The organism is Brevibacillus sp. MS2.2, from assembly GCF_013284345.1.
GTDB lineage: Bacteria > Bacillota > Bacilli > Brevibacillales > Brevibacillaceae > Brevibacillus > Brevibacillus brevis_C.
Window position 1 is genome coordinate 1 of sequence record NZ_JABSUZ010000023.1, and the last position, 57,671, is coordinate 57,671.

54 protein-coding genes and 2 riboswitches (1 of these 56 running past the window's edge) are annotated in these 57,671 nt (G+C 47.1%); of the genes, 44 read left to right on the forward strand and 10 right to left on the reverse strand.

All coding sequences use genetic code 11. From position 1 onward, the window contains the following. The 12 genes from HP568_RS19465 to HP568_RS19520 form a co-directional block, all read left to right on the forward strand. Nucleotides 1–512: sensor histidine kinase (locus HP568_RS19465; RefSeq protein WP_254551358.1), on the forward strand; the 512-nt coding region annotated here is incomplete at its 5' end. Continuing rightward, nucleotides 509–1,153, forward strand: coding sequence for a response regulator (locus tag HP568_RS19470; RefSeq protein WP_048032975.1), 645 nt, complete (start codon nucleotides 509–511; stop codon nucleotides 1,151–1,153). The genes HP568_RS19465 and HP568_RS19470, both read left to right, overlap by 4 nt. A 131-nt stretch (nucleotides 1,154–1,284) precedes the next feature. Beyond that, a complete protein-coding gene (locus HP568_RS19475; protein ID WP_173629974.1) occupies nucleotides 1,285–2,484 on the forward strand; it encodes an FAD/NAD(P)-binding oxidoreductase in 1,200 nt (399 codons plus the stop codon). Nucleotides 2,485–2,518: 34 nt separating this feature from the next. Further along, the gene (locus HP568_RS19480) at nucleotides 2,519–3,097 is read left to right on the forward strand and encodes a helical membrane plugin domain-containing protein (protein WP_173629975.1); all 579 of its coding nucleotides are present in this window, start codon (nucleotides 2,519–2,521) and stop codon (nucleotides 3,095–3,097) included. 24 nt (nucleotides 3,098–3,121) lie between these two features. Beyond that, nucleotides 3,122–4,540: an MBL fold metallo-hydrolase gene (locus HP568_RS19485; RefSeq protein ID WP_173629976.1), complete on the forward strand. Its 1,419-nt coding sequence runs from the start codon at nucleotides 3,122–3,124 to the stop codon at nucleotides 4,538–4,540. Nucleotides 4,541–4,571: 31 nt separating this feature from the next. Next, a complete protein-coding gene (locus tag HP568_RS19490; RefSeq protein ID WP_048032979.1) occupies nucleotides 4,572–5,363 on the forward strand; it encodes a sulfite exporter TauE/SafE family protein in 792 nt (263 codons plus the stop codon). Nucleotides 5,364–5,485: 122 nt separating this feature from the next. Next, a riboswitch (SAM riboswitch) is annotated at nucleotides 5,486–5,590 on the forward strand. Nucleotides 5,591–5,699: 109 nt separating this feature from the next. Then, nucleotides 5,700–6,632 (forward strand): ABC transporter permease, encoded by a 933-nt coding sequence (locus HP568_RS19495; RefSeq protein ID WP_173629977.1) that lies wholly within the window; start codon nucleotides 5,700–5,702, stop codon nucleotides 6,630–6,632. A 4-nt stretch (nucleotides 6,633–6,636) separates the two neighbouring features. Further along, nucleotides 6,637–7,584: an ABC transporter permease gene (locus HP568_RS19500; protein ID WP_173629978.1), complete on the forward strand. Its 948-nt coding sequence runs from the start codon at nucleotides 6,637–6,639 to the stop codon at nucleotides 7,582–7,584. Nucleotides 7,585–7,597: 13 nt separating this feature from the next. Continuing rightward, nucleotides 7,598–8,614, forward strand: a complete 1,017-nt coding sequence (locus HP568_RS19505; protein WP_173629979.1) for an ABC transporter ATP-binding protein — start codon at nucleotides 7,598–7,600, stop codon at nucleotides 8,612–8,614. Then, the gene (locus HP568_RS19510) at nucleotides 8,607–9,563 is read left to right on the forward strand and encodes an ABC transporter ATP-binding protein (RefSeq protein ID WP_173629980.1); all 957 of its coding nucleotides are present in this window, start codon (nucleotides 8,607–8,609) and stop codon (nucleotides 9,561–9,563) included. The genes HP568_RS19505 and HP568_RS19510 overlap by 8 nt, the downstream gene beginning before the upstream one ends. A gap of 27 nt (nucleotides 9,564–9,590) precedes the next feature. Then, nucleotides 9,591–11,222 (forward strand): peptide ABC transporter substrate-binding protein, encoded by a 1,632-nt coding sequence (locus tag HP568_RS19515; protein WP_173629981.1) that lies wholly within the window; start codon nucleotides 9,591–9,593, stop codon nucleotides 11,220–11,222. Between the two features lie 283 nt (nucleotides 11,223–11,505). Further along, nucleotides 11,506–12,768, forward strand: coding sequence for an aminopeptidase P family protein (locus HP568_RS19520; RefSeq protein ID WP_173629982.1), 1,263 nt, complete (start codon nucleotides 11,506–11,508; stop codon nucleotides 12,766–12,768). 162 nt (nucleotides 12,769–12,930) lie between these two features. Here HP568_RS19520 and HP568_RS19525 read toward each other — a convergent pair whose 3' ends face one another. Continuing rightward, the gene (locus HP568_RS19525) at nucleotides 12,931–13,362 is read right to left on the reverse strand and encodes a VOC family protein (RefSeq protein ID WP_173629983.1); all 432 of its coding nucleotides are present in this window, start codon (nucleotides 13,360–13,362) and stop codon (nucleotides 12,931–12,933) included. Nucleotides 13,363–13,476: 114 nt separating this feature from the next. On the opposite strand from HP568_RS19525, the gene HP568_RS19530 reads away from it, so the two are divergent. Continuing rightward, nucleotides 13,477–14,424 (forward strand): helix-turn-helix transcriptional regulator, encoded by a 948-nt coding sequence (locus HP568_RS19530; protein WP_173629984.1) that lies wholly within the window; start codon nucleotides 13,477–13,479, stop codon nucleotides 14,422–14,424. 199 nt (nucleotides 14,425–14,623) lie between these two features. Here the strand turns inward: HP568_RS19530 and HP568_RS19535 are convergent, their stop codons facing one another. Continuing rightward, a complete protein-coding gene (locus HP568_RS19535; RefSeq protein ID WP_048032987.1) occupies nucleotides 14,624–15,643 on the reverse strand; it encodes an alpha/beta fold hydrolase in 1,020 nt (339 codons plus the stop codon). A 142-nt stretch (nucleotides 15,644–15,785) separates the two neighbouring features. Between HP568_RS19535 and HP568_RS19540 the strand changes: the two genes are divergently transcribed. Next, nucleotides 15,786–16,694, forward strand: a complete 909-nt coding sequence (locus HP568_RS19540; protein ID WP_173629985.1) for a LysR family transcriptional regulator — start codon at nucleotides 15,786–15,788, stop codon at nucleotides 16,692–16,694. A 265-nt stretch (nucleotides 16,695–16,959) separates the two neighbouring features. Then, on the forward strand, nucleotides 16,960–17,523 hold the full coding sequence (locus HP568_RS19545; RefSeq protein WP_048032989.1) for an NAD(P)H-dependent oxidoreductase: 564 nt from the start codon (nucleotides 16,960–16,962) through the stop codon (nucleotides 17,521–17,523). A 66-nt stretch (nucleotides 17,524–17,589) separates the two neighbouring features. Here HP568_RS19545 and HP568_RS19550 read toward each other — a convergent pair whose 3' ends face one another. Both HP568_RS19550 and HP568_RS19555 read right to left on the reverse strand, forming a co-directional pair. After that, nucleotides 17,590–17,955, reverse strand: coding sequence for a winged helix-turn-helix transcriptional regulator (locus HP568_RS19550; protein ID WP_173629986.1), 366 nt, complete (start codon nucleotides 17,953–17,955; stop codon nucleotides 17,590–17,592). 105 nt (nucleotides 17,956–18,060) lie between these two features. Further along, nucleotides 18,061–19,572, reverse strand: a complete 1,512-nt coding sequence (locus HP568_RS19555) for an MFS transporter (protein ID WP_173629987.1) — start codon at nucleotides 19,570–19,572, stop codon at nucleotides 18,061–18,063. A 217-nt stretch (nucleotides 19,573–19,789) separates the two neighbouring features. On the opposite strand from HP568_RS19555, the gene HP568_RS19560 reads away from it, so the two are divergent. Beyond that, nucleotides 19,790–20,614: a MerR family transcriptional regulator gene (locus HP568_RS19560; protein ID WP_173629988.1), complete on the forward strand. Its 825-nt coding sequence runs from the start codon at nucleotides 19,790–19,792 to the stop codon at nucleotides 20,612–20,614. A 27-nt stretch (nucleotides 20,615–20,641) separates the two neighbouring features. Further along, nucleotides 20,642–21,661 carry a serine hydrolase domain-containing protein gene (locus HP568_RS19565; protein WP_173629989.1) on the forward strand — a complete coding sequence of 340 codons (1,020 nt, stop codon included), beginning with the start codon at nucleotides 20,642–20,644 and terminating at the stop codon, nucleotides 21,659–21,661. 82 nt (nucleotides 21,662–21,743) lie between these two features. Here HP568_RS19565 and HP568_RS19570 read toward each other — a convergent pair whose 3' ends face one another. Beyond that, nucleotides 21,744–22,481, reverse strand: coding sequence for a MerR family transcriptional regulator (locus HP568_RS19570; protein ID WP_173629990.1), 738 nt, complete (start codon nucleotides 22,479–22,481; stop codon nucleotides 21,744–21,746). Between the two features lie 132 nt (nucleotides 22,482–22,613). Here HP568_RS19570 and HP568_RS19575 point away from each other — a divergent pair, with 132 nt between their 5' ends. After that, on the forward strand, nucleotides 22,614–23,633 hold the full coding sequence (locus tag HP568_RS19575) for a phosphotransferase enzyme family protein (RefSeq protein WP_173629991.1): 1,020 nt from the start codon (nucleotides 22,614–22,616) through the stop codon (nucleotides 23,631–23,633). Between the two features lie 39 nt (nucleotides 23,634–23,672). Here the strand turns inward: HP568_RS19575 and HP568_RS19580 are convergent, their stop codons facing one another. Then, entirely contained in the window at nucleotides 23,673–24,830 is a 1,158-nt protein-coding gene (locus HP568_RS19580) for a GNAT family N-acetyltransferase (protein ID WP_173629992.1), read from the reverse strand. Between the two features lie 286 nt (nucleotides 24,831–25,116). Continuing rightward, nucleotides 25,117–27,252, reverse strand: coding sequence for a helix-turn-helix domain-containing protein (locus tag HP568_RS19585; RefSeq protein WP_173629993.1), 2,136 nt, complete (start codon nucleotides 27,250–27,252; stop codon nucleotides 25,117–25,119). A gap of 123 nt (nucleotides 27,253–27,375) precedes the next feature. Here HP568_RS19585 and HP568_RS19590 point away from each other — a divergent pair, with 123 nt between their 5' ends. From HP568_RS19590 to HP568_RS19660, 16 genes are all read left to right on the forward strand, one after another. Next, nucleotides 27,376–28,827, forward strand: a complete 1,452-nt coding sequence (locus HP568_RS19590; protein ID WP_217366679.1) for an aldehyde dehydrogenase family protein — start codon at nucleotides 27,376–27,378, stop codon at nucleotides 28,825–28,827. 26 nt (nucleotides 28,828–28,853) lie between these two features. Then, nucleotides 28,854–29,744, forward strand: coding sequence for an NAD(P)-dependent oxidoreductase (locus HP568_RS19595; RefSeq protein WP_048032999.1), 891 nt, complete (start codon nucleotides 28,854–28,856; stop codon nucleotides 29,742–29,744). A gap of 336 nt (nucleotides 29,745–30,080) precedes the next feature. Further along, nucleotides 30,081–30,185 carry a class III lanthipeptide gene (locus HP568_RS30295; protein WP_201265926.1) on the forward strand — a complete coding sequence of 35 codons (105 nt, stop codon included), beginning with the start codon at nucleotides 30,081–30,083 and terminating at the stop codon, nucleotides 30,183–30,185. A 141-nt stretch (nucleotides 30,186–30,326) separates the two neighbouring features. Beyond that, the gene (lanKC, locus tag HP568_RS19600) at nucleotides 30,327–32,948 is read left to right on the forward strand and encodes a class III lanthionine synthetase LanKC (protein WP_173629994.1); all 2,622 of its coding nucleotides are present in this window, start codon (nucleotides 30,327–30,329) and stop codon (nucleotides 32,946–32,948) included. A 159-nt stretch (nucleotides 32,949–33,107) separates the two neighbouring features. Then, entirely contained in the window at nucleotides 33,108–33,416 is a 309-nt protein-coding gene (locus tag HP568_RS19605) for a thioredoxin family protein (protein ID WP_173629995.1), read from the forward strand. 64 nt (nucleotides 33,417–33,480) lie between these two features. Next, nucleotides 33,481–34,764 (forward strand): glycoside hydrolase family 18 protein, encoded by a 1,284-nt coding sequence (locus HP568_RS19610; protein WP_173629996.1) that lies wholly within the window; start codon nucleotides 33,481–33,483, stop codon nucleotides 34,762–34,764. Between the two features lie 96 nt (nucleotides 34,765–34,860). Next, nucleotides 34,861–35,088: a hypothetical protein gene (locus HP568_RS19615; protein WP_041749457.1), complete on the forward strand. Its 228-nt coding sequence runs from the start codon at nucleotides 34,861–34,863 to the stop codon at nucleotides 35,086–35,088. An 81-nt stretch (nucleotides 35,089–35,169) separates the two neighbouring features. After that, a complete protein-coding gene (locus HP568_RS19620; RefSeq protein WP_173629997.1) occupies nucleotides 35,170–36,381 on the forward strand; it encodes an alanyl-tRNA editing protein in 1,212 nt (403 codons plus the stop codon). A gap of 31 nt (nucleotides 36,382–36,412) precedes the next feature. Further along, entirely contained in the window at nucleotides 36,413–36,796 is a 384-nt protein-coding gene (gene kapB / locus HP568_RS19625) for a kinase-associated lipoprotein KapB (RefSeq protein ID WP_048033004.1), read from the forward strand. 41 nt (nucleotides 36,797–36,837) lie between these two features. Further along, nucleotides 36,838–36,948, forward strand: a riboswitch (TPP riboswitch). A 199-nt stretch (nucleotides 36,949–37,147) separates the two neighbouring features. After that, nucleotides 37,148–37,351, forward strand: coding sequence for a sulfur carrier protein ThiS (gene thiS / locus HP568_RS19630; protein ID WP_007729348.1), 204 nt, complete (start codon nucleotides 37,148–37,150; stop codon nucleotides 37,349–37,351). 5 nt (nucleotides 37,352–37,356) lie between these two features. Then, complete coding sequence (locus HP568_RS19635; protein ID WP_173629998.1) at nucleotides 37,357–38,130, forward strand: thiazole synthase; 774 nt, start codon at nucleotides 37,357–37,359, stop codon at nucleotides 38,128–38,130. Next, complete coding sequence (locus HP568_RS19640; RefSeq protein WP_173629999.1) at nucleotides 38,123–39,418, forward strand: acetylornithine deacetylase; 1,296 nt, start codon at nucleotides 38,123–38,125, stop codon at nucleotides 39,416–39,418. Before HP568_RS19635 ends, HP568_RS19640 begins: the two co-directional genes overlap by 8 nt. A 7-nt stretch (nucleotides 39,419–39,425) precedes the next feature. Beyond that, nucleotides 39,426–40,106, forward strand: coding sequence for a thiaminase II (gene tenA, locus HP568_RS19645; RefSeq protein ID WP_173630000.1), 681 nt, complete (start codon nucleotides 39,426–39,428; stop codon nucleotides 40,104–40,106). Beyond that, the gene (locus HP568_RS19650) at nucleotides 40,091–40,873 is read left to right on the forward strand and encodes an ABC transporter ATP-binding protein (protein ID WP_173630001.1); all 783 of its coding nucleotides are present in this window, start codon (nucleotides 40,091–40,093) and stop codon (nucleotides 40,871–40,873) included. The genes tenA and HP568_RS19650 overlap by 16 nt, the downstream gene beginning before the upstream one ends. Next, nucleotides 40,873–41,631: an ABC transporter permease gene (locus tag HP568_RS19655; RefSeq protein ID WP_173630002.1), complete on the forward strand. Its 759-nt coding sequence runs from the start codon at nucleotides 40,873–40,875 to the stop codon at nucleotides 41,629–41,631. The genes HP568_RS19650 and HP568_RS19655 overlap by 1 nt, the downstream gene beginning before the upstream one ends. After that, nucleotides 41,628–42,659 (forward strand): ABC transporter substrate-binding protein, encoded by a 1,032-nt coding sequence (locus HP568_RS19660; protein ID WP_007729333.1) that lies wholly within the window; start codon nucleotides 41,628–41,630, stop codon nucleotides 42,657–42,659. Before HP568_RS19655 ends, HP568_RS19660 begins: the two co-directional genes overlap by 4 nt. Nucleotides 42,660–42,748: 89 nt before the next feature. On the opposite strand, the gene HP568_RS19665 is transcribed toward HP568_RS19660, so the two are convergent. Both HP568_RS19665 and HP568_RS19670 read right to left on the reverse strand, forming a co-directional pair. Further along, entirely contained in the window at nucleotides 42,749–44,131 is a 1,383-nt protein-coding gene (locus HP568_RS19665; RefSeq protein ID WP_173630003.1) for a sensor histidine kinase, read from the reverse strand. Next, nucleotides 44,132–44,845 (reverse strand): response regulator transcription factor, encoded by a 714-nt coding sequence (locus tag HP568_RS19670; protein WP_048033011.1) that lies wholly within the window; start codon nucleotides 44,843–44,845, stop codon nucleotides 44,132–44,134. 151 nt (nucleotides 44,846–44,996) lie between these two features. Here HP568_RS19670 and HP568_RS19675 point away from each other — a divergent pair, with 151 nt between their 5' ends. The 3 genes from HP568_RS19675 to HP568_RS19685 are packed head-to-tail and all read left to right on the forward strand — an operon-like array spanning nucleotide 44,997 to nucleotide 47,401. After that, nucleotides 44,997–45,908, forward strand: a complete 912-nt coding sequence (locus HP568_RS19675; protein ID WP_048033012.1) for an ABC transporter ATP-binding protein — start codon at nucleotides 44,997–44,999, stop codon at nucleotides 45,906–45,908. Further along, entirely contained in the window at nucleotides 45,908–46,657 is a 750-nt protein-coding gene (locus HP568_RS19680; protein WP_173630004.1) for an ABC transporter permease, read from the forward strand. Before HP568_RS19675 ends, HP568_RS19680 begins: the two co-directional genes overlap by 1 nt. Nucleotides 46,658–46,669: 12 nt before the next feature. Further along, nucleotides 46,670–47,401: an ABC transporter permease gene (locus HP568_RS19685; protein WP_173630005.1), complete on the forward strand. Its 732-nt coding sequence runs from the start codon at nucleotides 46,670–46,672 to the stop codon at nucleotides 47,399–47,401. Nucleotides 47,402–47,663: 262 nt separating this feature from the next. On the opposite strand, the gene HP568_RS19690 is transcribed toward HP568_RS19685, so the two are convergent. Continuing rightward, nucleotides 47,664–48,206, reverse strand: a complete 543-nt coding sequence (locus HP568_RS19690; protein WP_173630006.1) for a hypothetical protein — start codon at nucleotides 48,204–48,206, stop codon at nucleotides 47,664–47,666. Between the two features lie 179 nt (nucleotides 48,207–48,385). Between HP568_RS19690 and dacB the strand changes: the two genes are divergently transcribed. From dacB to HP568_RS19725, 7 genes are all read left to right on the forward strand, one after another. After that, nucleotides 48,386–51,280, forward strand: coding sequence for a D-alanyl-D-alanine carboxypeptidase/D-alanyl-D-alanine endopeptidase (dacB, locus tag HP568_RS19695; RefSeq protein ID WP_173630007.1), 2,895 nt, complete (start codon nucleotides 48,386–48,388; stop codon nucleotides 51,278–51,280). A gap of 169 nt (nucleotides 51,281–51,449) precedes the next feature. Beyond that, the gene (locus HP568_RS19700; protein ID WP_173630008.1) at nucleotides 51,450–52,514 is read left to right on the forward strand and encodes an Ldh family oxidoreductase; all 1,065 of its coding nucleotides are present in this window, start codon (nucleotides 51,450–51,452) and stop codon (nucleotides 52,512–52,514) included. Nucleotides 52,515–52,598: 84 nt separating this feature from the next. Then, nucleotides 52,599–52,991, forward strand: a complete 393-nt coding sequence (panD, locus tag HP568_RS19705) for an aspartate 1-decarboxylase (protein WP_048033018.1) — start codon at nucleotides 52,599–52,601, stop codon at nucleotides 52,989–52,991. 38 nt (nucleotides 52,992–53,029) lie between these two features. Next, nucleotides 53,030–53,722: a YheC/YheD family protein gene (locus HP568_RS19710; protein ID WP_048033019.1), complete on the forward strand. Its 693-nt coding sequence runs from the start codon at nucleotides 53,030–53,032 to the stop codon at nucleotides 53,720–53,722. A gap of 187 nt (nucleotides 53,723–53,909) precedes the next feature. Then, complete coding sequence (gene brnQ, locus HP568_RS19715) at nucleotides 53,910–55,253, forward strand: branched-chain amino acid transport system II carrier protein (protein ID WP_048033020.1); 1,344 nt, start codon at nucleotides 53,910–53,912, stop codon at nucleotides 55,251–55,253. Nucleotides 55,254–55,385: 132 nt separating this feature from the next. Then, complete coding sequence (locus HP568_RS30180; protein WP_048033021.1) at nucleotides 55,386–56,591, forward strand: DUF418 domain-containing protein; 1,206 nt, start codon at nucleotides 55,386–55,388, stop codon at nucleotides 56,589–56,591. Between the two features lie 220 nt (nucleotides 56,592–56,811). After that, nucleotides 56,812–57,671 carry the 5' portion of an FMN-binding glutamate synthase family protein gene (locus tag HP568_RS19725; RefSeq protein ID WP_173630009.1) on the forward strand. 553 nt of this gene lie beyond the right edge of the window, so only the first 860 of its 1,413 coding nucleotides appear in the window; it begins with the start codon at nucleotides 56,812–56,814; its stop codon lies off the right edge, out of view.

Here is a 57,671-nt window from a genome sequence, read left to right on the forward strand (position 1 = left end):
AGGAAGGACAATTCCGGGAATTCATGCAAGAGATTGTCAATGAGCTGGAAAAAGCGATACAAGACGTCAAGCTCTATTCTCTACAACTGCGTCCGCATAGTCTTGATCAACTGGGGCTGATTCCTACAGTCCGGCATCTTGTTTCTAGCTTGAACAAAGCACATCAGGATGTTTCCATTACCTTTTCCTACAGCAATGTCAGCGATCATTTTCAGCCAATCTTGGAAATCAATCTGTACCGTGTCATCCAGGAAGCCTTACATAATGCCCTAAAATACGCGAAAGCGACACTCATTGAAGTCATTTTGTACAAGGAAGACGACCAACTGACTTTGCTGATTCAAGACAACGGAATCGGCTTTGTTCGCGATCAGGTTCAGGTTGGTCTGGGACTCAAACATATGGAAGAACGGGTGGCTCAAATGGAGGGGAGTCTTCAGATTCAATCCGTGCTCCACGAAGGTACATCGATCAAGGTAACGGTAGTGGAACAAGGAGGGAGAGCAGAGTGATACGAGTGCTTTTGGTTGATGATCACACGATGATTCGGAAGGGATTGCGTGTGCTTCTCGAAAGTTACTCTCAAATAAAAATTGTTGGAGAGAGTCATACAGGCAATGATGCCATCCTGAAAGCCAATCAGCTCACTCCCGATGTGGTGCTGATGGATTTGTCATTGCCGAATGGGCTGGATGGGTTTACCGCGAGCAATGAGATTCGCAAGTCGAATCCTTTCGTGAAAATCGTCATTTTGACTATGCATGACGAGGAGATTTTCGTCCAGAAGGCCATCGCCGTCGGAGCCCATGGGTACATTTTAAAAAACAGCCATGGCGAGCTGCTGTTTCAAGCCATTGTGGAGGTTTACAAAGGAAAGCGCTTTTACAAGACTTCCGTATCGCAAGAGATCATCAATCTATGGCTGAAATCGGATGCCAAAACGATGCCTTCTGTTTTAACGCTCCGTGAAAAGGAGCTTGTCAGACTCATCGTGCTTGGCTATACCAATAAGGAAATGGCAGATAAGTTGTTGATCAGTGTCAAAACCGTGGAGAACCACAAAACGAATATCATGCAGAAGCTAGGACTGGATTCCAAGCATCAATTGATCCAATACGCCATTAAAAATAGATATCTCGATCTGGCATTTTAAACGCATAGAGCAAAAAGTAGGGGACTTCCCCTATATGGAAAAAATGACAGAGGAATAAACTGAATAGAGAGACTACACCTTATGAACCATCATCTACGATTGGAAACCATATCGTCGTCGGAGGAGGAACTATGGCAAAACAAGTTCATTATACGGTTGTCATCGTGGGTGCAGGCTCAGCAGGAATCTCTGTTGCTGCCCGTATCGTCCGGGCTTCCAAAAGGCTCATGGGACAAGTCGCCATCATCGATCCCGCATCCAAGCATTATTATCAGCCTTTGTGGACATTAGTCGGAGGAGGTGCCGCGAAAAAGGAGGAATCCGAGCGAGACCTTTCCTCTCTGATTCCCGCTGGCGTCGACTGGATTTGCGATGCGGTCACCTCGTTTCAAGCGGAACAGCACACGCTTCGTACTGAGCAGGGAACCGTCCTCTCCTATGACTATCTCGTTGTTGCTGCCGGTCTGCAAATAGATTGGGAGGGGGTAAAGGGCCTGAAGGATGCCGTCGGCAAGAACGGCGTTTGCAGCAACTACGCTTACCAAACGGTAGACAGTACCTGGGAAGCTATCCGGAGCTTTAAAGGTGGCACTGCCATTTTTACCCACCCGAATTCACCCGTAAAATGCGGCGGAGCCCCTCAGAAAATCATGTATCTGGCCGATGATTACTTTCGCAAGTTACATGTTCGCAACCAGTCAGAGATTATTTTTGCATCGGCGAAGGGAAGTATTTTTGACGTTCCCACGTATGCCAATACCCTCACGAACGTCATTCGTCGTAAGAACATCGAAACCAGATACAAGCATAACCTGATGGAAGTGCGGGCTGATACCAAAGAAGCCGTATTCGAGAATCTGGACACCAAAGAACAGGTGGTATGGAAGTATGACATGCTTCATGTAACCCCTCCTATGAAAGCGCCTGATTTTATTGCAAACAGCGCATTGGCAGACACAGCAGGCTGGGTGGATGTCGATCCATTTACGCTTGCGCACAAAAGATTTCCCACTATTTTCGGCATAGGCGATTGCGCGAATCTTCCGACGTCCAAAACCGGAGCTGCTATTCGCAAACAGGCGCCAGTTGTCGAGAAAAACCTGCTCGCACTAATCAATGGTACTCCATTGGTTGCCAAGTACGACGGTTATACATCCTGCCCACTCGTAACGGGGTACAACAAACTGGTACTGGCCGAATTTGATTACAACCTGACACCGTGTGAAACCTTTCCTTTTGACCAATCTGAAGAGAGATTTAGTATGTACCTGATGAAAAGAGAGCTGCTTCCCATCCTTTATTGGAATGGGATGTTAAAAGGATTGATGTAAGGCAGTTTTTGAAAGAGAGGGGGAGAGCAACATTTTGAACGACAGGAAGGAACAGAGAAGCTCTGACATGTTTTTAGAGGATTTATCTGATCCAGAAGTTCAGGAAGCAATCACCATATTGATCCGAAAGCTCCCGAAGATAAAAGATACCGTCCTGGCAGCCGAAGCGGGACTTGAAGTAGCTACATCGATCTTGCGCGATCAGGAATCACTACGGTATTTGTTTGAGCGCGTAGATGGTCAACTGTCCCGTTTCTTGGTGGAAAAAGAATCGATAGACGCCCTTTTCACGTTACTTGATAAGATGCCAAAGCTCGTTACGTATATCAATGTTTTCGAACAAGCTGCTGATTTTTTGGAAAGCCTCGGAAAGGATAAGCAATCGCAGCAATATCTGCTCAACGGTATGAAAGCGTACATCGCTCCTGTGTCCGTGCAAGTGGAGCAAGGAGTAGCTATCTTCCAAGAAGCCAAAGCACGAGCCGAACGTAAAAGCGAGCCCGTTTCCGTTTTCACGCTTTACAAGCTCATGAAAGATCCCACTGTCCAAAAGACACTTCGTTTTACCCAATCGTTGCTCGAAGTACTCGCAGAAAAATCAAACAAAAAATAGACATGTAAAAGGGAGGAATGCGCCATGTTGTTACGTTACTTTTATGATGAAAAACTGGCCCATGCATCTTATCTGGTCGGTTGCCAAAAAACCGGGGAGGCGATTGTGATCGATCCCGCCCGCAATCTGGCTCCTTATTTTCAAGCTGCCAAAGCAGAAGGGGTTACCATTGTAGCCGCCACGGAAACTCACATTCACGCTGATTTTGTCTCTGGTGCCAGAGAACTGGGCGCAGCTCATCAGGCGCAGCTGTTTTTATCCAATGAGGGCGATGAAGATTGGAAATATCAATACTTGGAAGGGTTGAACCATCAGCTTGTCCACGATGGGGATCGCTTTTTTATCGGGAACTTGCTATTTGAAGTCATGCATACCCCTGGCCATACACCAGAGAGCATCTCCTTCCTTTTGACAGACCTTGGAGGGAATGCAGATCGGCCCATCGGGATCTTCACGGGGGATTTCGTCTTTGTCGGCGATATCGGCAGACCGGACTTGCTCGAAAAAGCGGCGGGAATAAAGGGTACGTCCGAATCAGGTGCAAGAGCCATGTTCCAGTCCCTCCAAAAATTCAAGCAACTGCCGGATTACATGCAGGTATGGCCAGCGCATGGCGCAGGAAGTGCTTGCGGGAAAGCACTGGGGGCCGTGCCGTCTTCTACCGTTGGTTATGAAAAGCTCTTTAACTGGGCGATGTTACACTCTAATGAAGAGGAATTCGTTCAGGCACTCCTGGATGGACAACCAGAACCACCAACGTATTTTGCAGTAATGAAACGCGTGAATAAGGAAGGCCCTGCCTTGCTCAACGAACTCCCTGTTGTTCAAGAGTTCAACTCGCTTGAAGCGGTAAAGGAAACGCTGGAAAACGGACAGATTGTCGATACACGTCCTTTCCAGAATTTTGCGAACGGGCATTTGGCGGGAACACTTCACATTCCTTATAACAAGTCATTTGCCAACTGGGCGGGCTGGATCGTCGATTACGATCGCCCGGTTCATATCCTGGCCATCCCAGATGAGCTGGATGAGATTTTGCAAGCCTTGCATTCCGTAGGGATTGATCATGTCACAGGTTTTATCGACAGCGGCAAGCTACTGGAAAGTGAAGTGTCTTCACTCGAGACAATCAAAGAGGTAACACCGTTGGAGATTGCCGAACAAGTGAAAAAGGGAGAGGTTCACGTAGTAGATGTACGTAATCTGGCTGAGTGGAAGGAAGGGCACATTCCAGATGCACAGCACATCATGCTCGGTACGCTCGCTATGCGGCTGGAGGAAATTCCTCACGATAAGCCGCTTCTCGTACAGTGCCGTTCCGGTGCCAGATCCGCTATTGGAGCAAGCATTCTTCAGGCAAATGGTTTCAAGGATGTCATGAATTTGAGCGGCGGAATCTTGAAATGGCAAATAGACGGCTTGGCAGTTGTAGAACGAGGATAAAACGAAGTGAGGTGTTGCAAAGGGTGAGCGTATGACTATCGACCTTGTGATCACACTGTTTGTTATCGGTTTCGCGGGATCATTTATCTCTGGTCTCGTCGGAATCGGGGGCTCCATCATCAAGTATCCGATGCTTCTGTACATTCCGCCCGCGCTTGGATTCGTTGCTTACACAGCTCACGAGGTATCCGGAATAAGTGCAGTCCAAGTATTTTTTGCCACCCTAGCTGCTGTTTGGACTCTGCGCAAAGATAAGCTTATTCATTACCAACTCGTACTGTACATGGGAAGTTCAATTATTGTCGGGAGCTTGCTTGGGGGATATGGAGGAAAATATCTTTCGGCAGAAGCCATCAATATCGTTTACGCCATCCTGGCCACCCTTGCTGTAATCTTGATGTTCCTGCCAAAAAAGCGAATGGACGAGCGAGAACAGACAGAGGTTATCTTTCATAAACCAACAGCTGTATTATCCGCTTTGATTGTCGGAGGCGCCTCAGGAATTGTCGGGGCAGCTGGCGCTTTTATTTTGGTTCCCATCATGTTGATCATCCTTAAGATTCCGACAAGGGTTACAATAGCTTCATCTCTTGCCATTACCTTTCTTTCTTCCATCGGTTCGACGGTAGGGAAAGGGATGGCGGGGGACATATTGCTGTGGCCATCCGTAATCATGGTAATCGCCAGTATCATGGCAGCGCCGCTCGGTACGATGGTCAGCAAACGTTTGGACACACGGATTCTCCAAACGATTCTTGCCTTGTTAATCCTAGCCACCACGATTAAGATTTGGGCTGACATCCTCCTATTCAAACGTGTGTGAAGATTTACTTTTTTCATAAATAAAATAAAGAAAAATCAATTGTCATTGAACAGCATTGACATATCCGAGTAAAATGATAAGATAAAAAAGAATTTTACGATGAAACAAAATTTCATAGAACATTCTTATCGAGAGTGGTGGAGGGACTGGCCCGATGAAACCCGGCAACCTTGGTCTGATTGACCTTACGGTGCTAATTCCTGCGGAGTTATTCTGCGAGATGAGAAGGTGGGAACCGTGCAATTACCCCTCTTCTTTTCGGAGAGGGGTTTTCTGTATTTATAATTCGTAGTATTCCAATCTATTTACTTTATATTATGCAAAGGAGGAAACAATGTGCTTCATTATGCGGTCAAGCGTGGCTTTCTCATGATTGCTACGCTGTGGATTATTGTCACGGTGACGTTTGTGACCATGCACCTGATTCCGGGTGACCCGTTCGCGTCTGACGCCAAAATGCTTCCAGAAGAAGTGGTAAAGAACATGCGGGCGGAGTACAACCTGGATCAGCCAATCACGGTACAGTACCTGCTCTATCTGAAAGGTTTGCTACAGTTTGACTTGGGGCCATCTATCCAGTCCAAGACGAGGGATGTGAACACTTTGATAGCAGAGGGATTTCCCGCCTCGGCTGTTCTGGGACTCCAGTCGTTTATTGTCGCGCTGGCAGGTGGAATCACACTGGGAATCGTAGCGGCACTCTATCACAATCGAACGCTGGATTTCTTGTCTATGTTTGCAGCCATCATCGGGATCTCCGTCCCCAGCTTTATTCTGGCGCCACTGTTGATTAAGTACTTGGCGGTCAAATGGGAGCTTCTTCCTGTTGCTGCGTGGGGGAGCTGGGAACACTCGATTCTTCCAACACTTGCGCTCGCTATCGGTCCGCTTGCCATTATCGCCCGTTTCGTACGAGCCAGCATGCTTGAGGTTTGGCAACAGGAATACATAAGCACGGCGGAGGCGAAAGGGCTTGGCACCTTTTCCATTGTCATTAGACACGGGATGCGCAATGCCATGCTGCCGGTTCTTACCTTTATCGGTCCACTGTTTGCCAACCTGATGACCGGAACCTTTGTGGTAGAAAAGATTTTCGCCATTCCCGGGCTCGGCAAATACTTCGTGGAAAGCATTTTTAACCGCGATTACCCCGTTATTTTGGGAACAACCGTGTTTTACAGCTTTGTGCTCATTTTTACTTTGTACATCATCGACCTGCTGTATCGGGTGATTGACCCGCGCATCAGATTGACGAGTGGAGGGAAGTAACGACATGGCCAATCAGGCAACACAACTAGACTCCCTGTTTCGACCAGTAGACCGAAACCGACTATCCGAAGGAATTCGTGAACGTCCCAGTCTTGGGTACTGGCAGGAGGTATTGCAGCGAGTATTCCACAACAAGCTGGCCATGCTCGGGTTTTTCCTGCTCGCAACAGTGGTGACTCTCTCGATCATCGGACCGATGCTCGTACCCCATAGCCCGCATGAACAGTCATTGACGAAGGGTAATCTTCCGCTGTCGGGCGAGCACTGGTTTGGAACGGATGACTTGGGTCGGGACATGTGGGCACGTACCTGGGTAGGTGGTCAAATCTCTTTGTTTATTGGTGTGGCGGCAGCTGCCATTGACCTAGTGATCGGCGTAATCATCGGCGGGATATCCGGTTACATGGCAGGGAGGAACAAGCTGGGAGACCGTGTGGACAACATCCTGATGCGGTTAGCTGAAATTCTATACAGCATTCCGTATCTGCTAGTGGTAATCCTGCTGATGGTGGTTCTGGAGCCTGGTCTCACAACGATCATTATTGCCCTTTCACTAACCGGCTGGGTCGGCATGGCGCGCCTGGTCAGAGGGCAAATCATGCAGATCAAGCGTCAGGAGTTTGTACTGGCCGCAGAAAAGCTGGGTACCTCGCATGCCAAAATCATCATCAAGCATCTGCTGCCAAATACGATCGGCGTCATCATCGTCAACCTGACTTTTACGATCCCGCACGCGATTTTCGCCGAATCGTTTCTCAGCTTTCTTGGGCTGGGTGTGCAGGCGCCAACCGCTAGCTGGGGAACCATGGCCAACGACGCGCTGGCTGTTATGCTGAGCGGACAGTGGTGGCGGCTGTTTTTTCCGGGATTCATGATTTCGCTTACCATGTTCGCGTGCAATGCACTCGGGGACGGTTTGCAGGACGCACTGGACCCGCGGATCAGGAAATGAGGAGGAGTACATCGTGAAACCATTGTTGGAAGTAGATCAGCTGCGCGTCTCCTTTCGCACGTACGGAGGAGAGGTGCAGGCAGTAAGAGGGGTTTCCTTTTCTGTGAAGGAGGGAGAGACGCTGGCGATTGTCGGGGAAAGCGGATGCGGTAAAAGTGTGACTGCTCGGGCATTGATGGGGATGATTCCTCCGCGATCCGGTCAGGTAAAAGGTGGCAGCATTCGGTTTCGCGGGCGTGAACTGACTGGGCTGACGAAGCTGGAATGGCAGCAGGTTCGCGGCTCGCAGATCGGCATGATCTTCCAAGACCCGATGACTTCGCTGAACCCCACGATGAAAATCGGTTTACAGATTGCGGAAGGGCTGATCAAACATCAAAAGCAGACGAAGACGCAAGCAAAGGAAGAGACACTGAAACTGCTAGAGAGGGTGGGCATTCCGGAAGCGGCGAGGCGTTTTGAACAATATCCGCACGAGCTAAGCGGAGGCATGCGGCAGCGCGTTGGAATCGCTATGGCGCTTGCTTGCCAACCGCAGTTGGTTGTCGCCGACGAACCGACGACAGCGCTCGACGTGACCATTCAGGCACAGATTCTTCGTCTGATGAGGGAGTTGCAGGAGCAGTTAAACACGTCGATCATTTTGATCACCCACGATCTGGGTGTTGTCGCAGAGGTGGCCGATCATGTAGCGGTCATGTACGCAGGCGTAGTGGTGGAGAGCGGCCCTGTGGGAGAGATCTTTGACAATCCGCGCCACCCATACACACAAGGGCTGTTGCAGTCTGTGCCACGCCTTGATACAGGCAAAAAAGAGCGGCTGCTCCCCATCGAAGGGACACCGCCGGATCTTTTTCGTCCGCCTGCTGGTTGCCCGTTCGCTGCTCGGTGCCGGTTTGCCATGGAAATTTGCCTGGAGCATATGCCGCAATCGAATTCGTTTATCAATAAGCATGAGGCGAGCTGCTGGCTGAACGACCCGCGTGCCCGGGGAGCAGAAGCGTGGATGGGGAGGGAGAAACATGGTTGACAACATAATAGGGGTGGAGAATCTCGCTAAATCGTTTGAGATTGGCGGAGGCCAACGGGTTAGAGCTGTTGACCGCGTTTCTTTTGAAATCAGGCGAGGGGAGACGCTCGGAATCGTTGGGGAAAGCGGCTGCGGCAAGTCTACGCTGGGCAGGACGATCGTGGGCCTTTACCCGGCTAGTGCGGGGCGCATCCTGTTTCAAGGTAAAGACATCGCCAGGATGGACAGACGTGAGCGACGGGACGCAAATCGCCACATGCAGCTGATCTTCCAAGATCCGCAGGCCTCACTCAATCAGCGTTTACGAGTGGGCGACATCATTGCCGAGGGAATCGATTCTTATGGATTGGCAAAAGGAAAAGAGCGAGAAGAACGCATCTATCGGCTGCTGGAGTTAGTAGGATTGCACCCAAGCCACGCAAAACGCTTTCCGCATGAATTTAGCGGCGGACAACGACAACGTATCGGAATCGCCCGCGCGCTTGCGGTGGAGCCCAGCTTTATCGTGGCAGACGAGTCCATCTCCGCACTGGATGTGTCTATCCAGGCGCAAATCGTCAACCTTTTAGCCGATCTTCAGGCAGAACGGTTCATCACGTATCTGTTTATCGCCCATGACCTGTCAATGGTGAAGCACATCAGCGACCGGATTGGCGTGATGTACCTGGGGCAAATGATGGAGCTGGCACCGAGCGAGGAGTTGTTTGCCACGCCGCTACATCCGTATACGCAGGCCTTGATTTCGGCTATGCCCGTCTCCCATCCAGCCCAGCGCGAAGAGCGGGAGCAGATTGTACTGACTGGAGAACCGCCCAGCCCGATTCATCCGCCAAGCGGTTGTCCGTTTCGCACCAGATGTCCGGTTGTCCAAGGCATTTGCGCCGAAACAGCGCCGGATTGGAAGGAGGTGAGGCACGGACACTGGATCGCTTGCCATCTTGTAAAGTAGATAGAGGAGAACAAGGAGGAAATCATCATGAAAAAGGAATTGCTCGCTTTTGTCGCATTGCTGGCGCTCGCTGTACCTGCGCTTTCTGCATGCGGCAGCGATAAACCGGCTGCGTCTTCCGATCAACAGACGGGGGCAGCCGTCAAACAAGTCATGACCGCTAACCTGCGGGGGGAACCGTACACATTAGACCCGGCTTTCGCTTCCGATACCACCTCGTACTGGGTGATTGACCATCTGTATGAAGGATTGTATCGATACAGTCAGAATGGAGACATCAGCGAAGGCGCAGCAGAAAAGGTGGAAGTCTCCCCGGACGGCAAAACCTACACGTTTACTCTGCATCCCGAAATGAAATGGTCGAACGGCGATCCGTTGACGGCGCATGATTACGAATACTCCTGGAAGCGCGTGCTGAATCCGCAGACTGCCGCCTATGAACCATCCGCACTCTACTACATACAAGGCGCGGAGGCATATAACACGGGAAAAGGCAGCGTGGATGACGTTCAGATCAAAGCAAAGGATGACCGAACACTCATCGTCGGACTGAAAGACCCGATCACCTATTTCCCGAAAATCATGATGAGTCGCGCCTATCTGCCGGTGAACAAGAAAGTCGTGGATGCAGACAAAAACTGGGCGTCCGAAGCGAAAGGCATCGTGACCAATGGCCCGTACACCGTGGAGAGCTGGGACCACAACAGTCAACTGACAATCGCCAAAAGCCAGAGCTATTGGGAGAAAGAAAAGGTAACGATGGAAACCGTCCACTTCAAGATGGTGAACGAAGCGACCACCTACTACCAGATGTTCAAAACAGGAGCGCTCGACCTGATTGACTCCCTGCCGATCGACGTAATTGAGCAGGAAAAAGAAAAAGAAGAATACAAATCATTCCCGGACTACAGCATTTATACGTACACGTTCAACGTAGAGGAAAAGCCGTTTACTAATGCGAAAATTCGTCAGGCCTTTTCCTACGCGATAGACCGGGATATCCTGACGAAAAACGTGACCAAGGGAGGCCAGCTCTCGGCGTACGGTTATACGCCATTCGGGGTGAAAACTCCTTCGGGCAAGGATTTCCGAGAAGAAGTGGCTCCTTACTATCAGTTTGATCCGGCCAAGGCGAAGCAACTTCTAGCTGAAGGCTTGAAGGAAGAAGGCTGGACAGAGCTTCCGCCAATTACACTGAAATACAGCACCGCGGAAAACCATAAGAAGATCGCTGAAGCGCTGCAAGAAATGTTCAAGCAAAATATAGGCGTGCAAGTGAAGCTGGAAAATCAGGAGTGGAAAACGTACATCGATACGTTCAAGCAGAAAAACTTCCAGATTGCCCGTATGGGTTGGGGCGGCGATTATCTCGATCCGCTCGCGATGCTGGAGTTGTACACAGGGAAAAGCTCCCGCAACTTCACGAACTGGGCCAATCCGAAATTTGACGAGCTGATCGAAAAAGCAAAGGTTGAGCAAAACGAGGAAGCACGCATGAAGCTTCTGCACGACGCTGAAACCATTTTGATGCAGGACATGCCCGTCATCCCGATTTATTTCAATAACGAAAACTACCTCAACAGCAAAAAGATCGAAGGCATCCGCTTCAGTGTAACCGGGACACCGGATCTGCGCTGGGCAAAAAGAGTGGCAGAGTAACGTTTAATAAAATGCGTTTGTATTCTGCGATAACAAAGAGCAGCTTGCCTAAAGCAACTGCTCTTTGTTTTTGGGACTCAATAAAAGGTTTATTGCGAAACTCGTTTCCCAAATGTTGAAAGTATCCTAAAATATAGAAGAAAGGAGGATACATTACAGGTCTATTTCAATTTGAGGTCGGCGGGTAATTGTCAGATTATACTGAACTCAAAACGATCAAGAGCGCTTTTCACAAGCTATATCAATCCATGAAGAAATTCACGAACGAAGGGGTATAAAACAAATGACATTAACCATAAATTCAATAGAGTTCATCAATCGCCGTCAAAAACTCGCAGAAAAAATGCCTGATCACAGCGCACTTGTCCTATTTTCAGGGGGTGTCAAGACACGCAGCCATGACGATAAATATCTGTTTTCACCGAACCGCAACTTCTATTATCTAACCGGTATTGCACGCAGTAACCTCATTCTCCTGATCACGAAACGCGCTGGCATTGTGAACGAAACGTTATTTCTTCAGCGCCCAAATGAGCTGGAAGCGAAATGGATAGGGGCCGTCTTATCAGATCAAGAGGCGAAAGAGCAGTCTGGTATCGAACACTTCGATTATCTCGATGAGTGGCTCCAGTCCTTTGGAACCTTTATGAGGCGTTGTGAAGGCAAATACTCGCTCTATCTTGATTTGCATCGCTATCAGTGGAGCGACGAGCTGACGCCTGCTGAGATTTTTGCCGAAGACGCGCAGAAGAAATACCGGACCTTGCAGATTCACGATGCGGGCCCATGGCTGAAGGAACTGCGCATGGTGAAGAGTCCGGCAGAGATCGGAGAAATCAGACGTGCGATTGCGATCACGGATGAAGCAATCCGGCGCATGTGGTCGCATGCACGTCCTGGAATCATGGAATATGAGCTAGAGGCGCACTATGATTTCGCGTTGAAGTCGCATGGTGTTCGGGAGCTACCTTATTTACCGATTATTGCTAGTGGGATCAATGCTACTATCTTGCACTATGAAGCGAATAATCAGCGTGCGGAAGATGGTGATTTGGTCCTTCTCGACCTCGGGGCAGCATCGAATTACTATGCGGCTGATATTTCGCGAACGTTTCCCGTAAATGGTCGCTTTTCCGATCGCCAGAAAGCGATCTATCAACTCGTGCTCGAAGCAGAGATCAAGACCATCGAAGCAGTAAAGCCAGGTGTCACCCTTCCGCAACTAAATGATGTCACGAAACAAGTCTTGACGGATGGACTGCTACGTCTCGGTCTCATCCAAGAGAGCAGTGAGCTGTCCAAATACTACTATCATTCCGTGTCCCATCACCTTGGATTGGATACACACGATATCCCGGATTACAATATTGCTTTGCAACCTGGTATGGTAATCACGATTGAACCTGGTCTATACATAGAGGAAGAAGCGATTGGCATCCGGATTGAAGATAATGTGTTAGTAACAGAAGACGGCTGCGAGGTGCTCTCATCGCAGATCCCGAAGGAAGTCGAAGAAGTGGAATTGTTGATTGGGAAAAAGGAATAGCCATCGTTTAAAAGAGGGGGTACGGGTACGATTTATAATAGAGTCATCATCCGAAAGTATCGGTCAGAAAAGCTCCGGGGTTCCCCTCGGAGCTTTATAGCGTTTCGTTCATAGTTTGCATAAAAGAACTGGGGATCTCTCCCAAGTCAAGGCTTTGTATTTTCAGCTCCAACTGCTTGTTGTATCATTCATGTAGAATTGGAACGTAATGTTATAACGGTCTTTCACCATTCCAAAGCAGGGACTGAATTCAGTTTTTTGCAACGGGAACAACACTTGCCCTTTTTCGCTCAATTTATTAAACATTTCTTCAATCTCGCTTTGTTGCGTCGCGGTTATACAAATGTTCACCTGATCTCCGATTACATAAGGTTGCCCCGGAAAGAGATCAGCAACCATCATATCATTTTCACCGGTTTGCAACACGGCATGGGCAATACGGGTTTTCACATCTTCAGGCAAACTATCGGCATTCTTGCCTTCCCCATACGTAGTTTTGAACAGTAATTTCGAGTTCAACGCTTCCTGGTAAAACTCAATCGCTTCCGCAGCTTTTCCATCCAGCATAATGAACGAGGTTGTGCGCATTGACATGTAATCAATCTCCTTTTAAATGAAATTGTCCAATTTTTGCTGTTTTGGACTTCATTAGCATCGTATCGTACAATAGTGACAATACTTGTCGTAATAATTGAAAAGGAGTTAATAATGGCAAAGTCCAAAAGACTGATCGAGATTATGATGGCCGTCAACAAAAAGAAGTCTTTCAACGCCAAACAGCTTGCCAGTGAATTTGGAGTTTCCACGCGGACAATTATGCGGGATATGCAGGAGTTGAGCGCGCTAGGGGTTCCTTTTTATTCGGAAGTCGGTCCGAATGGGGGATATAAGATGCTAAACGAGAGAATGCTGCCCCCGGTCGCTTTTACGGAAGGCGAAGCGCTTGCTGTATTTTTTGCCAGCCATGCATTGAGGCACTACGCGAATCTTCCGTTTGAGGCGGAAACAGATTCAGTGTTGAGGAAATTTTACTCTTATATGTCAGAAGATATTCGGGACCGTATCGACCGGATGCGGGAACGATTTGATCTGGTTACGCCGATGAGACATGCAAGCACGCCTTATTTGAGCTTGTTGCTGGATGCTGCGATCGATCAAAAAGTGGTGCGCATAGAGTACGAATCGAAACAGCATAAGCAGTTAAGAGATGTTCAGCCGATCGGAATATATGCCAGCAACGGGTTTTGGTATTGTCCGGCCTATTGCTTTCACCGCCGCGATTTTCGCTTGTTTCGCTGTGACAGGGTTAAATCTGTTGAACTGTCCGAACGGAAAGCGGTCGATTTGACGCAAGTGCATACAGGAAACTGGGAGTCTTACATAGAAGAGGAAAGTCCGGCTATGGAACTTTATGTTGAGCTTACTGCAATAGGGGTGCAGAGATGCGAGCTCGAACTGTGGCCGGCGCACAAAATGCAAATTCATGTTCGAGAAGACGGCACGGGGTGGCTGGACAATCGAATCCCCACGAGCAGCTTTCCATTTTTCGGCCAATTTTTTATTGGATTGGGTACGGATGCAAAGGTAAAAGCGCCAAACGAATTGATTCATGTTATGAGAGAAATGCTGGACAAACTATTGGCGCAATATCGGTAAATCTCTGAATCCCGGTAACGGGTTCGTTAGGTCAATGAAAAAACAGGGGCAGTCTAGGAACTATTAGCGTGTCCTGGACTGCCTCTGGCTCTTTTAACAAGGGTAGTCTAAAACTAATTACCTCCAAATGAACTCTTTTAGAATTCATCTATTTTGGTTTAGTAGTTTTGAAAAGCCGTACGTCGTTACGTGGAATACTCTATCCGTTTGGACTAAGCGCCAACAAGCTTTTTAGGTTGTCATCAATGAATGTATTATCGGCACTGTTGATTCCGCGACCGGCAAAATGGCCCCAGATCGACTCGATAGGATGAAAAACAGCATTAGGTATAAACGTAGCCTCGTATTTGTTATCGTCCGCTGTGCAGAAGAGATCCGTACTCCCTGGCATGATGCAGGTAAGCGCTTTAATGCTTTTGAGCGCTTTATGGAAATCTCCGTTATAGGCAGGGTTTGCACTAATATCTGCAAATTGACCTGTCCATAACATAGCTAGGACATTGTGCGGGTCCATCTTCATAAAGCTATCTTCCCAGACGCCAGTCACAAAATCTGCCAATGTGTCATAGCCCAACTCCCGATAAAGTTCCTCTCTGTAAAACGCCTGCGATAACCCCCATCCCGCATAGACACGACCAACGGCGCGCATGTCTGCAGAAGTTAACTGGTTTAGTTTACTTGAATCGAAGCCAACTGCAGCCATGAGCGAAGCTTTCATTCCGTCCAGAACCAAAAACGTTTGGGGCCAAGTCTTGGCAACTCCGGCGAAAGGTGCAATTCGTTCCACCATATCTGGATAACTTGCCCCCCATTGGAACGATTGAATGCCTCCCATTGACCATCCAACTACGAGAGCGATTTTTTGAATACCGAATTTTTCGGTCACCAGCCGATGTTGTAGTTTGACGTTGTCATAGATGGTTACCTGCGGAAAATTAGCTCGGTCGAATGGGGGAGGCGTGTTACTGGGAGACGAAGATAATCCGTTGCCCAGCAGATTTGGAACGATAATGAAATATTTCTGTGGATCGAGTGCCATACCGCTTCCAATCAACCATTCATTCTGAACATGCTGGTCGCCAAAAGCAGTTGGATAGACGATGACATTATCTTTCTTTTCATTCAATTTTCCATAAGTCTTATAAGCAAGAAAAGCGTTCGGTAACGATACTCCTGATTGCAAGGTTACGTCACCCAATTCAAAAATTTCATAATCCATCGTATAGTTGCTCCTCTCACATTGAAACCGCGATTTAGAATGTATTTCTTGTACTTAGTATAGACCTGTGCTATTTTCAATAAAAGTGAATAGAATTCAAAGTAGTATTCAATATTATTGAAAGTAATTTGGGGGTAGTATGATGGAATTGCGCCAATTGAATACGTTCTGCACGGTTGCATCAACTTTAAATTTCAGTCGAGCCGCGGAAGTTCTGGGCTACGTCCCCTCCAACGTCACGATGCAAATAAAAGCATTGGAGGATGAGCTTGGTGTTCGTCTCTTTGACCGCTTGGGCAAGCAGCTCGTTCTCACAACTGCGGGAAAACGCTTTTTAATACATATCCAAGGCGTACTTAACAAATTGGACGAAGCTCGCAGTGTCGTTCATGACAATGAAAATCTAAGCGGCACCCTAACGATAAGTGCCAACGAGGTTCTTTGCGCCTATCGGCTTCCAGTTGTCTTTCACCTATTTCGTTCGCGCCATCCGGGAGTGCGTCTGATCTTCCGCTCTGTTTCCAATCAGCAACTCAAGCAAGCGCTCCTTGAGGGCACCGCGGATGTCGTCTTTATGTTGGACGAATCCATACACTCGAGCGCACTTGCAGTGGAGCCGTTGGTAGAAGAAACTTTCCGATTTTTCGCCGCTCCAGACCACCCACTCTCGAAACGAACTGTACTGCATCTGGAAGATTTTCACGGAGAAGTGTTCCTGACAAATGAAAAGGGTTGTCCCTATCGAACCATGTTTGACCGGCAATTTGAGAGAAAGGGCATTGATAGTATTACGTATTTAGAATTTCAAAATGCCGAAGCCATTAAACAATGTGCAATTACGGGAATCGGTATTGCCTTTCTTCCTGAGATGACAACGAAAGCGGAAGTTGAACGGGGCGAACTTGTTGCTCTTCCATGGCAAATTCCGGACTTGCGCGTGTATACACAGATGTTATGGCATAAAGACAAGTGGCTTTCACCAATCATATTATCTTTCATAGAAGCAGCAAGGGAAGTTATCGCTATAGAGGAGGAGAATATATCCGTTTAGCCTATTCCTGGAAAAATCTCTGAGCTGGCATCGTTCGCATCAACCGATTAAAGGCTCTCTGTATATGGAGAAAAAGCTCATATCAAACATTTGCAAAGAGGCCTCCCCCACGATACGAACCTAAGATCATTAGGTCGCGGGGAGGCTTTTTTCTGTTTTTTACACTCACCTTTATGTAAGTAACTGAACAAAATGTGCATACTTACAAATTTGCAGCAAGCATCTTATACTCATAAAACAACAACCCTTCAAGGAGGACGCTATTTTGAAAACTCTTGTCATCGTCACTCATCCAAGCATCGAAACATCCGTCATCAATAAGCGATGGGTAGAAGAACTCAAAAAATATCCAGAAAAGTATACCGTACATGAATTGCATAAGGCATACCCAGATGGAAACATTGATGTGGAAAAAGAACAGCAATGGATTGAATCGCATGGGAATCTTGTTTTACAGTTTCCGGTATACTGGTTTAATTGTCCGCCGCTGCTGAAAAAATGGCTGGATGATGTTTTTGCATATGGGTGGGCGTACGGTTCAAAGGGAGGCGATAAATTAAAGAATCGCAAAGCTGCATTAGCCGTATCTGCTGGAATTAGAAAAGAGGATTATCAGGAAGAGGGAAGATATCGGTATACACTGGAGCAAATTTTGACCCCTTTTGAAACAACCTTCCGCTATTGTCATGCGGATTATCGTTCATTCTTTGCGTATTATGGTACGGAGACTGAGTCAGGGGAAAATGTACCTGGTCAAGAACTTGAGCCGACCGGCAGCGTATTGGATAAGAGCGCGCAAGATTATTTGAAATTCGTTGATAACCTGTAAGAAGCCCATGAAAAAAGAAGTATTTCCTCGGTTAGGAGATACTTCTTTTCCTGTTAGAAACAATCGTTATGCCTGCTGCTTTACATCCTCCTGAGGGGGCAAGCTATTCTTCTCACCCCAGTCGCACATCATATTTAACAACGGTATGAGAGAAAGGCCACGCTCAGATAAGGAATATTCCACTTTGGGAGGGACTTGAGGAAATTCCTTGCGGATGATCAAGCCATCTGCCTCCAGCTCTTTTAACATCAAGCTCAGCGTTTTAAAGGAAATGGTACCGATACTGCGCTTCAGCTCATTATGCCGCATCACTTTATTTTCAGCTAGCCAATATAAAATGATCATTTTATATTTCCCGCCTATTAAAGACAACGTATATCCAAAGCCAGTGTCTCTCAGCTCCACGCCAGTCGGAACACAGGTTTCACGCACAATGTACACTCTCCTTTGGGAAGTATGGTTTCTAAATGCATATACTTTACCATACAACATACTTCCATTTTTAGAAAGTGATGCCGCGCAAAAAAACGTAGACCTTTATGATTCGACACCCTGCTTATGACGCTCAAGCTTGCCAGGGCCTGCGTATAGTACGGAAAAGAAACCAATTACGGCGAAAATCAATCCCACGATATAACCATGATTGATGGCGCTACCTAGAGAATTACTTAGAAAAGAATGAACACTCGGCTCGATCTGTAAAGGCTCACGCATGAGAACTTCAGGGTTAAGCAGATCAGTTGCTTTCTCCAAGGAAATGCCATGTAAAGACGCCCCCTTGGACACGATACTCGCATAATTTTGGTTCACAACAGCAGCCGTGATTGATGCACCGAGAACGCCTCCGATGTTCCGACAAAACCCAACGATCGAGGAAGAAATGCCCATATATTTTTTATCGACCGAATGCACTATCGCGTTTTGTGCAATGCTCATTAACGGCCCGATTGCAGCAAACCCGAACAAAATCATCAAGAGCGTTAAGAAAAAGAAGGAAATGCCAGGTGAAACGTACATAAGCAAAATAGAACTTACTACACAAGCGAGCATAGAGAACGCCATGAGAGATCGAAAGGAAAATTTTGTTTGTAACATTCCGAATACCACGGCACCTCCCGTCAAAGAGAGCATCAACGGTGTTAAAACATTATTGGAGTTTGGATATCCAAGTACGGCTACAGCGAAAATAGGCAAATAAGTGATGGCGGCAAACATGATAGCACCTTGAGAAAGACAGGCGATACAAGTCGCGACCACCATACGATTTTGAAAAATTTGGAGGGGAAGGATCGGTTCCTGTGCATGACGTTCTACCATAATAAAAGCAATCCCCACTATTGCGGCAAGTGCAAATAGTGAGATGATTGGCCACGAAAACCACTCATATGCTTTTCCTCCCCATTCAAGCGCCAGCATGACAGCTATACAGGTGACGATTAATGTAACGGTACCCAAATAGTCAATCTTTGGCTTTGTATGAGAACGGGATTCTTTCAGGGAAAACAGAAGCGTTACTAGAGACAGCAAACCGATCGGAACATTGACATAAAAGCACCAACGCCACCCAAAATAATCCGAGAGCAAGGTCCCGACTTGAGGTCCAGCGATAGAAGAGAGCCCAAAGATACCGGCAAACACGCCGGAGATTCGCGCTGTATATTTCGGATCAGAGGAAAGCGTAAACAGGATTGTGAAAGTAATGGGAAAGAGAGCCCCTGAACCTATTCCTTGAAGGGCACGGAAAGCGATGAGCTGTTCAATGCTTTGGGCAACGCCACAAAGTGCCGACCCAATGAGAAAAATAGTAATGCCAAGTAAGTAAAATAACTTGCGTCCAAATAGATCGGACATTTTCCCGAAGATAAGCATCGTACTGGTGGCGGCTAACACGTACGAGGTGAAGACCCAGCTCATGCTTTCAAAGCCACCGATATCTTTAATAATGTGACTAATGGCCGCCGAGGTAATGGTATTGTCGAGGGAAGACATCAGTAAGCCCAGTGCCAAAGCAAGGATAATGAAGTGATTACGTTTTTCGGATTGTGACATAAAAAGCGAACTCCTATCTCTTTTTCTATTCATGTAGCAAACTTCGCTGTAAGACTATTATTTGTGCATTCGTTGCCAAGAAATAGGGAAAAAACAGTTGCAAATCAAACTTTACATCGTTTATGCATGTAAGTTTTTATACATGCCGTTGACTTTGCCCTTAGGGGAAGGGGTATAAGTAGAATAGCGATACGGAATGAACAATGGAGGTGAACCCGTGCTATCAATCGGAGAATTCTCAAAGATATGCGGAGTGTCTACCAAAACGCTCCGTTATTATGCTGAAATAGGACTAATGAACCCGGACGAGATTAATCCTGAAAATGGCTATCGGTATTATTCCATCAAGCAACTGAAAAAGATGCTCTTCATCAACCGTTTGAAATCGTATCATTTTTCGCTGGACGAAATAAAAGCCATGTTGGAATGGGAAGAAGATCAGTCGGAGGAGAAGCTTGTTTCCGCCCTTCTTCGCAAGCAAAGGGAAATGTCCGAAAAACGAAACGCTTTGGACTATACCATAAAACAACTGAACCATGATCTTTCCAAAATGGAGCAGGGCATCTCCATGATGTCATACCTTGACAACATAGAAGTACAGCTTGTGGAGACCCAGCCAATCCATATTGTTTCTTTACGCCAGATGATGACGAGTGATGATTATGCAACAGGGTATGGTCAATATTTTAGTAAGCTGTATGAAAGGATTGCGACTGAAAAGCTCACCTTGCTCGGTACGCCGATGACGATTTATCACAGCGCTGAATTCAATCCTGCCGGAAACGATACCGAGTTTGCACTCCCGGTCGCGGAGGAGGTAAAGGTAACAAAAGATTTGCCTGGGGGACTTTGTGCAAAGTCTGTATGTAAGGGTCCGTACTCAGAATTGACTGCGGTATATGCCAGATTGCGGGAGTGGGTAGAAAATGAAGGCTATGAATTGGTGAGATCGCCCTACGAAGTCTATGTAACCGAACCCGATCAAGCCAGTGTTCCTGAGAAGCTTATTACGGAAGTGTATTTTCCAGTCAGAAAAAAATGATATTCACTTGTTGAGGAGAGAATGATCATGCAAAGAAGCAATTGGCCCACGAAAGAATGGCAAGCAGTAGACCCGGCCCTCTTGAACATAGACGCTGAAAAACTAGCAGAGCTAGATCCTATCATAAAATCCGCGTACAGCAACATAAACGGGATCATGATTGTGAGAAATGGATATATCGCCCATGAAAGCTACTATCATGGCTATGGACCGAAAGATAGGCACCATGTAGCGTCTGTAACGAAAAGTATTCTATCTGCTCTCATTGGTATTGCCATAGAGAAACGGTTTATCAAAAATGTCGACCAAAAGGTGCTGGAATTTTTTCCTGACTATGCACCCGATCATACTGATACGCAAAAACAAGCAATCACCATCCGCCATCTTCTCACGATGACAGCCCCCTATGCTTTTGAGGACTGGCACGAACCACTGGACAAAATGTGTATGCAATCCGATTGGGTAACATATACCCTGGATATGCTCGGTCAAAAGGGAGAGATTGGAGCGTTTAAGTATTCGACCGCTGGCGCGCACCTGCTTTCTGCCGTCCTTACACGCAGCACAGGAAAAAGTGCCCGAGAATTCGCAAACGAATGCTTGTTTGCACCCATCGGCATGGAAGAACTCCCTGATTATGAGATGAAGGCATTTGCGTTTGAAGATTTATTCGGGAAAGATGTGAGAGGATGGGTGAAAGATCCAAACAACAATTCCACAGGAGGGTGGGGGCTTACCTTAACTCCTCGTGACATGGCACGTTTTGGTTGGCTCTATCTGAATCGTGGCTGTTGGAACAATCATCAGATCATGCCAGAGGCTTGGATAGATGAATCGACAGCGATGAATCCCAATCAATACGGGTATCTATGGTGGTTGCGTGAAGAGGACGGTGTTTTTGCATACGTTGCACTGGGCGATGGCGGTAATGTTATCTGTTGCATCCCAGAAAAAAACCTCGTCGTAGCCATTGCATCGGAATTCATGCCGAATCCTCGTGATCGATGGACGCTAATCAAGGAGCATATTATCAGGGCGGTATTCTAAGGCAGCAGATAGGAATCGAAACAAGGAACCGGGGAGTTGCAGCTCACCCGGTTTAAGTGTTAAACGATCGTTTACCTACACTTCACTTGGATGCGTAATTTTCGGCAGCAATGCAAATGTAGTAGCTTAATCCCGTTTGCTGTTCTTCCAACATAGTGCGGTGGAACTCATCTGACAGGAAAAACCTTGACTGCTCGGCAAAAGCTCTCGCATCAATCGGATGGTCTTTTTGTAAAAAAGCAAGGTGGTTTTCGATCGCAGAAACTACTGCTTCATCGTCGACTCTTTTGTTGTTTTTCAACGCCGCTGCCATAGACGTCATGAAAGCAGTCGCTTCAGCAGCTTTTTCATTCATAGAAGCCACGTCCAGATTCTCTGTATCCAATTGAAAATCGTACGCTTCCAGCAAATGCTCATTTTGTTGAGTGAATGCCTGTTTCCATTCTTCCTCGTTCAATCCATCAAACATGTTCTCAGTGGACATATTTCCTCTCTTCCTTTCGTGTCGAATCGTTTCTTCTAAAGTAACCAAGATGCGCTCCAATCGAAGCTGGCGTGCCTTTAACATCGCTTGCTGCTCACCTAAACAACGAAGTCTGTCTGGTTCGTGATCGAGTGCAGCTTTAACGCTGTCCAACGGAAAATCAAGCTCACGATAAAACAAGATTTGTTGTAACCGCTTGAGTTCATTCTCACCATAATATCTGTATCCATTTTCTGTAACGACTTTGGGCATCAGCAAGCCAATCTTTTGATAATGATACAGTGTTTTGATTGTGGTACCAGACAGTTTGGCTACCTCGTTAACGGTATACAACATGGCGATTCACCTCCTGAAGTTGAGTTTGCAGTCTGACCTTAGGTTGGAGTCAAGCGAAAAAAAGGAAAGAGGAGTATGGCGGAAATCAAACGAATGTAAGCATATGATCCATATAGTGATAGGGGGATTCGCATGACGAGGTTATTTCAGTTGGAGTCTGAAGATGACATCGAGAAGGTAGTGGCCCAGTCGCAGCAAATCGTACAAAGGGCGATGCACGAATACGACTTGGATGGGGAACGGCTTCGTTTCAATCAACTATCCGATACTTGCACGTTTGTGATCGAAACAGAGAAGGATGGTACCTATTTACTCCGCATACATGGAAACAAGAACAGAAATGAAATTGATTCCGAGCTTGCTTGGCTCAGCTATTTGCATGAAAAAATAGAGATAGCGATTCCAACGGGAATTGAGTGCCGCAATGGTTCCAAGACAGTGAGCATCGATCTTGCGAATGGTGACTGTGTATTCGTATCCGTCATGCGTTGGGTCACAGGGGAGCATGCAGATGAAGAGCTTTCGGAAAACCAAGTTTACAAAGAGGGCGTCCTGTTAGCAAAGCTGCATACCGTATCTCAGGATTTCCAATTTCCCCCTGAATTTACACGTCCGATCTGGGGAGCGGATAGCTTCAAGGAGGCCATGGCTAGATTGACGGAGCATTACCAACGGTTTCTGACAGACGAAGAATTCGAGCTATATGAATTGGCGGCGGATAAAATACTCACTTGTCTCGCCAAATTGGACAAGAATAGCAGCCACTATGGAATCATTCACGGCGATCTGCACCAAGGCAACATCGTGTTTCACAACGGTGATCCTCATCCGATTGATTTTGGAAGATGTGGGTTTGGTCACTATCTTTATGATATCGCCCATACCATTTTGGGTTTATATCCTGCACAAAGAGAGCTAGTCATAAAAGGCTACGAGAGTTTGCGGAAACTAGAAGGGGACTGGCTTCCTTCACTAGAGAGCTTCGCGGTGATGGTCATGATTGAAAATTATAGTCACCATGCTCCTGACCCCAGAGAAACTGAGGGGCTAAAAGAAGAACAGCCCTATGCAATACCAATGATCAAAAACTACTTGAACGGCAAGCCATTTCTTTTTCAGTCAAAGGCAGAGAACGAGAGGGAAAATGGATGAGCTCAGCAAAAAGCCGCCGATAAACGGCGGCCGTTTCCATTATCGTACGGATTCAGCAAGAACACGAGCGATCTGCTCGCTGTCCGGTTCTCTGTACACATAATCATGATAATGCGGGTGGTGAATGCTTACCCAGCCGTACTCGATAGCCTTTTTGTAGTAATGCCTAGCACGGTCCTCTTCACCACTGAGATAGAACATGCAAGCAGCATTCCAATACAAGGCCGGATCGCCATCCCAATCCCAGCCTTTATCAAGTGCTTGGGCATAACTCCATCCGGAACGGGGGTAGTCTTTTTCCACGCCATATTTCAGGTCGCCTCGCATATAGTGGTTGCCGTTGACAAGGAAATTGTTTAAAGGAAGGTTCCATCCGAACAGAACCGGGAAATCCGCGAGCAACTCGAAACCGACAGACAAGGCTGTTCGCTGTGAACCTATATTATTTGACCAGCACTGCCATCCCACTTTTTTGATTCCGCGTTGTTTGGCGAGTGAGAGAGCACCCAATGCTGTCTTTCGAGCCCATCCGTTACCTCGATAATCCTCATCGGTTTCAATACCCAATTCACATTCGTCTTCTACTACCCAATCCGTCATGCACCAACTAATAATGGTAGGCCCCTCATCGGTATCTTGAATTGCGGCACAACCGAAGCCTTTGTCTTCATAGGCTTCAATGGATGGCCAGTTCTCTGCTATTTCATCAAGAACATCCTCAATACCTATCCATTCTTTACGCTTCAAAAAGGTGCTGTCTATCGGGACAATATGATTGTCAACAGGAGGGGACAGATCCTGTAAATGGTGAGTAAAGATCATTCGTCCACTTCGCATGGGAAATAGATCTTTCATCACGATATCGAGAATGTCATCCCACTTCTCATCCGTAGGATAAAACAGGACGTAGTCAAGCTGTTCATCAGCAGCAAGCTGCGGTAAAATCTCCTCTTTGAGCAATGCATTCACTTCTTTAAAGAAGAGCGGATTATCAACACTGCCTCCTAGAAAAATACCTTGGGGGCTTGTCAAGAAGGCTGATCTCGCGTCATTTGACAGGAATATTCTACCGGGAATCACACCTGCAATAACGCCTTTGATGGATACATGATGCTTCAACGCTTCAAACAGATCGGTCGCGCTATGGAAGCTATCAGTTGTGAGTTCCGTTCCTTGAACCATTTTTTGAGCAAACATTTCGTTCATTTCCTCCCATAGCATATGAGAGAAGGGATGAAATTATCGTTTGGAACCTCTCATATGCTTTTCCATTTGTTTTTGCGAATCCAAAACATCATCACTCCTTTACCTAGAGTAGGGCGCGAATCTCTGGGGTGTTTGTTGTCTGTTGCCCCCATGTTCATTATGGATGAATATCCAAATATTACAAGGAGAAATTTCATTATTTACATAATTTTATTATGGTAAACAAAAGGTAGCCCAGGACTTTTTTCTGTCCAATGCTACCCCTGCCTTTTTCGATTCATCCTTCCTGGCGCAAATGACAAGCGAGCTGTAATTTCAGCAAGTCTTCCGGATTGCGCAAATCGATATGAAGAAGCTCCTCGACTTTGCGTAATCTCTGATACAACGTATTGACGTGAATGTGCAGCTCCTTGGCGGTGAGTTGAGGGGATTGACTGTATTTCATATAGGTCATGATCGTCTGTTCCCATTCCTGATATTTTTCCGGGTCTTGCCAGAATGGCGCAAACACATCTTGAATGAATGCATCAATATCGGCCTGACTCTGGTTCAGCATGAGGCGATTGACGCCCAGGTCTTTGTAGTGCACCACACCATAACGGCTGCGGTTGGTCAAGTAGTGAGCGGCTTTCTTGGCTTCTTCGTAGCTTTTGCTGATTTGCTCAATCCCGCTTGCCATACTTCCAACACCAATCGATAACGATGCTTCCTTGCCAAGTTCCCACTCATAGGACGCCTGTTGTAGCCTCTCCCGGATGTCCTTGCCATCTCGGGACCCGAGAGACCGAATAAGAAGCGTGACATGGTTATGGAATCCGTAGACAAACATCTGGGTTTTACTGAACTCCCATTTCCAACGGGTAATGAGCCGATGAATGTTTGCTTCTAGCAAAGCCAGATCGTGGCACTGCGTCAGATGGGCATAAACTACGTAGTATTTTGCTTGCGGCTGTAACCCCATCGAACGGGCGCGGTCAACCAGTTCATTGCCTTTGCTTGCAATCAGCTCTTGAAAAAGATCGTGTGCTCGCTTGTACAGCACGGAGCTGATCGATTGCTTTTTCACCAAATCGAGTATGAGCACAGCACGCCCTTGCTCGACCGTCATTCGTGCAAGATCAGATAGCCCGCATTCATCTAAGGGAATCATGAGACATCCGAGAAAGATGCTCCCATTGATTAGTGGATACAAACAAAACAGTTGATCGTCACCAGTAGCGGGAGAGAACAGGCTGACGGAAACAGGCTGTCTTCTTTTGTTCAGCAATGAATACAGTTCATCCCAGCTAAAAAATAAAACACTCTTTTCCGGATACATTTTCTGCTCAAGCCAATCGGCAAAATAGATGGAATGGCCTGTCATTTTGCTGAGGGTCTTTACGATTGTTCCTGCCCCTTTATTTTGCAGGGACAACTGCTTGATCGATTCATGGATCTGGTTGCGCTGTATCAAATCATCATGCTTAGCTTGCAGTTGGGCACTCATGGCAGCCATATGTTCATACGCTCGCTTGACTTCTGCATAGAGTTCGGCATTTTGCAGGGCAATGGAAGTTTGGTCTGCGAAGCCTTGGAGGAGGTCGAGGTCGTACTCCGTAAACACATTTTCCTGATAAAACTGATGCAGAACCAGCACGCCGATACGCTTTTCTTCACGTGATATTGGAACGCATAGCAATCCATTCAAGTCTCGCAATGTTTTTGCGTGGTTCAGGGAGTGAAAGTTGTCAGCGGAGATGTCCTTCATCGCGTAGGTTGTTTCTTGACTGGTTTTGTACATGCGCGGGATACCGTCTTCAAACACTTTGCCCGCGATGGATTCGCCCACCCGCATTTTGAGATCCTTGAACACCGTATCATGAAAACCGACGGTCGCTTTCGGGATCAATCGGTCGATAGTGGGATCATACAAGTGCAAAAGACCTGCATCAGCAGCCGGGATAACAGCCAGTGCGTTACCAATGATGCCACGGATGATTTGGTGAACGTCGAGGGTTGCAGATATGGAGCGAATCCCTTCAAAGAGCTTCTTGCTTTCCTCCGCTTTGGCAGTCATTTTTTCTTCTGCCAACAACAGGTGAATCCCGAACCACAGTAGTTCCCGTTGGTCAGAGGTAAGGATGACTGATTGGTTTGCTTTATGTGCAAGGCAAATAACAGCTTGTCCTTCCTTATCGTAGAAAAAACGGTACATCTGTTGGGAGGGAAGAGACTCATATGTATAACGCATGTGGCTAGCATCGCCGTCACAGCGAGGTACTGTCGTAGGGGGAATATTTGTGGCAGCGGTTTCATGGAAAGAGGAAAAAATAAGCCGAAAATGTCGATCACGCGAAAATTGGAACCAGATCGAAAATGGCTGATCACCAAACCATTCGTGCAGCTTTTGAAGCAGGAGCGAAAATGAATTCATCCACGTGTCCTCCATGTAGAGAAATACACATTTATAGTTGGAAATAAGTGTCTGTATATACATTGTATTCATAATTTTTGCTATATACAATACTCCTATAAGATACGGAAGGTGGGAGACGATTTGACAGCAACCTACAATAATTACATCGATGGCGCTTGGGTGACGAGCCATACTGGGCAAGTTTTCCCTAGTACGAACCCTGCCAATACGAATGAGGTTCTCGGTTATTTTCAAAAATCGGACGGGCTGGATGCGCGTTCTGCCATTGAAGCTGCTGCCAATGCTTTTGGTGAATGGTCGCAAAAATCGGCTCCCTCACGCGGAGAATTCTTGTTCTCCCTCATTCACTTATTGGAAAAACACAAAGAAGACCTCGCAGAAACGATTACCCGCGAAGTCGGAAAAACTTTGCGGGAAGCGAGAGGCGAGGTCACCAAGACAATCACTTCCATGAAGCAGTTGACTGGGGAAGCCACTCGCCTGACAGGTCAAACGGTGCCTTCCTTTGATGAACGAGTAATTGGTTACACGGTGCGAGAGTCAATCGGGGTTTTCGCGATTATTGCGCCTTGGAATTTTCCATTGGGGATTGGCTTGTGGAAGATTGTCCCGGCTATCCTCGCAGGCAATACGGTTGTGTTCAAGCCAGCAAGCAACACCTCCTTGATTAGCGTAAAGCTGGTAGAGCTCCTGATTGAGAGCGGCGTACCGGGTGGTGTAGTGAATTTGGTAACAGGACCGGGTGCGGTAATTGGTGATGAATTGGCGAATCATCCACTGGTCAAAGGCATTTCCTTTACCGGTTCTTCTGAAGTAGGACTTGCCTTGGGGAGAGCAGTTGGAGCCAGAGGGGGCAAAATTCAGGCGGAGATGGGTGGGAAAAATCCGGCGATCATTCTCGCGGACGCTGATATTGACCTCGCTATCGATTCCATCGTACTAAGTGGATTCTTCGATAATGGGCAACGTTGTACGGGGACCAGTCGCGTATTGGTCGTTCCCGAAGTAGCCGAACAAGTAAAAGCAAAACTGATCGAGCGAGCGAAGAGCTTGAAAGTCGGAAATGGTTTTGATCCAGAGAATCATAACGGTCCAGTAGTGGACGAGCATCAGCTTAATTTGTATCTCCATTATGTACAAAAGGGGATCGAAGAAGGTGGCGTACTGGAATGTGGGGGTAAGCGCCTGGTAGAAGGTGATCTCGCCCAGGGCTACTTCGTCGCACCGACGGTATTTACCGGCATTACACAGGAGATGACGATTGCCAACGAAGAAATTTTTGGCCCTGTGATCGCTGTGATCGATGTGGACTCTTTCGAACATGCTATGCAAGTGGCTAACCAGGTGGAATTTGGTTTATCCTCCACGATTTTTACGAACGATTTGCAAAAAGCTTTCCAATTTGTCAAAGGCATTCAGTCAGGTGTCACGCATGTCAATATGCCGTCGACTCATTTTGAATCACAGTTTCCGTTTGGTGGCAAAAAGATATCGGGATTGGGGCCGAGAGAGCAAGGGGAGTCAGCGCTCGATTTTTACGTCGAGACAAAAACCGTTTATATTCGACCATAAGTATAGGGAAAGCAGGAGGAGCGAAGATGGAAGCGATTGGTGTAATCGGCATTGGTGCAATGGGTAAAGGGATGGTCTGTAATCTATTGCAAAAAGGCTACCACGTGTATGCCTATGATCCAAGTCCGGCAGCAAAAGCCTGGGCGAAGGAAAAAGGAGCGATAGTCGTCGAGTCTCCACGGGCAGTGGGTAGCGTAGCACGTGTCGTTTTCACTTCGCTTCCAGGTCCTGCGATTGTTGAGGAAGTCATGCTGGGTACGGACGGACTTTTCTTATCATTAGGGGCGGGCAGTTTCGTGTTTGATACAAGTACGATCGATCCTGCTACAGCAAAACGTCTGAATCAGCACGGCGTAGAAAAAGGGATCTACTACTACGATTGTCCGGTGAGTGGAGGACCTGCGGGTTCTGCTGCTGGAACGTTGACCATTATGGTCGGCGGTGATGAGGCCAAGCTTCCAGAAATCATGGACTATCTCAGGGCAATTGGAAAGGAAATTTTTTATCTGGGGGAATCCGGCGCCGCACAAGTTGCGAAGCTTTGTCACAACTCAGTCGTTGCCGTCATCACAGCAGCGTTGGGCGAGGCGTTCAGTGTCGGGGCAAAAGCAGGTGTCGATCCACACAAGCTGGCAGCAGTCATGGACAAAGGCTCTGCCCACAATCGTGTGCTCTCTGTTTTTGGGCCTAACATCTTGTATGGTACGTATGAAAATACAGTCTTTTCCTTGGATCATATGCACAAAGATTTGCAGCTCTATGCGCAAACCGCACGTGAACAGCAAGTGCCTGTTCTCGTTGGAGGAACGGTTGCGCAAATGTATGAGGCAGCGAAAGCACAAGGCAAGGGTAGCTGGGATTCGAGTGCGGTCTGTACCGTGACAGAGGAGTTGGCTCATACAACGATTGCGCGTTAAGCGTTGAGGTTTAAAGAGAAAGTAGACTACATCAACTATTTCTTGTAGTCTACTTTTTTTCGTAGGCTTCTCTTCCCCAAATAAAAGATGAAAAACTCAGTAGAGGTGACTCTCCAAGAATCTGGTATCATCAGCTATTTGGGAAATTTACTGAATATATCGCAGATTTCGAATTCATTTGACAATAATATCCACTTATTGTTAAAATATGTAATATAGATTCGATTTAAAGGTGGTTAGAATTTTAGTTTGCGATGAAGAGCGGAGCATTAATATAGTACAAGCTTTATAATAGTCACGACATTTCATCTAAATTTTGGAAGGAGGTGAATGATAATGAATCAAGTACTGAATTTACAAAAACTTCCTCAAAACGAGGCAAGTGAAGCAGCTGCTAGGTGGTCATTGTATAGTAACATTTGCCATTGGCCATGGGGGTAATGGTTGTAAAGTGCTTCTTCAGAGAAGACCTAGTTGAAGGGTAACTTCAACTAGGTCCTTTTGATTGAGACGAATAAATAAGATGTAGCTTACAAATGATTGGGAGAGGTACATAAATCATTTATGAGAGGAGCGTATATCATGAAGGCAAACATGGTTTATTATGATTATTTAAATGAAAACTCGAAATATTTCACTCCTAACAAATCAAGCGTTACTGAGAGAGAATTTAATGTGACAAATTTATCAGATGATTGTGTAGTGAGCAAGGAAGAAAATTCCGTATGGAAAATGTACATGTTTAAAGAACAATCCTTGCAAGCTCAAGGCTGGAAAATCCATATTAGTGCAACACTTGATAATGCCGAACAGATTTTACAGAAAGTCAGTAATATATTGGTTGAACGTAAAGTCCATTTCAAACATCTTGCAAGCGAATGGGATTATCTTACTACAAACTCAAAGACCGCAAATAGAGCAAGTTCGGGAAAGTTTATTACGATCTATCCTCCTAGTGACGATGATTTTTTAAATTTATTAGATCTACTATATACCACTCTTCATTCTTTTGAGAGTGGTCCATACATTCTGAGTGACAAATGTTGGAAAAACAGCAATGTTTACTATAGGTATGGCGGATTTGCAATGATATTCAACGAACAAGGCGAATTGTGCATGAAAGATGAAAATGGTGAATTGCTTGTAGACGAAAGGGTTCCTTACTATAAAGTACCTTCTTTTGTTAAAGAATTTGATCAGTATTTAGATTCTTTAAACACCACATCTATTGAGGCTGAAGTAGAAAATAATAAATTTGAAGAATACGAATTTCAAAGTGCACTTCGCTTTACGAATGGTGGAGGAATCTATTTGACAGAAAGGAAGAAAGATAAAAAGAAAGTCATTATTAAAGAAGCAAGGCCAAAATCAGGATTGGATGGTCAAAAAGTTGATGCATTAGAAAGACAAAAAATGGAACTTGATGCGTTATCAAAGCTATCGAAAGTAGATGGAATTGTAAATATACTAGATTACTTTACACATTGGAAACATAGTTTTCTTGTGGAAGAGTATGTGGATGGAATTGACTTAGAATCCTGGATTGTAGCGAACTACCCTTTTATTAATAATGGTGATATCAAAGTCTACAAGAACAAAATACATAATATTCTTACTAAATTGGTGTCTATTGTTGAAGAAATGCATAAAAATGGTGTAGGAATGGGAGATTTACAACCAGCAAATATCATCATATCCGAAGATTTAGACGTTACTCTGATTGACTTTGAAACAGCACGACCTAAGGATTTGGAAGGAAAGCCTACACTGATAACATGCGGATTCTCCCATCCACGTAATAAAAATAACGGAGAGAGGGACTGGTATGCAATAAAGAAAATTCTGCGATATTGTTTATTGCCAATTGGACCAATCGAGGATATTGATTCCGGTATGTATGATTATCAAGATCAATGGATTGAAAAAGTTTATGGAGAGGATTTTCTACTATTTGTAGAAATGATAACGGAAAAATGTAATCAGCATTTATCATTTATAGGAGAAGAGAATAGGTTGCAGGCCATTTATAAAAATGCGATGAAAAAGGATATTTCCTCCATTATAGAAGGTCTCAGAAATGGTATTGAGAAAAATTTTGTTCGTAGCGAAAAATTAATTCATGGCGATATCAGGCAATTTGAAAGCAAAGCTGGGAAATACAATGTACAAAATGGGGGCACTGGAGCTGCACTAGCATTTTTTAGATCTGGTACTGTGAGTGAGTATATAAACCATTGGATTGAAAATGAATTAATGAAAAACATCGATTCTATTGAACAAAGTGGATTATTAACAGGTAAGGCAGGCATAGCGACAACATTATATGAAATCGGTTATAAAAAAGAAGCAATAAATATCTTTGCAAACATGAATCTTAATTCGTCTGATATATCATTAAGGTCAGGATTGTCAGGAATAGGTCTTGGTTTAGTTAGTCTTTATTTAGAAGAACAAGATGAACGTTTCCTAGAAAAAGCTATATTTGTCGCTAGTATCATTGATACTTTTATGAGCGAGAAGAAAGAGTTAAAAGTTCAGGATTGGGCTGGGATTCCAATCGGTATAATGGATGGTTGGTCTGGAGTCTCGTTGTTTTACTCGGCTTTGTATGCAGTCACCAAAAAGGAAAGTTATTACCTAAAATCTATTGAATGTATTGATAAAGATTTAGAAAAAACAAAAGAAGACAAAAGCACATTGCAAACGATTGATGACTCCAATCGTTTATTACCTTACCTTTCAGGGGGATCGGTAGGTATAGGAATAGCAATCGTTTACCTAAATCATGTTAGCGATAAAAAACGTTACCAAAGAGAATTGAGCTTAATTACGAATTTATATCGTGTTAGATGTAGCTTTAGTGGGGGGCTTTACGATGGCGCTGGAAGCTTTTTGATGATACCGCCTCTACTAGGAAAAAGTGATTCTGAGTACACAAACAAAAAAGATTGTGTAATAGAATTGTTACGTTTATTTTTAATTCCTAAGGAAAATCATATTTTATTTCCAGGGCAGTTTTGTTATCGTTTGTCTAATGACTTTCAAACAGGGAGCTCTGGTATTATACTAGCTTTAGAGGGGATATTGAAAGATAACCCATTATATTGGCTTCCATTAATAAATATCGATGACTTTTATAAAAATACAAAATATAGACAAGATGAAGTATGTGTAAATGCCGCCCCAACTACAATCAAGCAATGAGTCGTAGAGTAGTGGTTAGCTTTGTTCTATAATTGTATAAGAGTACCAAATGGACAGTGCTACCTTATGGTTGGTTGCTGTCGTTTTTTTGTTTGCGAAAGAGAAAAAGGTTGTTTAGATCCTGCATCATGTCCAATGTGCAGAAAGGAGAGATACGACTTGCAAGAACTAACCTCAACAGAACTGATCCAATACCTGCAAGAAAAAGAGTCGGTCGCTCTTTTTGTCTATACACCGATGTGTGGGACCTGCAAGCTAGCAGCACGCATGCTCGGCATCATGCAAGAAACATGGCCTACCGTTCCTCTGTATCAGATCAACATTAATACGGCGCCTGCATTGGCAGAGCAATGGCAAGTGACCAGCGTTCCCGCCTTGCTTATTTTTCAACGAAACGAATTGTTAGAACGCCATTATGCCATCCAGTCCGTTGGATTTTTATACGATGTATTGAAACCTCTGGCCTAGACATACACCTAATTCCTTCGCCATGAATATGACAGAGAGAGAAGAAATGCGAAGGAGGAGGCGTATGCAAATCCACGTGGTGGAAGAAGGACAAACCTTAGCAAGCATCGCCGAGACGTACGGCACAACGCCGGAAGCGATCAACAAGGCTAATGAACTGCCAGATCCGAATAAGCTGGCAACTGGGCAGGCGATGGTGATCCCGATTGTAGGTAGCTACTATTGGGTTAAACAAGGAGATACGTTGTATACGATTGGTCAGCGTAACCAGATCAGCGCAGCAGAGCTTGCTCGCGTCAATGGGATTTCTCCCTATAAACCGCTACAAGTCGGGCAAAAGCTCTACATCCCGCCTCGCCCTAGACGAGCGGCTGATTTCAATGCGTATGTGGAACCGCGTCGAACTGTCCCACCAGCGATGGAAGCGGATGTCCGAACGGCTGCCCCTCATCTTACGTATTTGGCGCCGTTCAGCTTTCGTATTAAACGGGATGGAACCCTCCAACGACCAAATCTGAACAACTTTCCGGCGATCGCAAAAGAAAACCAGGTCCTACTTATGATGGTCGTGACGAATTTGGAAAAAGGTCAGTTCAGTACGGAATTGGGCGCACTCATCCTGAACGATCAAGAGCTCCAGAACAAATTGTTGGATAATATTCTCGCGACCGCCCGTGAGTTGGAAATGGGGGATATCCATTTTGATCTGGAAGCATTGCCCACAACAGGTGCAGAAGCGTACGCGAACTTCTTGCGAAAAGCAAGGGACCGTATACATGCAGCAGGATTGATGATGTCTGTTGCGCTCGCACCGAAGACGAGTGCCGAGCAAGCAGGCAAATGGTATTCCGCCCATGATTACAAAGCGATAGGAGCGCTTGCCGATTTTGTCGTGATCATGACGTATGAATGGGGCTATAGTGGTGGTCCTCCCATGGCGGTTTCTCCAATCGGACCGGTGCGGCGTGTCTTGCAGTACGCCATTACCGAAATGCCAGCCGAGAAAATTTTGATGGGCCAAAATCTGTACGGATACGACTGGACCTTACCGTACGAGCGAGGAACGACAGCGAAAGCTCTGAGTCCGCAAGCAGCCATTGCTCTGGCTGCGCAGCATAATGCAGTGATCCGGTATGACTATCGCGCACAGGCTCCGTTTTTTACGTACACTGATGATCAAGGCAAGCAACATCAGGTGTGGTTTGAGGATGCACGATCGATTCAAGCCAAGTTCAATCTGGTTAAACAACTCGGTTTGAGAGGCGTCAGCTACTGGAAACTCGGTTTGCCATTTCCGCAAAACTGGCTGTTGATCGAGGAGAACTTTCGCGTCCGTAAGCGTGCATAGTCATCAGGCGTACATTCCATTGGGGGCTGTACGCCTTTTTTTCAAATGAAAAATCATGGTATGATGAAGATGACAGGAAGGAAAAGGGGAGAAATCATGGGAGAATGCAAATTGGATCACAGCCATGAGGACGTACTCAAAAAACTGGCAGAACAAGCTCCACATCTGTCAGAGTTGCGTGTGAGTCAATTCAAAAATCAGTTGAATGGCGAACTTAGCCAAGAGCGTCTAAACGAGCTGTTTCATTTATTGAAAAAGTATGACCTGGCGAGCCCAGAGGAGCGCCAAGAGCGCGAAAAACAAATGGATCACTTGTTTGGCTAAGCTTTATACATACGTTTTTCGTTTTGCCCCCTAGTGGGAGAATCAGGCTGGAACCACAGTTCCATGCAGCGAGGAGTAACAATGGACGACAGACTCTATTATCAGGATGCCTATACGAGAACGTTTTCGGCCCAGGTGACGAGAACTGGTGTTGAGCAAGATGGGACACCTTACGTGGTACTGAATCAAACGGCTTTTTACCCTACTGGAGGCGGACAGCCTTCTGATCTGGGCGTATTGGGAGAGATTTGTGTAGTAGATGTGGAAGAGGTAGATGGCGAAATTCGTCACCGACTGGAAGCCCCCTTATCGGAAAGCATAACGGAAGTAACGGGTCACATCGATTGGGACCGCCGCTTCGATCACATGCAGCAGCATGCTGGCCAACACATTTTATCCGCGTCCTTCCTGGAAGTCGTGCAGGCGGAAACCGTTGCCTTTCACTTGGGTAAAGAACGTGTCACCATTGATGTACGACTGGATGAGTTGACAGCAGATGTATGGGAGACGATAGAAAAGCGAGCGAATCAGATTGTTCTGGAAAACCACCCCATCATTGCGCGGTTCGTTGATGACGAGGAATTGGCAACGCTGCCCTTGAAAAAACAGCCGACCGTTACTGAAAATATTCGTGTCGTGATGATACCTGATTTTGATTACAACCCATGCGGAGGGACACATCCAGCGCGTACGGGCGAAGTCGGGATGATCAAGATCTTGGGCTGGGAGCGACATCGCGGAAACATTCGTCTGGAATTCATCTGTGGCTGGCGAGCTTTGCGGGACTACAACCAAAAGCAAGCTGTCGTTCGTGATACGGCCAAGCTGCTCGCTACCAATGAAGGGGAACTGATCGCACAGACGGAACGCCTCCTTGCAGAACGCGACGCCTTGAAGGCAAAATTGGCAGAAGTGGATAAGCAGCTCTTGGAAGTGGAAGTGAATCAACAACTATCTGCTGCTAGCCAACTCGGTCATTCTCGCCTCATTATGCGTACCTTCACAGACAAAACCATTCAACAGCTTCAGCAGTTCGCACAACTGGCTACTGCTCTGGCGCCAGATGCAATTTGCCTCTTGGCAGCTACTACTGAAGACAAAATGCAAGTCGTGTTTGCTCGTGGGCATGAAGTCAATGTAGCCATCAATCAGGTGTTGAAAGAAACCTTACCGGTTATTAACGGAAAAGGTGGGGGGAATCCTGCCATGGCACAGGGTGGCGGTCAGTCGGTAGTGGATGCGGAGGAAGTATTGCTACATGCTCGCAAACTGCTGGAAGACTCACTAATGTAAATACATTCCATAATAAAAGGAGGAATCCGCGATGAACTGGAATCCGGGAGATATCGTTCGTGTTGCGCAGCGAACGGGTGAATATATTACAGAAGTATTGGAAATCCACGATTCGAAGCTGCTGGTAAAAGTGTTGGCAGTGACCAAATACCCAACGCAAGGCGATTTGCATTCTTCCTACGAAGTAGATGTGCCGCTGTTTCACCAGCGTCCAGCACTCTCTTACATGGAAAAATTCATGACGCCTGTCCAAGGGGTCATTCGCTATAATGGCGCGATTCCAGACTACAAGGAATCTGTGCGTCAGGCGATGGAGAGAGAAATGGAAAAGCTGGCGAAAATGGCAGCTTGGGCAGAACGTTGTCTCGTTGAGCTGGAAAGGATGCACAAGGAAGCCTTTACAAACACGAAATAGAGTGGTACTGTAGTACTCGAATGTACGACAATTGCATAGCTTTACTACCAAACGGGAGCCAAGCAACGTTGGCTGAGATTGTAACGAGTGTGTTACTGACCGTTGAACCTGACCTGGGTCATGCCAGCGGAGGAAGAGGTATTTGGAATCAGTATCACGTGTCGCATCCGAGCGGAACTATGCTTGTTTGCGTGCATGCATGATAAGATCTCACTCAACCATCCGAGGCGGATGGTTTTTTTATGCCATTCGTCCCGTGAGATGGGATGGGTATACGGCTTCTTCTGTTTGTCTGAATCGACTCAGGCAGGCGGGAGAAGCCGTTTTTTTTCCAGTAGAAGGAGGTAATCAATGATTGTTCAGCTGAATGGGAAAAAAGTAGAGTTGGCGGAAGAGATCACGACAGTGCGGGCCTTGCTCGCTTCTTATTCCCTGCAAGAGAAGATTGTCGTCGTGGAGCGAAATGGTGAAATTATTGACCGCTCAGCGTACGAACAAACACCGATTGCAGACGGAGATCGCATAGAAATCGTTCATTTTGTCGGAGGAGGATGATCATCATGATGGATACATTGAAAATTGGACCGTACGAGTTTCGTTCCCGTTTGCTTCTCGGGACAGGTAAATTCGCTGACTTGGACACACAAGGGAAAGCAGTAGAGGTGTCGGAAGCAGAAATTTTGACCTTTGCGATTCGTCGCTTGAATTTGGAAAATCCGCAAGAACCAAACTTTTTGGAACAACTCGATTTGAAAAAATTCACCCTGCTACCAAATACAGCAGGTGCCTATACAGCGGAAGAAGCGGTGCGCATTGCCCGTTTGGCCAAAGCATCTGGCCTGTGTGACATGATCAAGGTCGAAGTCATTGGAGATCCGAAAACACTTCTCCCTGACCCGATTGGCACGCTCGAGGCTTCGAAAATCTTGGTGGAAGAAGGCTTTATCGTACTGACCTACACCAATGATGATCCGATTCTTGCTAGACGTCTACAAGAGGTTGGCGTACATGCGGTTATGCCAGGTGCGTCACCAATTGGTTCCGGACAAGGGATTGTCAACGAAAACAACCTCCGCTTTATCATCGAGGATGCCAAAGTACCGATTATCGTGGATGCAGGAATCGGCTCTCCAGCAGACTGCGCGAAAGCGATGGAGCTGGGTGCTGACGGTGTCTTGTTGAATACAGCAGTCGCCCTTGCTGATAATCCTGTCTTGATGGCAGAAGCGATGAAGCTCGGAGTAGAAGCAGGTCGCAAAGGATTCCTGGCAGGCCGTATCGCGAAAAAACGTTACGCGTCCGCAAGCAGCCCGACTGAAGGGTTGATTGAGTAGCGTGGATCGACTGACAGAAGCGGTAGAATCGATTGCCAGCCGCAAAGAAGAGCTGTTCGCATTATTGGCAGAGCTCGTTTCTCATCCGACTGTAAGTCCTCCCGCGCGAAACAGCCACGCCGCGCAAGGAGTAATCGCCAACAGACTGCAAGCGATGGGATTCGAGGTCGATCGCTGGACGGTATATCCAGGAGACGACAATATCGTCGGTCGGTTATCAGGGAGTGCCTCTACACAGGCAAACAGCTTGATTGTCAACGGGCATATCGATGTGGCTGAAGTTGGAGATGACACGGGGTGGACCTATCCACCCTTTGCTCTGACACATGGCAAGGATGGACGCTTGTACGGCCGTGGCGTTGCTGATATGAAAGGTGGACTCGCTGCGAGCATGTTTGCGATCCAAATGCTGCGCGAGCACGGAATCGAGCTCCAAGGAGATCTGCTCTTTCAATCCGTCATCGGAGAAGAAGCAGGCGAAGCGGGGACATTGGTCGCTATCGAGCGTGGCTATCAGGCTGACTACGCCGTTGTAGTGGATACGAGCAATCTCCACATGCAAGGGCAGGGCGGTGTCATTACAGGCTGGATCACGATTGAGAGTCCGACGACGCTGCATGACGGAATGCGCGCACAGACCATTCATGCAGGCGGACGTGTCCGGGGAGCTTCTGCCATTGAAAAAATGACGAAGGTGATCACCGCACTACAGGAGCTGGAACGGGACTGGGCCGTCATGAAGTCCTATCCCGGCTTCCCGGCAGGCAGCAATACGATCAATCCCGCAGTCATCGAGGGAGGTCGTCACGCCGCGTTCATCGCAGACCGTTGCGCTCTCTGGATTACCGTTCACTTTTATCCGAATGAATCCCATGAAGAGATCATCCGAGAGATCGAGGATCACGTCGGGCGTGTAGCAGCAGCTGATCTTTGGCTGAGAGACCATCCTCCGACATTCCGCTGGGGTGGACGTTCGATGATTGAGGAGCGCGGTGAAATCTTTCCTTCACTGGAGTTGGATACGAAACATCCGGGCTTGGCAGCGCTGCAATCTGCCTATGAAAGTCACATGCATCAAGCGCCCAGTGTAACTATGTCGCCTACGGTGACAGATGCAGGCTGGTTTGCGCATGCAGGCATTCCGGCTGTATTATTCGGGCCCGGTGAGCTCATGCATGCACATGCCGTAGATGAATCCATTGATCCTGACCAGCTTGTTCATTTTGCCCAGATCATGGCCCGTTTTATTGCCAACTGGTGCAATACCCCAAAGGAAGCGAAGGAGTGAGTATCGCATGGCAACCTTTACTGATCGATTGAGAAAAAGTGTAGCCCCGATCTGGGAGCGTGTTCATCAACATCCATTCGTCACCGGACTTGGAGATGGCAGCCTGCCCGTTGGTGCATTCAAATATTACATGAAACAAGACTACATCTATCTGATTGATTACGCCAAAATGTTCGCAATTGCGAGTGTGAAGGCGTACGATCTGGAAACAAGCTCCAGATTCGCCGCTTTGCAAGAATCAACGCTGAACACAGAGATGGAGCTGCATCGCCAGTATGCCGAGCGCTTTGGTATCTCTCGCGCGGAGCTGGAAGCAACAGAGCCTTCGTTTGTAATGCTCGGGTACACGAGCTACATGCTGCGTGTCGCTCATCAAGGCTCGGTGGCAGAATTGGTGAGTGCACTACTCCCATGCACATGGAGTTATTGGGAGATCGGCAAGCGTTTGGCTCAAGTAGAAGGGGCGCTGGATCACGAACTGTACGGGGAGTGGGTACGCATGTACAGCTCCGATGAGTTTGGGCAACTGGCGATCTGGCTGATTGAGATCATGAATCATTTGGCGGAAGGAAAGAGCGAGCAAGAGCTGGCCAGGATGGAAGAGTATTTTGTCAATACCTCCAAAATGGAGTACATGTTCTGGGACATGTCCTACAGAGAGGAAATGTGGCCGTGGGAGAACAACTAGCTTTCGCCGACGTCAGCTTTTCGTATGGCGACAAGCAGATTCTTGATCATTTTGATCTGCGTGTGGAAAAAGGGGAGTTTGTCAGCTTGATCGGTCCGAGCGGGATCGGGAAAAGCACTTTATTTCAACTCATCGCAGGTCTTCTTGAGCCGGGACAAGGCGAAATCAGGCTCGGCAGTGTACCGGTAGCAAATCGTTTGGGGCAGGTCGGCTATATGCCCCAACGCGATTTGCTCATGCCATGGCGTACGATTGTCGAAAATGCAGCTTTGCCGCTAGAAATCAAAGGTATGACGAAAAAAGAAGCGCATGAGCGTGTCAGACAGCAACTGCCTAGGTACGGGCTTCAGGATTGGGCTGACAGCTATCCAGCCCAGCTTTCTGGTGGAATGCGTCAGCGAGTTTCCTTTTTGCGCGCGTTGTTTTCTGGTGCAGAGATGATGCTATTGGATGAGCCGTTTAGTGCATTGGATGGAATTACGAGAATGGACATGCAAGAGTGGCTGATGGAAAAGTGGCAGGAAACAGGCAGTACGATGCTGATGATTACACATGACATCGACGAAGCCATTTTACTTGCAGATCGTATTATTGTGCTTTTAGGTAGTCCGATCACTAAGCCGATCGAATTAACCGTTCAGGTGGGCAGACCACGAACGGTGAGCAGTCGCAACCAAGCCGGATTCTTGGCATTGCGTGAACAAATTTGGGAACTGCTTCGACAGGATCGCCAAGCAGCAATGAAGCCGTTGAGGAGAGAAGCATGATGGGGAGAGGCATCTGGTTTGGCATCTCCATTGCCATTTTTCTCTTGGCGTGGGAAGCTGGTTGTCACTTCTTCGGAGTGCCGCCATTCATTTTACCGCCGCCTAGCGCTGTGGTTGTATCGTTGTGGGATTTACGTTCCTCTCTAGTAGGTGTACATCTTTGGGCGACGTTAAAGGAAGTGTTACTGGGGCTATCGATCTCGATTGTATTTGGAATCTCCCTTGCATTTGCGATGATTCGCAGTCGGATTGTGGAGCGCTTGGTCTATCCGTATATCGTCATCTCCCAAACGATCCCCCTTATAGCATTATCACCCGTATTCATTTTGTGGTTCGGGTATGATTTATCTGGAAAAATCGCTGTTACGATTCTGTTTACTTTCTTTCCGATCGTCGTCAACACGTATGATGGACTTCGCTCAACAAACAAGGAAATGCTCCAGCTGTTAAAAACGATGGGGGCAACGAACGGACAAATTTTCACCAAGCTGCAACTCCCGTCGAGCTTACCCCATTTCTTCAGTGGTCTCAAAGTGGCAGCTAGCTACAGTGTAGCTGGGGCGACGATTGGGGAATGGCTGGGAGCGAGCGAGGGACTCGGGTACTTTGGCAGACGGGCATCTGGCAATTTTCAGGCTCCCGCGTTGTTTGCCTCGGTCCTGTTGCTCTCGATTCTAGGCATGCTGCTGTTTTGGCTGGCTGGACGAGTCGAACGTCATTTTTCCCCGCATATGAAAATCAAAGGAGAACAACAATGAAACCTTTCAACAAATGGACGAAAGCATTTATGGCACTCACATTAGCAACAGGTCTTGCTGCTTGCGGCAATCAGGCGAGTACCGATGCTGGTCAGACGCAAGCCCCTGCTGATAAAGGAGCGGAGCCGACTGAGCTTACCATTGCGCTCGATTGGTATCCGAATGCTGTACATTCCTTCTTGTATGTCGCTGAGGAGCAAGGCTACTTCAAAGACGAGAACCTCAAGGTGACCATGCAAATGCCTTCAGACAGCAATGATCCGTTGAAGATGGCGGCTGCGGGCAAAGTAGATTTGGCAATCAGTTATCAACCACAGCTCATCCAAGCTCGTGCCGAAGGAGTCCCTGTCGTATCTGTAGGTGCACTTGTACGTCATCCGTTAAACGTGATCATGACGCGCCAAGACAGTGGAATCGATACTCCGCAGAAGTTGGCTGGAAAAAATATCGGTTATCCATCACTTCCACTTGATGAATCGATCGTACGTCAAGTTGTGAAGCATGGTGGTGGCGATGATTCCGGACTGACCTTCACGGATATCGGCTTTGACATCGTCCCAGCGTTGACGGCAAAAAAAGTCGATGCAGTGGTAGGTGGCTATATCAACCATGAGCAACCGATATTGGAGAAGCACGGCGTTCCAGTCAATGTGTTCAAGCCTTTTGAGTTTGGTGTTCCAGACTACTATGAGCTCGTATTGGCGACAAGTGACGAGACTTTGGGCAAAAAACAGAAAGCTGTGGAAGGTTTCCTACGTGCGATTGGCAAGGGACAGGACTATGTGAAAAATAATAAGGAAAAGGCACTCGATTTGTTGTTTACCAAACAGGCTACGGATTTCCCGCTGGAAAAAGACATTGAGACCAAGAGCTTGGATATCCTCATTCCGTTGATGGATGCGGGAGAAAAGCCTTTTGGATACCAGACGGCCGAATCTTGGCAAACACTGATTGATTGGATGAAAAAAGAGAAGCTGATAACAACTGACATCAAAGCAGAAGAGATCATGCGCGATCTCGTGAAGTAATCAGTAAAAAGCACCCCCTTTGTTCGCTCTTGGGAGTCTACTCTCCATTGGCGAGACAGAGGAGGTGCTTTCTCTATGATGTTTTCCTTTTAGGAGGAGAGGGGGAAACAAAGTTCTGCTGTCATCCCTTTTCCTGTATCGCTTGTTAACAGCAGGTGTCCATGATGAGCGGCAGCAATACGTGCAACCATAGGAATACCGAGACCATGACCATTGTGTAAAGGAGATTTTCTTTTTGACGAATAAGGCAATTCCACCAAATCAGGCAGCATGCTGTGCTCAATGCCTTTTCCGTTATCAGTGATAATCAGAAGAGCATTGCGCTGGTTGGGCGACAGGGTCGTTTGCACGTGGATGTGACAGCCTGAAGGGTTATGCACGATGCTGTTTTGGAGCAGGTTCGTGATGGCGCGGACAAGAAGTTTTTCGTCGCCCATTACGAAGCATTGCTCAGTCGTGACATCCAGCTCAATGGTAAAGGTCTCTGCCAAATCATTGTTCAAAAAGTCAGTGACAATTTGCCGCGCAAGTGTCGATAGCCGAATCGGTTTGGTATGAATGGGCTGCATTTCGTATTCCAGCATGGAAACGAGATTCAAGTCGCTGACCAAAGACCGGAGCTTTTCCCCTTGCTTTCGAATGATACTTGCTTTTTGCTGTTGCTCGTAAGGCACCGCATCGCTCTCTTCCAATTCACTGGCATACCCGAGCACCATCGATAATGGCGTGCGTATATCATGGGAAATTCCAGCGATCCAGTTCGAGCGTGCTTCGTCTCTGGCTTTTAGCAAAGCGTTCTTCTCTTGCAGAAGCGACGATGCATGATTGATGCTTCTAGCAATCCCGCTGAACATTCCCTTTGCCTCGACATGAGTATGCTGATCTTCTGACAGAGCGTGAATTCCGCTAATCAATGGGCGGATTGCCCGAATGAGTCGAGAACCGATGAATAGAGAGAGAAGAGCAGCGAGCAGTACATTTCCGAAAAGCAAAGCCAGTAATCGATACGGTAAATCGCTTATCCAACTGATCGGGAAATGAAACTGGTACTTGGCGAGACTGTCCTTCGGGTAGCCCACGACGACTAGCCCTCTCTCATGCTCCCAAACAAAAACAGGATAGTCCTGTAAGTAATTTCGCGAGAACTGCGCTACTTCTGCCAGAGAATAGGCGCGGGGCAATTGGTCTGGTATGGCGTAGTCCCAGATGACCTTCCCATCGTTTGCAATCAGCATGGCCCAAGCCTGGCTTTTTTGCAACCATTCTTGTGCTTTTGGCTCCAACGTATAGTGGGAACCGTTCTGGTGAAGACCTTCTGCGACAGTTTGTGTGACGTGGACGGGAGAAGAGCCCTCGTTCATGCCTTTGAAAACAAATGTACCGAGAATGATGTAATTGACGATGAGCAAAAAGAAGGCAATCAGGATAGAAGCACCTGTATAACGACGTAATATTTGTGCGGCTCCATCCATCTACGACTCTTCCTTTACGAGTAATTTGTATCCGAGTCCTCTTACTGTCAGCAAATATTCAGGGGTAGACGGACATGGCTCGATCTTTTCGCGAATGCGCCGCATATGAACCATCAACGTGTTTTCATACCCGTAGTAATCGTCACCCCAGACGGATTGGCACAGGGCATCGCTCGTGACAATTCGTCCCCGGTTTTCATAGAGTTTTCGTAAGAGGGCGTGTTCCTTGGCAGTCAATGCGTATTCGTGGTGATCTCTCGTCACGATGGCCGCCTCCAAATCGACTGTACTGTCACCAAGCTGGAAAACGGGCAGACGATCGATTTGGGGAGGAGCGTAAACGCGTCGTAAAATGACCAGGAGACGAAGAACGAGCTCGCGCGGCAAAAATGGCTTCACGATATAGTCGTCAGCACCAAGGCCAAGTCCGAGCAATCGATCTTCATCTTCCCCTCTCGCTGACAGAAAAATGACAGGGATTTGCGAGAAACGACGAATCGAAGTCAAAAGTCCAAATCCATCTCCATCTGGAAGCATGACATCCAGGATCGCGACATCAGGCTTGTCCGAAGCACATATCACTAACGCCTCTTTACAACTACCCGCATGAAAAATACGAGAGAATCCTTCCTTACGCAAAAATCCATCGATCATATTTCTGATTTCTAGCTCATCTTCCACGATGAGCACTTTTTTCTGTTTCCACTCTTCCATATTGAATCACCCGTATTCATTATACTCGCTTGATTTGTGTGTTCTACCCACTCTGAGTCGATTTAAGGTTGTCGTAAGATTCTTGTCAGCTTATCGACGGGTTGAGACTCTATGATTCGTAGGAGAGACCAATAGATAGGAGCGAGAAAAGATGAATACGGTGATTCAAACGGAAAACCTTTCAAAGCGCTATGGAGAAGTCTATTCCGTCCAGCGGGTGAATCTAGCGGTAGGAGAAGGGGAGGTCTATGGCTTCCTCGGTCCAAATGGTGCAGGAAAATCGACGACTCTTAAAATGCTGCTAGGATTAGTCAAGCCGACTGAAGGGAGTGTATCTGTATTCGGGAAGGATTTTAGCAGGAACCGAGTTGAGATTTTGAGTCAGACGGGTTCCTTGATCGAGGCTCCTTCCTATTACGGTCATCTTACCGGCCTGGAAAATATGCGCGTCATGCAGCGGCTGCGAGATGTCCCGGACAAACATGTAGAGAAAGCTTTGCAAATCGTCCGTTTGGAAAAACAACAGAACAAAAAGGTAGATCAGTATTCGCTTGGGATGAAGCAGCGACTGGGAATTGCCATGGCTTTGCTGCATTTTCCAAGGCTCGTCATCCTCGATGAACCGACAAACGGACTGGACCCAGCAGGAATCGGTGAAATTCGGGAATTGATCCAATCGTTGCCACACCAGTATGGAATGACCGTGCTGCTCTCCAGCCATCTGCTCTCGGAAATCGAGCAAGTGGCTACGTCCATCGGCATTATCCACGGGGGGCAGCTACTCTTCCAAGGGAGTATGGAGCAGCTGCAACGCAACAGTCAGCCTCATGTTTGGATGAAAACGCAGGACAATGAAAAAGCGAGAAGAGTTCTTCAAGATATGGAGCTTTCTCCAAGTCTCCAAGATGGATACCTTGTCATGGAAGGCATGAATGATAGGGAGGTAGCGCAGACAAACCGGGCGCTGATTATGGCGGGTTTTGATGTTCATCGCATTGAAGTGCACAAACAAAGCTTGGAGAGCATTTTCCTCTCCCTTACAGGCAAGGAGGGGAGCTTGTAATGAGGACACTCTGGTTAGAATTTTATAAAATTCGACATAAGCGTTTGTTTCTCATGCTTGCCATTCTTTTGAGTATCGAACTGGCATGGGGGTTCATGGCTGTCAGTATTTCCATGACAAAAAATCCGGATGCCGCGAAGTGGAGCGCCATTCTGGTCACGATTACAGCCATGAACGGATTGTTTTTGCCAATCGGCTCGGCTGTCATTGTTTCACGGATTTGTGATATGGAACATAAAGGGCGTACATGGAAGCTGCTGTTGGCTGCTTCTGTCAGCAAAAAAGCGGTTTATGCAGCAAAATTCGTCTCTGCGGCTGTTTTGATGGGAGGTGCCGTCATTCTACAGATATTGGCGATCGTTGCATTTGGTATTGTCTATGGTTTAGCAGAGCCAGTCCCGATTAGCCTATTACTCGGCTTGGTAGCAGGGACTACGCTGACGAATCTCGTGGTGATTGCTCTGCAACAATGGGTCTCTCTCGCCATTAAAAACCAGTCGTTCAGCCTATGCCTCGGGATGATCGGGGGCTTCATTGGCATGACGGCGAGCTTGTTTCCGCCACAAATTGGACGCCTTTTCATCTGGTCGTACTATGTAGACTTTTCGCCCGTTACGTATCAATTCGTAAATGAAACCATGTTATTTACTACACGTGAAATCGGCGTTCATTTGCCGATCATCGTCGTACTCATGGGCATTGCATTTTATCTTGCTGGGAGCATTCACGTATCCCGGCAAGACGTGTAGGGAGGATCTCGTATGGTAATCAGATGTTTGGGAGCGGAATGGGTAAAACTCCGCCGTTCTCGTATATGGCTTGTTTTGCTTGTGCTTCCTGTTTTCAGTACACTGATCGGTTTCGCCAACTACTGGATGAACCAAGCGATCCTGCAAAATGGCTGGTACAGCCTGTGGACGCAGGTGAGCTTGTTCTACGGTGAATTTTTCTTGCCCATTCTCATCGCGATCTGCTGTTCGTTCGTGTGCAGACTGGAGCATGCAAACCGTAACTGGAACGTGATACTGACAGCGCCTGTACATAGGCCAACGATTTTTTTCGCGAAGCTGGTGGTGGTTGGTGTTCTCCTTTTTGTTGTACAGCTTTTCTTCTTGGTGCTGTATATTTGCGCGGGTTTCATCGCTGGACTACATGCCCATTTTTCGTTTCCTCCAGAGGTGTTTGGATGGATCATGCGAGGCTGGCTGGCTTCGCTTGCCATCGTCGCCTTCCAACTATGGCTTTCCACGCGGATACAGAGCTTTGCTGTACCTGTCGGCGTTAGTGTTTGCACTGTTTTTGTAGGGTTGGGCTTGTATGTGTCTGGGCTGGGGATGTTTTTTCCTCTGTCGCTTTTAACGATTGGCATGGGCGTGCTCAGTCAAGAGAGTTTGTCGCTGGGAGAGCTGGGGGCGTTTGTCGTCATGTGTGTCCTGTTCGTGACGAGCGGCTGTGCGCTGGGGATTCGCCGTCTTACGAGAGCAGGTCTTTAACAGTTTTCGCCACATTAACGGTTTCCCTTTCTTGTCAAACAACCTTATAATAGAAGGTGAATGCTTGAATGAGGAGAAGTTTCCATGGACGACAAACACATAAACAAGACGAATAGCAAATGGGTGATCTGGGGGTTTATTCTCAGCGTACTCGCTTGTGCTGTGTCTATGGTGATTTTCATCTACGTGATGCGCAACTAACAGCACATGATGGAAACGTCAAAAAACCGCTCGTATACGAGAGCGGTTTTTTGCTGTGACGCTAGCGGGATATCGCTGTTATTTTTCGGATGGCTTCTTCTTGTGACAGTTGGTTCAGCTCGGTAAAACCAAGGTTGGAAAGAGCAATCGTTTTTCCTTGATAGATGGGATAGACGCCTTGCCAGAGCCCTGCTGTACTGTACAGGTGTGATCCGCTCACTTTACGTAAAAACAACAAATAATTCCCTTCCGACAACGGTCCAGGATATTGCAGGTTGAGCGGACTGGAGGCATCGGGCAGCGGCTCTACGCCAGTGCTAATTACCGTTAATAGTCTGGACGACGAGCCTTTAATGGCCGTTTTTACCTGAAGGTTTTGTGTGTAGTTCACAATCTTGCCTTGGGGAATCGTGCGTCCCGTTGGATGCTCCCGGTGGGCACTGTCTACCCAGGCGATAACGATCAAGTCTGACTTTTTTACAAGCTCCGCAAGAGAAGGATACGTTGAGGGATCTACTTGTACACGTCCCATGTCGGTTTGGGCATGGACGGGGAATGAAAAGGCGCAGAGAAGCGACAGACAGAGTAGCAATCGATAGAGCATGGACCCATTTCCTCCAAACAAAAGAAGTCTTGAAGGTAGTATGAGCCGAATGAGTATCGTTCATGCCAGTAGACTTTTAGTATAATGGTAATATTCCGAATAAATAGAATACGTGCTATCATGATGGCGTACTGTGATTTGTTGGTTGAAATCGCCCAGACTATGACAAGGAGGTTATCATGAATCATTTGTTTGCTTTTCGACGTGTCTGTACGTGGTTTTTCGTGTTGGCTCTCTTGTTGCAGGTAGCAGCTTCGCCTGCGCTAGCCAAGGAAGAGGCTGCTTCTTCTAGTCCTCTTGCACTCAGCATAGAAAAATTCCTCTCCGATTTGAAAAACGATGAGAATAGCAAGGGGATGTACGCTGGAATTGCGGTTTACGATCTAACCGACAAAAAGTACGTATATAAGCACAATGCCGAACGTAATTTTATCCCGGCTTCCAACATGAAGCTGTTTACGACAATTGCAGGTCTGGATAAGCTGGGGCCGGATTATCAGTGGAAGACGGAGGTGTTTGTTTCAGGAAAGGTAAATAACGGAGGCATTTTGCAAGGAGATTTGATAGTAAAAGGCTATGGCGATCCTAGCCTGACCTCAGAGGATTTGCAGCAAATGGCAAAAGCCATCAAAAATTTGGGGATCAAACGAATCAATGGAAACCTCCTTCTCGATGACAGCTATTTTGATGAGACCAGATTGGGTACGAGCTGGATGTGGGATGACGAACCGTACGGGTACAGCGCTCAGGTCAGTGGATTAGCCGTAAATAAAAACTTTACGACGCTAACCGCAACCCCTGGGAAAACCGTGAACGACGCCTCCGTCCTGACCATGAATCCGGCTACCACATACATAACAGTCACAAACCAGTTGAAAACGACAGCGGGCAAGGAGAGCAACGTGCTCGTCGAGCGTCCGCGCGGAAAAAATGAAATCATCGTATCTGGTACGATCGGGATACAAGCAGCCCCTTATGATGAAGATGTCACGATGGAAGATCCAGCTTTGTACGTGGGCGATCTATGGAAGGATCAGTTGCAGAAACAAGGGATTGCCATACATCCGAAGACAGAAGTGAAAAAAACTGTACTGCAAAGCGGAGTACCGCTCTATACCCACTTGTCCAAACCGTTGGGTGAGATCACGGTGGAGCTTAACAAGGATAGTGACAACTTCTATGCCGAGATGCTTCTAAAGACGCTGGGGGTTACCCAGAAAAGCGAGGGGAGCTTTGAAGCAGGCAGTGAAGCGGTAGCGGACGTGATGAAGCGCGCTGGCATTGAGTCAGGCTTCCGTCAGGTAGATGGCTCGGGGTTATCGAGATTTAATATGATCACCCCAGAGCAGATGATCGAAGCCCTTGTCTTTTTGCAGGAGCAAGAATATCGAACCGAACTGGAAAAATCACTCCCAATCGCAGGAGTGGACGGCACCTTGAAAAACCGCATGAAGGGAACGAGTGCGGAAAAGAATTTGTTTGCTAAGACAGGTTCGTTAAGCGGAGTCAATACCATGTCGGGTTATGTAACGGCAAAAAATGGTCATAAGCTGGCCTTTTCGATTTTGATCAACGGCATCTATAAATCGAAGTATGCGAGGGAGCTACAGGATCGAATCGGAATTTTGTTAACAACCTACCCGGATGTCGCAGCTCCGGAAGGATTCAGCCCTCCAGAGAAAAAGACGTACCCGCTCTCTTCTTTAATCGATCCCATCCTCGACACGCCGGAAGCAGCAGGTGTAACGGCTGGAATCATGGTCAAGTCGTTAGATTCAACAGATGACCCTGTTTTATACGAACGGGATGCGGACACACTGCTTACCCCAGCTTCGAATCTGAAGCTGCTGACGACTGCCACAGCATTGAACCAGCTTGGTTCGGATTACGTATTCAAAACGGAAGTGTATGGAGACGCTCCGATCCTCTCTACGGGCGTACAACAAGGCAATCTGTATGTGAAAGGATACGGTGACCCTACTTTGCACACAGAGAATGCGCTACAAGTGCAGGAAGGTGTGTCGATTGAAAAAATAGCAGGGTGGCTCAAGCAACAGGGAATCACGCGTATAAACGGGAATCTCGTGATGGATGACAGCTACTTTGACCAGCAACGGCTTGGCCTCGGCTGGGCATGGGATGACGAGAGCTACTATTACAACCCGACCATTGGGGCTCTAGCAATGAACCGTGGAACGGTCATGATCGAATTCAAGCCCGCAAACGATGCTGGCGAACGAGTGGAAATCAACGTGCTTCCCAAAACAGCGTATGTGCAAGTGATTAATGAAGCCAAGACTGTACAAAAAGGGGAAGAAAATACGTTTGCTATCCTGCGTGACCGTGGAACAAATACCATTAGACTGTCAGGGAACCTCCCGCTCGATCACGAAGGGGATTACGAGCGGGTACCTGTGGAGGAGCCAGCCAAGTACGTGGGGACCGTGCTGAAGGAAACGTTGGAGCAGCAAGGAATTGCGTTTGCTCCGAAAAGTGAAGTGCTGATCCAGCCCGTTCCTCCATCAGCAGTGAAATGGACACAATTTGAGTCACTGCCGTTGAAGGAAATCGTTCAGTATCTTAACAAGCGCAGTGACAATTACTACGCCGAAATGCTCCTCAAGTCGCTCGGAGCTGCAAAGAAAGGGAAAGGGAGCGCAGCGACTGGGGCAGAGGTCGTCATGGAAACCGTATCTTCGCTCGGCGGGAATACCACCTTCGACATGATGGATGGATCAGGATTGACGCGCTACAATCTTATTTCTGCTCGGCAGATCGCATCCGTCCTTGAGGGAATGACCAAGGAATCGACATTTGCCACTTTTGATAAATCTTTACCCATAGCGGGAATAGACGGTACGCTAAAAAACCGCTTGAAGGACACCCCCGCCGCTAATAATCTTCATGCGAAAACAGGTTCGATGACGGGTGTGAACACACTGTCGGGTTATATCACGACCAAAAGCGGGGAGAAGCTCATCGTTTCGATTATGTTTAATGGTTATGTCGAGGATGAAGAGCTGTTTACCAAGATGCAGGACCAGATCATCACAATACTGGCCAGTTATAAATAGGAGTAACACGGAAAAAGGAGCCCCAATATCGGGAGCTCCTTTTTCCGTTGGTATCGTCGGCTGAACTGGGTCAATGCCTGTAGCGGTCAAACAGCGGGTGACATATCTATATTCAGATTAGGAAGCAGGCGAAGTACAGAACAGCGATGAAGGAGGGGAAAAAGAGAAGATGCACCCTGCACTCTTTCATTGGAAGCGTTTGGAACAAGTTGTAACAGAGGTGCTTGTACAGGCAGGTGCCAGACGCAAGCATGCAAGGCTTGTCGCAGAATCTCTCGTCCATGCTGATTTGCGAGGTATTGAGTCCCATGGTTTGGCGAGGCTGCCGATTTATATCCAACGAATCGAAGCAGGCTTGATCGAATTGAACGATGAACCAGTGATATGGAAACAGGAGGGCGCAACAGCGTTGGTAGACGGCAAAAACCAGTTGGGTGCGGTAGTCGGGGTGGTGGCTTTGGAGGAAGCGATCAAATTGTCACGGCAGATGGGAATCGGGGTAGTTGGCGTTCGTCATTCCAACCACTTTGGCTCCTGTTCGTATTATGCAGAACGAGCGATCGCAGAAGGGAAAATTCTTCTTGTCCTTTCCAATGCACCCGAAGCAATAGCACCTACAGGAGGGATTCGCCCTTTTTTCGGAACAAATCCAATTGCAGTGGGAATACCGGCAGGGGAAGAGCCATCCTTTTTGTTAGATATGGCTACGAGTGTCGCTGCCAGGGGAAAAATCGCCTTAGCCGTTAAAAAAGGGGAAACAATTCCTGCCGATTGGGCCATCGATCCCACTGGGAAGGAAACGACTGATCCCGCACAAGCCTTGCTAGGTTCACTTTTGCCGATCGGAGGGGCAAAGGGTTATGGATTGGCAATGTTCATTGATATCTTGTGTGGGCTGCTAACGGGTGCAGCAACGGGACCACATGTAAAAAGCCTGTATGACAATTGGAACGATCCACAAAACGTTGGACATCTATTCTTGACGGTGGATATTGAACGATTTATGCCACTGTCCGATTTCTGCACCAATATGGATGCATACATTCGTGAAGTGAAAAGTGTGCCTACGAAAGAAGGGGTATCCGAAATTTTCATACCTGGAGAGATCGAGAGCCGAAAAAAGCAAGAACGCATGGAAAACGGTATCCCCTTTGATCCGAACGTGACGAAAGAACTCAGCCAATTATGCCGCACCTACGGGGTCGATTTGCAGGCAGCGTATTACATCCCCTAACCAGATTTCCTTTCGCAGGTGGTTTCATGGACAATCCATCCCACATAGACTAATGTCATCGGTTTGGAAAGGAGTGAACCGCCTATGCAACGACACATGTGCAAAGGAAAAATTCACAGGGCGACAGTTACGCAGGCCGAATTGGATTACGTGGGGAGTATCACAATTGACGTTGCTCTCATGGAAGCGGCAGATATCAAGCCATATGAAATCGTGCAAATAACCAGTTTGCGTAATGCCACGCGCTGGAAAACATACGCATTACCCGGAGCATCGGGTAGCGGAGTCATCTGTCTGAACGGTCCACCTGCTCATCTATTCTCGCCAGGAGATCTGGTCATTATTTTGAGTATGGGCATGTACGAAGAATCCGAGATCGAACAGCTCGTTCCCAAGGTCGTGTTTGTGGACGAACAGAATCGTATCACGAAAATAGAGGAGCATCATCTGATAAAGAATGGAGAGACACTGCCATAAAACCGCCAAACGTAGGAAAATGGGGCAAGCACAAGCACATGGTCAAAGACGAACTTTTGCAGGAGTATTTGCCCAAAACCCGCGTGTACTCTCCAGAAGAGCTATGGGAGTATGCAGAAGCGTTTACACATGTGATGCTGAAGCCTTCGGGAGGCGGCGGTGGGGCAGGAATTATTCAAGTAACGGCGCGAGGAGAAGAGCAATATTTGGTTCATAGTGGGAGTCGTCGTCGCCTCGTGGATGGGAAAGAGGCGACGATCCGATACGTGGAATCGTTGTTTCGACCAAAAACATACCTGCTCCAGCCACGTATCCCACTCGGCAGAATCAACGGCAAGCCTTTTGACGTGCGTGTCATGATCCAGCGAAAGAGCAACAAGGAGCCCTGGAAAATAACGGGGTGGTGTGCAAAGCTTGCAGGACCGGGCTATGTCGTGACAAATGTGGCTCGCAGCCGTGGGAAAGTTTTGCCCATCCAGACCGCAATCAAGCTGTCGAATATAAAAGCAGGCCCGCATCTCCTGCGTGATATCCGCATGGTAGCTGCGGCGGTAGCTAATCGTTTGGGAAGAGCCTATCCGACACTCCGGGAGATCGGTTTAGACTTAGGGATTGATGTGGATGGCAAACCATGGATTATTGAAGCCAACTTCCGACCCTCTCTTTCTCTCTTTCAAAAGCTGGAGGATAAGACCTTTTACAAACGAATTGTCTCCATGCGAAAACGATAAGAGGAAAACCACTTGTCGATGTAACAACGGTAAGATATGGCAGGTGGTTTCCCTTGTTTTTTACTTTCAATTATAGTAAGAAAAATGGTAATGATCTTACAATTACAACTATGGCGTTGCTACTAGCTAAGGGACGCAAAAGTTGATAGAATGCCTCTCAATAAGGTGGGAGGTAATATATACGTCGATGATAACCTTGTCTAAGAAAGAAATGTTGCTGGTCAGTTTTATGCTGTTTTCGATGTTTTTTGGTGCAGGGAACCTTATTTTTCCACCCTATTTGGGTCAAGAGGCAGGTACCCATGTTTGGCTGTCGATTGCAGGCTTTGTATTATCGGCTGTCGGTCTGCCCATCCTTGGGGTGATTGCTATTGCAAAGGCAGGCAGCTTTTACCAATTAGCGAGTCGTGTACATCCAAGCTTTGCTCTTATTTTTCCTATTTTGATTTATGTGTCGATTGGACCCGCACTTGCTATCCCGCGTGCTGGCAGTCTCGCGTACGAGATGGGAATGGCGCCTTTTTTGCCGGCACAAGCCGCTGATTCCACCTGGAGCCTTTTCTTCTATACGATCGTATTTTTTGGCATTGTCTTTTGGTTTAGTCTGAGTCCTTCCAAATTGATTGATCGCTTTGGGAAAATACTGACTCCTGCACTGCTGACCATGATTGCACTGATCTACATCAAGAGCTTATTTACACCACTCGGTCCAACGGGGGTACCAGCAGGAAAATATGCCACCAATCCGGTTGTGCAAGGTTTTCTGGACGGGTATTTAACGATGGATGCTTTGGCTGCACTCGTATTTGGTATCGTGATCGCCAATACGCTGCGGAGCAAGGGAATCGAAGACAAAAAGCAACTGTCTGCGAATATGATCAAAGCAGGTCTCGGAGCAGGTTTGTTGCTGACATTCATCTATGTCATTTTGGGATTGCTCGGTTCATCCGGTGCCTCTTTAGGAAGGCCGGAGAATGGCGCATTACTCTTGACAGCTATCATGAGACAGCTTTTTGGGACAAGCGGTACGCTGATTCTTGGTGTCATCTTTACCGTCGCTTGCCTTTGTGTATCGATTGGACTCGTAACTTCTTGCAGTCAATACTTTCATGGACGATTCAAAGGTTTGTCCTACAGAGGATGGGCGATTATTCTCTGTGTCCTGAGCATGGGAGTCGCAAACTTGGGACTATCGGAGATTTTAAGTGTATCTGTCCCGATTTTGGGCGCAATTTACCCGATTGCTATCGTACTCATTTTGCTGGCTTTACTAGAGCGCTGGATACCTGGGCATTCGTCTGTGTATATGACGACTGTCGCAGTTGTGACGGTTTTTGGTGTCGTGGATTTGATGAATCTTACGTTTTTTAATCAGAGCTGGAGTGATATCTTGGGTGTTCTTCCTTTTTATAAGGAAGGCGCTGGTTGGATCATGCCAGCAATATTTGCTGGTTTTGTCGGTGTTTTGCTCGATTTTCGGAAAAGGACAAACCGCACAGGAACAGGAACAACAACTTCCTCATCAAAATAAGGCAACACGTAAGGGAGGGCTTCGTTTTCGCGAAGCTCTCTTGTTATGGAAAAAAGCATGTTGTTACTTTTTTCGAGGTTCATTCGTATTAAAAGTGTTAAAGCCTAGAGCGTAGTTGAGGAGGTTCATTACGTGAAAGTAGCACCTGTTGCGGAAGGTGAGCGAATTCGGCAGCTAGATGGGATTAGAGGCTTTGCTCTCTTGGGGATCGTACTAGTGAATATGCCGTCATTTTTGTACCCCATTATGTTCTTACCAGATGCAGGACTGGTCAATACCCATTCGGAAATCGATGGTTGGATACGGCTTTTGTTTAACATGTTTATACAGACGAAGTTTTACACGATCTTCTCGTTTTTGTTTGGGGTAGGCTTTTTTCTGTTTATGCATCGTGCGGAGAGCAAACAGTTGCCATATCAAAGCCTGTTTACGCGCAGATTATTGGTGCTGCTGATTGTGGGGATGGCACACCTTGTTTTCCTCTGGTATGGCGACATTCTTCATACGTACGCCCTAGCCGGATTTCTTCTGTTGCTGTTTTACCACAGGCAAGAAAAGACGATCAAAAGATGGGCGTGGACGCTCTTGATTGGTATGCAGGCCCTATCTGCTCTGATGCTGACCGTCCCTGAGGACCTCGTTCCTGTGCCAGATCAATCACCGCTCATACAAAAAGCTATCGATGCTTATACCAATGGGTCGATGATCGAGTGGTTGCTATTCCGGGTTGCTTACGAAATTCCAGTCGTTTTCTCCCTTGAGTTCATTGTTATCCTATCTGTACTGCCGCTCTTTTTATTCGGATTTCTGGCAGCCAAGCGGGGAGTATTGGAGAGGACGGAAGAATTTATTCCAGCCATTCGCCGCGTATGGTGGCTGGCATTGGGCTTAAGTGTTGTGCTTGTACCGATGATTCCGCTTGTTCAATTTGGCATCGTAAAATTTCCTGCCTCGATCTCGATCGCCGTTCAGACATTTGTTACCTGGAGCGGTCTTAGTCTGTGCGCTTTTTACATCACGTCACTGCTGCTTCTTTATCGGAAAGAGAGCGGCAAGCGTATGTTGAAACATTTGGAACCGGTCGGCAGAATGGCGTTAAGCAACTATTTGAGCCAAACCATCATCGCTGTATTGCTTGTGCGTGTTGGACATTTGTACGGAACGTCTGGGCTGGGTCTCGGATTGGTGTTTAGCTTGGTGATCTTCACTGCGCAAATCTTCGTTAGTCGCTGGTGGCTCGCCAATTATCAGTTTGGTCCTGCCGAATGGCTTTGGCGCTGTTTGACATACGGCAAATTTGTACCAATGAAACGAAAAGGAGGAGCTCATGCGATTTGACACTCTCATGACAATTGCTGTCGTGCTTGTGATGACGTCCTGTTATTTTTATTTGTGGAAAAGGCTTTGCTCGAAAACGTCCAGTTAATCTGGGCGTTTTTTCTACCTTCAACGGTCAGGAACAGCGTAGGATAAAAGTGGCATGATTGGGGCAAAATTTTCCTATCTCATATACCTATTAACAAGCAGCAGCGCTCTTACAGTAGGAAGGAGAAAGAGGATGGCTGGCAATTGGATTTCGTTTTTGATCGGCTCCTTTGTAGGATCGATTGCTGCACTCATCGTGGTGGGACTGCTTTTGATCTGTCTTTTTCGACCTTTTGCCCAGTGGCTGCTCGCCAAGTTCATGAAGCGCCTCATGTCAGACCGCTATCCGGAAAATATTTTTGAGATGGTCTCCGCAATGACCAAAGTCAGTCCACGCTACGTTCTGGAGAACAGCTTGCGAGCAGCTTCTGGACAAGCCATCGAGCGTCCTTTCGGAAGTCCGCGTAAGTTCTTGAACTTCGATAGCTTGATATTTTCTCCTGCACAACTGGCCAAGCTGCCTTCGAGTGAGGATACCGAAGTGGATATGCAAATCACGATTGGACCCATGGCAAAAAAGCCTTTAACCTTGGACATTCCGCTCATGGTAGGGGCAATGGGATACGGTATCGGTGTAAGTGCCGATGTAAAAATCGCGATTGCAAAAGGAACGGCTGCAGTGGGGACTTTGACGAATACCGGTGAAGGCCCATTATTACCGGAAGAGAGGAAATTCGCCAAACATCTGATTCTCCAATACAACTCGGGAAAGTGGGGAAAGGAACCGGAAATTTTGCGACAGGCGGACGCCATCGAAATCCATTTTGGGCAAGGGGCGACTGCAGCTGCCGCGAGCTTTATCCCCGCTGAATATATCCAGGGAAGAGCTGCTGAAATCATGGGCGTGCAGAATGAAGAAATGATCATCATTCCTTCGCGGCAGCCGGAAGTATCGAATCCGGAAGATCTTAAGAAGCTCATAGACAAGTTGCGCGCAATAACAGACGGTGTTCCGATTGGAGTCAAAATCTGTGCCAGTGCCATACTTGAAAA

What these genes read in the sequence shown, in the direction of transcription:
- HP568_RS19475 (WP_173629974.1), top strand. Translation starts at nt 1,285, where the DNA reads ATGGCAAAACAAGTTCATTATACGGTTGTCATCGTGGGTGCAGGCTCA.
- HP568_RS19485 (WP_173629976.1), top strand. Translation starts at nt 3,122, where the DNA reads ATGTTGTTACGTTACTTTTATGATGAAAAACTGGCCCATGCATCTTAT.
- HP568_RS19490 (WP_048032979.1), top strand. Translation starts at nt 4,572, where the DNA reads ATGACTATCGACCTTGTGATCACACTGTTTGTTATCGGTTTCGCGGGA.
- HP568_RS19500 (WP_173629978.1), top strand. Translation starts at nt 6,637, where the DNA reads ATGGCCAATCAGGCAACACAACTAGACTCCCTGTTTCGACCAGTAGAC.
- HP568_RS19510 (WP_173629980.1), top strand. Translation starts at nt 8,607, where the DNA reads ATGGTTGACAACATAATAGGGGTGGAGAATCTCGCTAAATCGTTTGAG.
- HP568_RS19515 (WP_173629981.1), top strand. Translation starts at nt 9,591, where the DNA reads ATGAAAAAGGAATTGCTCGCTTTTGTCGCATTGCTGGCGCTCGCTGTA.
- HP568_RS19520 (WP_173629982.1), top strand. Translation starts at nt 11,506, where the DNA reads ATGACATTAACCATAAATTCAATAGAGTTCATCAATCGCCGTCAAAAA.
- HP568_RS19525 (WP_173629983.1), bottom strand. Translation starts at nt 13,362, where the DNA reads ATGTCAATGCGCACAACCTCGTTCATTATGCTGGATGGAAAAGCTGCG.
- HP568_RS19530 (WP_173629984.1), top strand. Translation starts at nt 13,477, where the DNA reads ATGGCAAAGTCCAAAAGACTGATCGAGATTATGATGGCCGTCAACAAA.
- HP568_RS19535 (WP_048032987.1), bottom strand. Translation starts at nt 15,643, where the DNA reads ATGGATTATGAAATTTTTGAATTGGGTGACGTAACCTTGCAATCAGGA.
- HP568_RS19540 (WP_173629985.1), top strand. Translation starts at nt 15,786, where the DNA reads ATGGAATTGCGCCAATTGAATACGTTCTGCACGGTTGCATCAACTTTA.
- HP568_RS19555 (WP_173629987.1), bottom strand. Translation starts at nt 19,572, where the DNA reads ATGTCACAATCCGAAAAACGTAATCACTTCATTATCCTTGCTTTGGCA.
- HP568_RS19565 (WP_173629989.1), top strand. Translation starts at nt 20,642, where the DNA reads ATGCAAAGAAGCAATTGGCCCACGAAAGAATGGCAAGCAGTAGACCCG.
- HP568_RS19570 (WP_173629990.1), bottom strand. Translation starts at nt 22,481, where the DNA reads ATGTTGTATACCGTTAACGAGGTAGCCAAACTGTCTGGTACCACAATC.
- HP568_RS19575 (WP_173629991.1), top strand. Translation starts at nt 22,614, where the DNA reads ATGACGAGGTTATTTCAGTTGGAGTCTGAAGATGACATCGAGAAGGTA.
- HP568_RS19580 (WP_173629992.1), bottom strand. Translation starts at nt 24,830, where the DNA reads ATGTTTGCTCAAAAAATGGTTCAAGGAACGGAACTCACAACTGATAGC.
- HP568_RS19585 (WP_173629993.1), bottom strand. Translation starts at nt 27,252, where the DNA reads ATGAATTCATTTTCGCTCCTGCTTCAAAAGCTGCACGAATGGTTTGGT.
- HP568_RS19595 (WP_048032999.1), top strand. Translation starts at nt 28,854, where the DNA reads ATGGAAGCGATTGGTGTAATCGGCATTGGTGCAATGGGTAAAGGGATG.
- HP568_RS30295 (WP_201265926.1), top strand. Translation starts at nt 30,081, where the DNA reads ATGAATCAAGTACTGAATTTACAAAAACTTCCTCAAAACGAGGCAAGT.
- lanKC (WP_173629994.1), top strand. Translation starts at nt 30,327, where the DNA reads ATGAAGGCAAACATGGTTTATTATGATTATTTAAATGAAAACTCGAAA.
- HP568_RS19610 (WP_173629996.1), top strand. Translation starts at nt 33,481, where the DNA reads ATGCAAATCCACGTGGTGGAAGAAGGACAAACCTTAGCAAGCATCGCC.
- HP568_RS19615 (WP_041749457.1), top strand. Translation starts at nt 34,861, where the DNA reads ATGGGAGAATGCAAATTGGATCACAGCCATGAGGACGTACTCAAAAAA.
- HP568_RS19620 (WP_173629997.1), top strand. Translation starts at nt 35,170, where the DNA reads ATGGACGACAGACTCTATTATCAGGATGCCTATACGAGAACGTTTTCG.
- kapB (WP_048033004.1), top strand. Translation starts at nt 36,413, where the DNA reads ATGAACTGGAATCCGGGAGATATCGTTCGTGTTGCGCAGCGAACGGGT.
- thiS (WP_007729348.1), top strand. Translation starts at nt 37,148, where the DNA reads ATGATTGTTCAGCTGAATGGGAAAAAAGTAGAGTTGGCGGAAGAGATC.
- HP568_RS19635 (WP_173629998.1), top strand. Translation starts at nt 37,357, where the DNA reads ATGATGGATACATTGAAAATTGGACCGTACGAGTTTCGTTCCCGTTTG.
- tenA (WP_173630000.1), top strand. Translation starts at nt 39,426, where the DNA reads ATGGCAACCTTTACTGATCGATTGAGAAAAAGTGTAGCCCCGATCTGG.
- HP568_RS19655 (WP_173630002.1), top strand. Translation starts at nt 40,873, where the DNA reads ATGGGGAGAGGCATCTGGTTTGGCATCTCCATTGCCATTTTTCTCTTG.
- HP568_RS19660 (WP_007729333.1), top strand. Translation starts at nt 41,628, where the DNA reads ATGAAACCTTTCAACAAATGGACGAAAGCATTTATGGCACTCACATTA.
- HP568_RS19665 (WP_173630003.1), bottom strand. Translation starts at nt 44,131, where the DNA reads ATGGATGGAGCCGCACAAATATTACGTCGTTATACAGGTGCTTCTATC.
- HP568_RS19670 (WP_048033011.1), bottom strand. Translation starts at nt 44,845, where the DNA reads ATGGAAGAGTGGAAACAGAAAAAAGTGCTCATCGTGGAAGATGAGCTA.
- HP568_RS19675 (WP_048033012.1), top strand. Translation starts at nt 44,997, where the DNA reads ATGAATACGGTGATTCAAACGGAAAACCTTTCAAAGCGCTATGGAGAA.
- HP568_RS19680 (WP_173630004.1), top strand. Translation starts at nt 45,908, where the DNA reads ATGAGGACACTCTGGTTAGAATTTTATAAAATTCGACATAAGCGTTTG.
- HP568_RS19685 (WP_173630005.1), top strand. Translation starts at nt 46,670, where the DNA reads ATGGTAATCAGATGTTTGGGAGCGGAATGGGTAAAACTCCGCCGTTCT.
- HP568_RS19690 (WP_173630006.1), bottom strand. Translation starts at nt 48,206, where the DNA reads ATGCTCTATCGATTGCTACTCTGTCTGTCGCTTCTCTGCGCCTTTTCA.
- dacB (WP_173630007.1), top strand. Translation starts at nt 48,386, where the DNA reads ATGAATCATTTGTTTGCTTTTCGACGTGTCTGTACGTGGTTTTTCGTG.
- HP568_RS19700 (WP_173630008.1), top strand. Translation starts at nt 51,450, where the DNA reads ATGCACCCTGCACTCTTTCATTGGAAGCGTTTGGAACAAGTTGTAACA.
- panD (WP_048033018.1), top strand. Translation starts at nt 52,599, where the DNA reads ATGCAACGACACATGTGCAAAGGAAAAATTCACAGGGCGACAGTTACG.
- HP568_RS19710 (WP_048033019.1), top strand. Translation starts at nt 53,030, where the DNA reads ATGGTCAAAGACGAACTTTTGCAGGAGTATTTGCCCAAAACCCGCGTG.
- brnQ (WP_048033020.1), top strand. Translation starts at nt 53,910, where the DNA reads ATGATAACCTTGTCTAAGAAAGAAATGTTGCTGGTCAGTTTTATGCTG.